This window comes from Cloacibacillus sp. An23, from assembly GCF_002159945.1.
GTDB lineage: Bacteria > Synergistota > Synergistia > Synergistales > Synergistaceae > Caccocola.
Genome location: NZ_NFJQ01000002.1, coordinates 57,672 through 115,342, shown reverse-complemented (window position 1 = coordinate 115,342; position 57,671 = coordinate 57,672). Strand labels below are relative to the sequence as shown.

52 protein-coding genes and 2 tRNA genes (2 of these 54 cut by a window edge) are annotated in these 57,671 nt (G+C 60.0%); 10 read left to right on the top strand and 44 right to left on the bottom strand.

The features are described from left to right. The 8 genes from B5F39_RS02110 to B5F39_RS02075 form a co-directional block, all read right to left on the bottom strand. On the bottom strand, position 1 holds a 1-nt sliver of the coding sequence (locus B5F39_RS02110) for a NifU family protein (RefSeq protein ID WP_087363369.1). 233 nt of this gene lie to the left of the window's left edge; a 1-nt sliver of its 234-nt coding sequence is all that appears in the window; the start codon is cut by the window's left edge — 1 of its three bases falls inside, at position 1; the stop codon falls past the left edge of the window. Between the two features lie 15 nt (positions 2-16). After that, positions 17-823 carry a nucleoside triphosphate pyrophosphohydrolase gene (gene mazG / locus B5F39_RS02105; RefSeq protein ID WP_255376003.1) on the bottom strand — a complete coding sequence of 269 codons (807 nt, stop codon included), beginning with the start codon at positions 821-823 and terminating at the stop codon, positions 17-19. Positions 824-857: 34 nt separating this feature from the next. After that, a complete protein-coding gene (mfd, locus tag B5F39_RS02100) occupies positions 858-3,971 on the bottom strand; it encodes a transcription-repair coupling factor (protein WP_087363367.1) in 3,114 nt (1,037 codons plus the stop codon). Beyond that, positions 3,958-4,542 (bottom strand): aminoacyl-tRNA hydrolase, encoded by a 585-nt coding sequence (gene pth / locus B5F39_RS02095; RefSeq protein ID WP_087363365.1) that lies wholly within the window; start codon positions 4,540-4,542, stop codon positions 3,958-3,960. Before pth ends, mfd begins: the two co-directional genes overlap by 14 nt. 196 nt (positions 4,543-4,738) lie before the next feature. Beyond that, positions 4,739-5,404 (bottom strand): 50S ribosomal protein L25, encoded by a 666-nt coding sequence (locus tag B5F39_RS02090; protein WP_087363362.1) that lies wholly within the window; start codon positions 5,402-5,404, stop codon positions 4,739-4,741. A gap of 55 nt (positions 5,405-5,459) precedes the next feature. Beyond that, entirely contained in the window at positions 5,460-6,431 is a 972-nt protein-coding gene (locus tag B5F39_RS02085; protein WP_087363358.1) for a ribose-phosphate pyrophosphokinase, read from the bottom strand. Between the two features lie 52 nt (positions 6,432-6,483). Beyond that, positions 6,484-7,857 carry a bifunctional UDP-N-acetylglucosamine diphosphorylase/glucosamine-1-phosphate N-acetyltransferase GlmU gene (gene glmU, locus B5F39_RS02080; RefSeq protein WP_343217568.1) on the bottom strand — a complete coding sequence of 458 codons (1,374 nt, stop codon included), beginning with the start codon at positions 7,855-7,857 and terminating at the stop codon, positions 6,484-6,486. Positions 7,858-7,938: 81 nt separating this feature from the next. Then, positions 7,939-8,014 (bottom strand) — tRNA-Gln (locus B5F39_RS02075). Positions 8,015-8,203: 189 nt separating this feature from the next. Between B5F39_RS02075 and B5F39_RS02070 the strand changes: the two genes are divergently transcribed. The 4 genes from B5F39_RS02070 (at position 8,204) to B5F39_RS02055 (ending at position 10,689) form a co-directional block, all read left to right on the top strand. After that, on the top strand, positions 8,204-8,629 hold the full coding sequence (locus B5F39_RS02070; RefSeq protein ID WP_087363355.1) for a Fur family transcriptional regulator: 426 nt from the start codon (positions 8,204-8,206) through the stop codon (positions 8,627-8,629). Positions 8,630-8,640: 11 nt separating this feature from the next. Next, the gene (mrtS, locus tag B5F39_RS02065; RefSeq protein WP_087363353.1) at positions 8,641-9,174 is read left to right on the top strand and encodes a Synerg-CTERM system glutamic-type intramembrane protease MrtS; all 534 of its coding nucleotides are present in this window, start codon (positions 8,641-8,643) and stop codon (positions 9,172-9,174) included. A gap of 66 nt (positions 9,175-9,240) precedes the next feature. Next, positions 9,241-10,299, top strand: a complete 1,059-nt coding sequence (locus B5F39_RS02060; RefSeq protein ID WP_239391045.1) for a hypothetical protein — start codon at positions 9,241-9,243, stop codon at positions 10,297-10,299. Positions 10,300-10,344: 45 nt separating this feature from the next. After that, on the top strand, positions 10,345-10,689 hold the full coding sequence (locus tag B5F39_RS02055) for a hypothetical protein (RefSeq protein WP_087363349.1): 345 nt from the start codon (positions 10,345-10,347) through the stop codon (positions 10,687-10,689). A 337-nt stretch (positions 10,690-11,026) separates the two neighbouring features. Here the strand turns inward: B5F39_RS02055 and B5F39_RS02050 are convergent, their stop codons facing one another. The 17 genes from B5F39_RS02050 to B5F39_RS01970 all read right to left on the bottom strand — a co-directional run bounded on the left by B5F39_RS02050 (position 11,027) and on the right by B5F39_RS01970 (position 32,781). After that, entirely contained in the window at positions 11,027-11,935 is a 909-nt protein-coding gene (locus B5F39_RS02050; RefSeq protein WP_087363347.1) for a UTP--glucose-1-phosphate uridylyltransferase, read from the bottom strand. After that, positions 11,932-13,311, bottom strand: a complete 1,380-nt coding sequence (gene glmM, locus B5F39_RS02045) for a phosphoglucosamine mutase (RefSeq protein WP_087363788.1) — start codon at positions 13,309-13,311, stop codon at positions 11,932-11,934. The genes B5F39_RS02050 and glmM overlap by 4 nt, the downstream gene beginning before the upstream one ends. 34 nt (positions 13,312-13,345) lie before the next feature. Continuing rightward, on the bottom strand, positions 13,346-14,659 hold the full coding sequence (locus B5F39_RS02040) for a CdaR family protein (protein ID WP_087363345.1): 1,314 nt from the start codon (positions 14,657-14,659) through the stop codon (positions 13,346-13,348). Then, positions 14,652-15,479 carry a diadenylate cyclase CdaA gene (gene cdaA, locus B5F39_RS02035; protein ID WP_087363343.1) on the bottom strand — a complete coding sequence of 276 codons (828 nt, stop codon included), beginning with the start codon at positions 15,477-15,479 and terminating at the stop codon, positions 14,652-14,654. The genes B5F39_RS02040 and cdaA overlap by 8 nt, the downstream gene beginning before the upstream one ends. An 88-nt stretch (positions 15,480-15,567) precedes the next feature. Then, entirely contained in the window at positions 15,568-16,413 is an 846-nt protein-coding gene (locus tag B5F39_RS02030; protein WP_087363342.1) for a deoxyribonuclease IV, read from the bottom strand. Further along, positions 16,413-18,173, bottom strand: coding sequence for a pyruvate kinase (gene pyk, locus B5F39_RS02025; RefSeq protein ID WP_343217566.1), 1,761 nt, complete (start codon positions 18,171-18,173; stop codon positions 16,413-16,415). Before pyk ends, B5F39_RS02030 begins: the two co-directional genes overlap by 1 nt. Before the next feature lie 24 nt (positions 18,174-18,197). Further along, positions 18,198-18,440 (bottom strand): trp RNA-binding attenuation protein MtrB, encoded by a 243-nt coding sequence (gene mtrB / locus B5F39_RS02020; RefSeq protein WP_087363340.1) that lies wholly within the window; start codon positions 18,438-18,440, stop codon positions 18,198-18,200. A gap of 16 nt (positions 18,441-18,456) precedes the next feature. Further along, positions 18,457-21,873: a DNA polymerase III subunit alpha gene (gene dnaE / locus B5F39_RS02015; RefSeq protein WP_087363338.1), complete on the bottom strand. Its 3,417-nt coding sequence runs from the start codon at positions 21,871-21,873 to the stop codon at positions 18,457-18,459. 3 nt (positions 21,874-21,876) lie between these two features. Beyond that, a complete protein-coding gene (dnaX, locus tag B5F39_RS02010; RefSeq protein WP_087363336.1) occupies positions 21,877-23,643 on the bottom strand; it encodes a DNA polymerase III subunit gamma/tau in 1,767 nt (588 codons plus the stop codon). Positions 23,644-23,696: 53 nt separating this feature from the next. Then, positions 23,697-24,806 (bottom strand): M48 family metallopeptidase, encoded by a 1,110-nt coding sequence (locus B5F39_RS02005; RefSeq protein ID WP_087363333.1) that lies wholly within the window; start codon positions 24,804-24,806, stop codon positions 23,697-23,699. A 137-nt stretch (positions 24,807-24,943) separates the two neighbouring features. Further along, positions 24,944-26,137 carry a thioredoxin-disulfide reductase gene (trxB, locus tag B5F39_RS02000; protein ID WP_087363331.1) on the bottom strand — a complete coding sequence of 398 codons (1,194 nt, stop codon included), beginning with the start codon at positions 26,135-26,137 and terminating at the stop codon, positions 24,944-24,946. A 77-nt stretch (positions 26,138-26,214) separates the two neighbouring features. Continuing rightward, complete coding sequence (gene prmC / locus B5F39_RS01995) at positions 26,215-27,063, bottom strand: peptide chain release factor N(5)-glutamine methyltransferase (RefSeq protein ID WP_087363328.1); 849 nt, start codon at positions 27,061-27,063, stop codon at positions 26,215-26,217. A 3-nt stretch (positions 27,064-27,066) separates the two neighbouring features. Next, positions 27,067-28,140 (bottom strand): peptide chain release factor 1, encoded by a 1,074-nt coding sequence (gene prfA / locus B5F39_RS01990; protein ID WP_087363326.1) that lies wholly within the window; start codon positions 28,138-28,140, stop codon positions 27,067-27,069. Then, a complete protein-coding gene (locus B5F39_RS01985) occupies positions 28,124-29,080 on the bottom strand; it encodes a DUF1385 domain-containing protein (RefSeq protein ID WP_239391043.1) in 957 nt (318 codons plus the stop codon). Before B5F39_RS01985 ends, prfA begins: the two co-directional genes overlap by 17 nt. Beyond that, positions 29,077-29,769: an FAD-dependent thymidylate synthase gene (thyX, locus tag B5F39_RS01980; protein WP_087363323.1), complete on the bottom strand. Its 693-nt coding sequence runs from the start codon at positions 29,767-29,769 to the stop codon at positions 29,077-29,079. Before thyX ends, B5F39_RS01985 begins: the two co-directional genes overlap by 4 nt. Before the next feature lie 84 nt (positions 29,770-29,853). Further along, a complete protein-coding gene (gene rpmE / locus B5F39_RS01975) occupies positions 29,854-30,090 on the bottom strand; it encodes a 50S ribosomal protein L31 (RefSeq protein ID WP_087363321.1) in 237 nt (78 codons plus the stop codon). A 138-nt stretch (positions 30,091-30,228) separates the two neighbouring features. Further along, positions 30,229-32,781, bottom strand: coding sequence for a DNA polymerase (locus B5F39_RS01970; RefSeq protein WP_087363318.1), 2,553 nt, complete (start codon positions 32,779-32,781; stop codon positions 30,229-30,231). Between the two features lie 157 nt (positions 32,782-32,938). Here B5F39_RS01970 and B5F39_RS01965 point away from each other — a divergent pair, with 157 nt between their 5' ends. The 3 genes from B5F39_RS01965 (at position 32,939) to B5F39_RS01955 (ending at position 36,775) form a co-directional block, all read left to right on the top strand. After that, entirely contained in the window at positions 32,939-34,279 is a 1,341-nt protein-coding gene (locus B5F39_RS01965; RefSeq protein WP_087363316.1) for a glutamate--tRNA ligase family protein, read from the top strand. Between the two features lie 30 nt (positions 34,280-34,309). After that, positions 34,310-35,647: a sodium-dependent transporter gene (locus B5F39_RS01960; protein ID WP_087363315.1), complete on the top strand. Its 1,338-nt coding sequence runs from the start codon at positions 34,310-34,312 to the stop codon at positions 35,645-35,647. Positions 35,648-35,911: 264 nt separating this feature from the next. Then, positions 35,912-36,775, top strand: a complete 864-nt coding sequence (locus tag B5F39_RS01955; protein ID WP_087363310.1) for a radical SAM protein — start codon at positions 35,912-35,914, stop codon at positions 36,773-36,775. Positions 36,776-36,982: 207 nt separating this feature from the next. On the opposite strand, the gene B5F39_RS14550 is transcribed toward B5F39_RS01955, so the two are convergent. From B5F39_RS14550 to B5F39_RS01910, 10 genes are all read right to left on the bottom strand, one after another. Continuing rightward, the gene (locus B5F39_RS14550) at positions 36,983-37,684 is read right to left on the bottom strand and encodes a 4Fe-4S dicluster domain-containing protein (protein WP_239391041.1); all 702 of its coding nucleotides are present in this window, start codon (positions 37,682-37,684) and stop codon (positions 36,983-36,985) included. A gap of 2 nt (positions 37,685-37,686) precedes the next feature. Continuing rightward, positions 37,687-38,130 (bottom strand): hypothetical protein, encoded by a 444-nt coding sequence (locus tag B5F39_RS14545; RefSeq protein WP_239391039.1) that lies wholly within the window; start codon positions 38,128-38,130, stop codon positions 37,687-37,689. Positions 38,131-38,136: 6 nt separating this feature from the next. Beyond that, positions 38,137-38,748 carry a GrpB family protein gene (locus B5F39_RS01945; protein WP_239391037.1) on the bottom strand — a complete coding sequence of 204 codons (612 nt, stop codon included), beginning with the start codon at positions 38,746-38,748 and terminating at the stop codon, positions 38,137-38,139. A 35-nt stretch (positions 38,749-38,783) separates the two neighbouring features. After that, positions 38,784-40,013 (bottom strand): HD domain-containing protein, encoded by a 1,230-nt coding sequence (locus B5F39_RS01940; RefSeq protein ID WP_087363303.1) that lies wholly within the window; start codon positions 40,011-40,013, stop codon positions 38,784-38,786. Between the two features lie 98 nt (positions 40,014-40,111). After that, a complete protein-coding gene (gene frr, locus B5F39_RS01935) occupies positions 40,112-40,669 on the bottom strand; it encodes a ribosome recycling factor (protein WP_087363301.1) in 558 nt (185 codons plus the stop codon). 43 nt (positions 40,670-40,712) lie between these two features. Next, complete coding sequence (gene pyrH / locus B5F39_RS01930; protein ID WP_087363299.1) at positions 40,713-41,423, bottom strand: UMP kinase; 711 nt, start codon at positions 41,421-41,423, stop codon at positions 40,713-40,715. Positions 41,424-41,510: 87 nt separating this feature from the next. Next, a complete protein-coding gene (gene tsf, locus B5F39_RS01925) occupies positions 41,511-42,107 on the bottom strand; it encodes a translation elongation factor Ts (protein ID WP_087363297.1) in 597 nt (198 codons plus the stop codon). A 1-nt stretch (position 42,108) separates the two neighbouring features. Further along, positions 42,109-42,942, bottom strand: coding sequence for a 30S ribosomal protein S2 (gene rpsB / locus B5F39_RS01920; protein WP_087363296.1), 834 nt, complete (start codon positions 42,940-42,942; stop codon positions 42,109-42,111). A 152-nt stretch (positions 42,943-43,094) separates the two neighbouring features. Then, positions 43,095-44,573 (bottom strand): sodium/pantothenate symporter, encoded by a 1,479-nt coding sequence (gene panF / locus B5F39_RS01915; protein WP_087363294.1) that lies wholly within the window; start codon positions 44,571-44,573, stop codon positions 43,095-43,097. Further along, entirely contained in the window at positions 44,566-44,850 is a 285-nt protein-coding gene (locus tag B5F39_RS01910) for a YhdT family protein (RefSeq protein WP_087363293.1), read from the bottom strand. The genes panF and B5F39_RS01910 overlap by 8 nt, the downstream gene beginning before the upstream one ends. Before the next feature lie 173 nt (positions 44,851-45,023). Between B5F39_RS01910 and B5F39_RS01905 the strand changes: the two genes are divergently transcribed. After that, a tRNA-Ser gene (locus B5F39_RS01905) sits at positions 45,024-45,116 on the top strand. A 152-nt stretch (positions 45,117-45,268) separates the two neighbouring features. Here the strand turns inward: B5F39_RS01905 and B5F39_RS01900 are convergent. The 3 genes from B5F39_RS01900 to glgB all read right to left on the bottom strand — a co-directional run bounded on the left by B5F39_RS01900 (position 45,269) and on the right by glgB (position 50,754). Continuing rightward, the gene (locus tag B5F39_RS01900; protein ID WP_087363291.1) at positions 45,269-47,185 is read right to left on the bottom strand and encodes an LTA synthase family protein; all 1,917 of its coding nucleotides are present in this window, start codon (positions 47,183-47,185) and stop codon (positions 45,269-45,271) included. Further along, positions 47,182-48,711: a 4-alpha-glucanotransferase gene (gene malQ / locus B5F39_RS01895; protein WP_087363289.1), complete on the bottom strand. Its 1,530-nt coding sequence runs from the start codon at positions 48,709-48,711 to the stop codon at positions 47,182-47,184. The genes B5F39_RS01900 and malQ overlap by 4 nt, the downstream gene beginning before the upstream one ends. Before the next feature lie 132 nt (positions 48,712-48,843). Next, positions 48,844-50,754: a 1,4-alpha-glucan branching protein GlgB gene (glgB, locus tag B5F39_RS01890; RefSeq protein WP_087363287.1), complete on the bottom strand. Its 1,911-nt coding sequence runs from the start codon at positions 50,752-50,754 to the stop codon at positions 48,844-48,846. Positions 50,755-50,816: 62 nt separating this feature from the next. Between glgB and B5F39_RS01885 the strand changes: the two genes are divergently transcribed. After that, positions 50,817-52,250: an FAD-linked oxidase C-terminal domain-containing protein gene (locus tag B5F39_RS01885; protein ID WP_087363285.1), complete on the top strand. Its 1,434-nt coding sequence runs from the start codon at positions 50,817-50,819 to the stop codon at positions 52,248-52,250. A 729-nt stretch (positions 52,251-52,979) separates the two neighbouring features. Here B5F39_RS01885 and B5F39_RS01870 read toward each other — a convergent pair. Next, positions 52,980-54,395 (bottom strand): MATE family efflux transporter, encoded by a 1,416-nt coding sequence (locus tag B5F39_RS01870; protein ID WP_087363279.1) that lies wholly within the window; start codon positions 54,393-54,395, stop codon positions 52,980-52,982. Positions 54,396-54,531: 136 nt separating this feature from the next. After that, positions 54,532-55,191, bottom strand: coding sequence for a YitT family protein (locus B5F39_RS01865; RefSeq protein WP_239391035.1), 660 nt, complete (start codon positions 55,189-55,191; stop codon positions 54,532-54,534). Between the two features lie 82 nt (positions 55,192-55,273). Here B5F39_RS01865 and B5F39_RS01860 point away from each other — a divergent pair, with 82 nt between their 5' ends. After that, complete coding sequence (locus tag B5F39_RS01860) at positions 55,274-56,113, top strand: MerR family transcriptional regulator (protein ID WP_087363278.1); 840 nt, start codon at positions 55,274-55,276, stop codon at positions 56,111-56,113. Here the strand turns inward: B5F39_RS01860 and B5F39_RS01855 are convergent. From B5F39_RS01855 to codY, 4 genes are all read right to left on the bottom strand, one after another. Beyond that, positions 56,106-56,705: a DUF501 domain-containing protein gene (locus B5F39_RS01855; protein WP_158095895.1), complete on the bottom strand. Its 600-nt coding sequence runs from the start codon at positions 56,703-56,705 to the stop codon at positions 56,106-56,108. The two genes, B5F39_RS01860 and B5F39_RS01855, sit on opposite strands and share 8 nt — an antisense overlap. Before the next feature lie 2 nt (positions 56,706-56,707). Continuing rightward, the gene (locus tag B5F39_RS01850; protein ID WP_087363273.1) at positions 56,708-57,130 is read right to left on the bottom strand and encodes a S1 RNA-binding domain-containing protein; all 423 of its coding nucleotides are present in this window, start codon (positions 57,128-57,130) and stop codon (positions 56,708-56,710) included. 106 nt (positions 57,131-57,236) lie between these two features. Continuing rightward, positions 57,237-57,599, bottom strand: coding sequence for a response regulator (locus tag B5F39_RS01845; RefSeq protein WP_087363271.1), 363 nt, complete (start codon positions 57,597-57,599; stop codon positions 57,237-57,239). Between the two features lie 20 nt (positions 57,600-57,619). Further along, positions 57,620-57,671, bottom strand: the 3' portion of a protein-coding gene (gene codY, locus B5F39_RS01840) for a GTP-sensing pleiotropic transcriptional regulator CodY (RefSeq protein WP_087363270.1). It continues 785 nt past the right edge of the window; only the last 52 of its 837 coding nucleotides appear in the window; its start codon lies beyond the right edge, outside the window; it ends in the stop codon at positions 57,620-57,622.

Here is a 57,671-nt window from a genome sequence, read left to right as displayed (position 1 = left end):
TTGCCGTTCCTCCTAATTATTTATTGTTTTTCGCTTTCTGCCAGAATTCCTCGAGCTCGTCGAGCGTGAAGTCCTTCCACGCGCGGCCCGATTCTTCAACTGACTTTTCGACTTTTCTGAAGCGCGCCGCGAACTTCTCGCAGGCGCGGTGGAGCGTGATCTCGGGGTCGGCTCCGAGGTGGCGCGCAAGGTTGACCGACGCGAAGAGAAGGTCGCCGAGCTCTTCATCGATTTTAGCCTCGTCCGCCGAGGCGGCGGCTTCCCTAAGCTCAGCCATTTCCTCTTCGACCTTAGCCATCACCGGGGCGCAGTCCCCCTTCGGCCAGTCGAAGCCCGGCTTCGCGGCGCGCTCCTGTATCCTGTATGCGCGCAGCAGTGCCGGCATTCCGCGCGGGATCCCAGCCATGTAGGACGAATCCTCCGACTTGCCCTTGCGCTCGGCGGATTTTATCTGCTCCCAGTTCTTGAGCACTTCTTCCGAGCCGTCCACACTGACGTCGCCGAATACGTGAGGATGGCGGCGTATGAGCTTGTCGGTCAGGCCGTCGAGAACGTCGCGGATGGTGAAGTCCCCGCGCTCCTCCGCCATGCACGAGATAAATACGACCTGAAGCAGAAGGTCTCCGCACTCCTCGCACATATTGGGAACGTCGCCGTCCTCTATCGCCTGGATAAGCTCGTAGCCCTCCTCTACTATATAGCGCCGCAGCGACATATAGGTCTGCTCCCTGTCCCACGGACAGCCGTCGGGCTCGCGGAGCTTCTTCATAACGTTTACCAGCTTTACAAACTTTTCCGCCGTCGCGGTCTCGTTCTGCGTCACGAACATTCCTCCCGTTCCGCTATATTTTATCATTCTATTCGCCGGATGCGGCCCGTCCGCTCAGCAATCGCGCGATTTCGCGCATTCCGGCGAAACCGCCGGGGCCTATCAGCCCGTCGGAGCGCTTACGCCACAGCGGAGGCAGCCGCAGATTTTCCCATTTTTCGTCTGGCGTGCAGAAAAGCACAAGTTCGTAGCGTCCGGCGAGAAGTTTCGTTATGCCGAAATCGTACGCCAGATTTCTGACCACGGCGGCGTCGAAGAGAAATTCGACCTCGGGCGGCAGTTTGCCGAACCTGTCGGCGGTCTCGCCGCGCAGGGCGAACACTTCATCCGCAGAGTCGGCCTTGAGCATGCGGCGGTAGAGCGTGACGCGCAGATTCTCCTGCGGCAGGTAGCTCGCCGGTATCGATACCGGGAAGCCGACCTCTAGCTCTATCTGCGGCCTGTACGTGCCCTTTATCCTCGCTATCTCCTCGGCGAGCAGGTCGCAGTAGCGCTGATAGCCTATCTTGGTCGAGTTGCCGTGCTGCGATATTCCGACGAGGTCGCCGCCGCCGCGTATCTGAAGGTCGCGCTGCGCGAGCTGGTAGCCCGCGCCGAGTTCGTCGAGCTCGGCTATAGCCTCGAGTCGTTCGCTCGACTCTACCGAGATGCGCGCGTCGCTCGGGTAGAAGAGGAACGCGTAGGCCTGGTCCTCGCGCCGCCCGACGCGCCCTCGGAGCTGGTACATCTGCGCGAGGCCGAGCTCGTGCGCGTCGTCCACGATGAGCGTGTTGGCGGCGGGAATGTCGAGGCCGCTTTCTACTATCGTCGTGCATACGAGTATGTCCGTCTGTCCCGCGGCGAACTCGGACATTATCTTCTCAAGGCCGGCCTCGGGCGTCCTGCTGTGCGCCACGGCTATTTTAAGCTTTGGGAAAAGACGCTTGAGCATGACGGCGCGATCCTGTATGTCGCCTATCCTGTTGTGTACGAAAAATATCTGCCCGCCGCGGTTTTTCTCGCGCAGCACCGCGTTCTTCAGAAGCTCTTCGGAGAACGGACGGACGACGGTTATGACCGGGAGCCTGCGCTGCGGCGGCGTCTGGAGCACGGACATGCCGCGCAGGCCGCTCATGGAAAGAGAGAGCGAGCGCGGTATAGGCGTCGCGGAGAGCATGAGCGTGTCTACTCCGGGGAAGAGCTTTTTCAGATGGTCCTTGTGCATGACTCCGAAGCGGTGTTCCTCGTCGACGATGACGAGGCCGAGATCCTTGAATTTAACGTCTTCGGTCAGCAGCCTGTGGGTGCCGACGATTATATCCACCTTGCCGGCGGCGAGGTCCGCGAGTATTTTTTTCTGACGCGACGGAGGCACAAATCGCGAAATAGTCTCCACCCGCACGCCGGTGTCGGCGAAGCGCGCCGAGAAGGTCTCGTAGTGCTGATTCGCGAGCAGCGTCGTAGGCACCATGATGGCCGTCTGTTTGCCGGCGAAGGCCGCCTTGCCGGCGGCGCGGATCGCGACCTCGGTCTTGCCGAAGCCGACGTCCCCGACGACGAGCCTGTCCATAGGCACTGGGCGCTCCATGTCGGCCTCGACATCCTCAATGGCTCGAAGCTGGTCTGCGGTCTCCTTGTACGGAAAGCTTTCTTCCAGCTCGCGCATCAGCTCACGGTTCTCCGGGAATGCGAAGCCTTTGCTCACCTCACGCTCTGCGTAGATCTTTATCAGCTCGGCTGCGGCCTTCTCGGCCGCCTCGCGCGCCTTCGCCGCCGATTTTTTCCAGAGCGAGCCTTTAAGCCTGTCAGCGGACGGCTCCTGTCCCGGCAGCGGAGACCACGGCGAAATCTTGTGGAACTGCATGACGGGAATCAAAAGCCGCCGCTCCTCGGCGAATTGCAGCACGAGATATTCCTGTTCGCCGTCAGACGTCTTCACCTGCTCCGCGCCGAGATAGCGCGCGACTCCGTAGTCGTCGTGGACGATCCACTGTCCAGGCATGAGCCCCGCGCCCCAGTCCGCAGGCGCGTGGTTTTCGATACGGCGGCGAGCCACCGTTATGCCGGAAAGCTCGAGGTCGGTTATCACGGCGACGCGCGACGCGGAGTCTATGAAGCCCTCGCTCAGCACGCCCTCGCGCGCGTCGAAGCCGTTGAGCCGCGCCCATTGCAGGTTACGCTCCGTCTCGGAGTAAATTTTGATGTTATAGCCTTCGCTTATCAGCGAACGGCAGCAGTCCTCGACCTCCCGGAGCTTTCCGCGGAAGTTCGGGAACTGCGCGACGGACATGCGCGCGGCGCAGTTTTTCACGTCGCCGAGTATCCTCAGCCTCGGATATGACGAGAGCGAAACGCATATCTTCTCCCATTTCTCCCACGGGACGGCGCCTTTTTTCTCCCTGTCAAGGTTGTTCCAAAGCCAGACGGAGTTTTCCGCCGTCATGTCCAGCCCGTGAGGGTCGAAAAATATCGCGCGCATATCCTTCGGGAAATAATTTTCAAGGACGTTGCCGCTCTTTGAGACGAGGCTCTGTATAGAGCATTTTCTGACGCTTTTGAGGCTTTTCTGCGTGTCGGGAACGTACCAGCGTATGTCCTCGACCTCGTCGTCGAAGAACTCTATGCGCAGCGGATACATGTCGGAGGGGCTGAATATATCCACGATGCTGCCGCGCACGGCGAACTGCCCCGGCGTCCAGACGAGGTCGCCGCGCTCGTAGCCCTTCTGCGCGAGCCAGTCTGCGAGGCGGTCGCGTCCGACCTCCCTGCCGACCTCTATCTCCCTGAAGTCTCCGCCGGTCGAGAAGGGGGACATAAGCGAAGCCGGCGTCGCGGCTAGCACCCCGCCGTGATACTTAAAGTCCTCGAGAACGTCGCCGCGCGCCATTTCCTGCGCGTCGCTCCGCGTTTCGTCTTCCGACAGCGGCAGCTCAGGCAGCACCTTCACTCCGCCTAGAACTCCGAGCTCCTGCGCGTCCGCCGCGAAATCGCGCACCTGCCGCGCGTCGGGAAGAAGCGCGAGCAGCGGGAAGGCCGCGTCTCGGCATACCCAGGGGCGCATCGCGCCTTTGGAGGCGAGGTGCACGCCTCTGTTCCTGCGCCAGACGTCATCGTCGAGAGCTGCGAGAGAACTGCCCGTGACGGGTGATTTATTCTCCGGCATTAAGCCTGAAACCGTTGGCCTTCGACATGGCGGCCTCTATCCCATCCGTGAGCCAGAGGTTCAGCGCCTCCCAAGCGGCGTCTTCCAGCTTGCCCCAGTCGCGGCGCTGCTCCTGCGGTATCTTAGCAAGCACCCAGTCCGCCAGGTCGCGTCCGGGCGCCGGAGAGCCGACGCCGATGCGCAGCCTCGGAACGTCGAGAGTACCGAGGGCGCCGAGTACAGATTTAAGGCCGTTCTGCCCGCCGGCGGAGCCGCTCTTGCGCATGCGTATGCGCCCGAACGGGAGCGCGACGTCGTCGGACACGACGAGAATGTCGGACGGCTCGAGGTTCTGATAGCGCGCAGCCTCCCCGACGGAAAGCCCGCTGAGGTTCATAAAGGTATGAGGCTCAAGGAAAGCGACTCGCTCACCGCAGCAGAGCGCCGGCCCCCAGTACGCGCCGCGGAACTTTATCTGCGGCTCGCCGAGCCCGAGGCGCGCTACGAACGAGTCTACGATGATCCACCCTGAGTTGTGCCTCGTCCACACATACTGATAGCCCGGATTGCCCAGGCCGACTATCAATTTCATAATTTACTACCAATCTCTCCGCGTCAACACAAGCGCCGAAAAGCCGACGCACATAAAAAGCGGCCCGGCGTCCGCCCGTCGAGACGACAGACGCAGGCAGACGCCCCGCCGCGGGATAAGGCTCCCTCGACAAGACCTCGCCGCGCCGGACGGGCCGCGCCAAGCCGCAAAAACAGCCTGAACTGTGAACAGTAGGTTACTCTTCCTTCGCGGCCTTCCCCTTCGCCACGACTTCGACCTCGGCGGTCTCGGCATCGGCCGCGGGGGCCTCTTCGGCCTCTTCCTTCGGCTGCTCGACGTGGAGCACGAGGAGGTCGGCCTCCGTCACGGCAGCGACGCCTTCGGGAAGAGCGAGATCCTTGACGAAGATTTCGTCGCCGACGTTGAGGTTCTGCGCGTCTACCACGATTTCCTCGGGGATGTCGCTCGGCTGGACCTCGACGAGGATGAAGCGCTCGCCGAACACAAGCACGCCGCCGTCGTCCTTGATGCCCTTGCAGAGTTCTTCGTTGACGACGCGGATAGGAACTTCGACCTTGATCTTGTGGCCTTTGAGGACCTGATAGAAGTCGACGTGGAGGATGCGGCGCGTGAGCGGGTGGCGCTGTACGTCGCGGATGAGAGCGGAAGCGGAGCCGCCGTCGGCGAAGTCGAGCTCGATGAGCGTCGTCTCCCTGTGGGAGCTGTTCGCGACGGGCGTTACGGCCCTGGCGGAGACGGTTCCGGCGAGGCCGTGCTTGTATTCGGGACCGTAAAGTACGACGGGAAGCTGATCCTTGCAGCGGAGTTTGCGGCAGGTGCCCTTGCCTGTGCCTTCCCTCTTCGTGAATTCAAGTTTTACAGTCTGATGCTTAGATGCCATGGATGTTTCCTCCTCAATGGTATTAAAACTTTTATAAAAATATTTCTTCCGTGGCTTAACGGAACAAAATGCTTACCGAATGCTCCGAGTGTATTCTCCGCAGCGCCTCGGCGAACAGCGGCGCTATCGGGAGCTGGCGGATCTTGTCTATCCTCTTGTGCTCTTTAAGCGGGATCGTGTCGGTGAGCACGACTTCCTTTATCACAGAATCCTTGAGCCTGTCGATGGCGGGGCCGGAAAGCACGCCGTGCGTCGCGCAGGCGTAGACCTCCTTCGCGCCCCTTTCCTTGAGAGCCTCGGCGGCTTTGACTATCGTGCCTGCGGTGTCGATGATGTCGTCGACGAGGACGCACGTCTTGCCCTCAATGTTTCCTATTATCTCCATTACTTCGCACTGGTTGGCCACCTCGTGCGAGCGGCGCTTATCGACGATCGCAAGCTCGGCGTTGTTCATCTGTCCGGCGAACTTCCTTGCGCGGACGACGCCGCCGATGTCGGGCGAGACTACCGTAACGAGGCCGCTTTCCATCTCTTTGACGAGAGTCCGGCGGAAATATGATGCGAGAAGCGGGATGCCGGTAAGGTGGTCTACGGGAATGTCGAAGAAGCCCTGTATCTGTCCGGCGTGGAGGTCGGCCGATATCACGCGGTCCGCGCCGGCCTTCTCAAGAAGGTTGGCGACGAGCTTCGCCGTGATCGGCTCGCGTGAGCGCGTCTTTCTGTCCTGACGCGCGTATCCGAAATAAGGCATGACTAGGTTGACGTGGTAGGCGGAAGCGCGCTTGAGCGCGTCCACTATTATGAGAAGCTCGAAGAGGTGCTCGTTCGCCGGTTCGCACGTCGGCTGAACGACATATACGTCCGCACCGCGCACGCTTTCCTCGATAGAGACGCCTATCTCGCCGTCGGAGAAACGGAAGAGTTTAGACGCCGAAAGCGGCACGCCGAGATTCATGCAGATGTTTTCCGCAAACTGCGGGTCAGCGCTGCCAGAAAAAATTTTTACCTCTCTCAATCCTGCGGACATTTTTTTATCCTCCTTAAGATTATAAGAACAAAGCCCCGCCGCCGTCAGGCCGCTAGGCCTTTCCTTCGGACGGCTTCTTTCTCCGTCTGGCGCTCCAGCCCTCTATATTGGTCTGCTTTGCGCGCCCAACTCCAAGTGCGCCGTCGGGAACGCGGCTTGTGATGACAGACCCGGCGGCCGTCGAAACGTCGTCGCCGACCTCAACCGGGGCCACGAACATGGTGTCGCTGCCGATAAAGCAGCGGCTGCCTATCTTCGTCTTGTTCTTCTTAACGCCGTCGTAGTTGCAGGTTATAGTCCCCGCGCCTATGTTGGTATCCTCGCCTATCTCGGTGTCGCCGATATACGACAGATGTGGAACCTTAGAGTCCTTGCCGACGAGGCTCTTTTTTATCTCTACGAAGCGCCCCATGTGGGCGTTCTCAAGAAGCTCGGCGTGCTCGCGCATGAATGCGAACGGACCGGCGGAGGCGCGCGGCCCCACTGTGGAGTCGTTGAGGCGCACCGAACCCTTTATATTGGCGTTTTCTTTGATTATTGCGTTTCTCAGAACCGTGAAGCTTCCGATGAAGGCTCCGTCCTCGACGACGGTCTCGCCCCAGAGCTGGACGGAAGGATGGATGGTGACGTCGCCGCCTATTTTCACCTTCGGGCCTATCCATACGCTTGATGGATCCATGCAGTGAAGCCCCGCATTCTTCATGAAGGAGAGGACTATCCTGTCGCGCATCACACGCGACGCTTCGGCGAGTTGTATCTGGTCGTTTATACCCAAAAATTCGCGCGGATCCTCAGCGAGCACCGCGGCGACGCGTCCGCCATGCGCCGCGATCAGCGCCAGCGCGTCAGGCAGGTAGTACTCGCCCTGTGCGTTGGAGCACGACAAATCGTCTATCACGGCGGCCAGCGCATCCGTGCGGAAGATATACATGCCGCTGTTGACCTCGCGCACCTTCAGCTCTTCCTCGCCGGCGTCCTTCTGTTCGACTACCCGGACGCCGCCCTTCTCTCGTATGACCCTGCCGTATCCGGTGGGGTCGTCGAGCATGAAGCTGAGGAAGCTGCAGTCGTTGCCGTCTTCTATATGCTTCTGAGCGAATCGTTTCAGCGTCTCCGGGGTGATGAGAGGGGCGTCTCCCGCAAGCACGACTACGTTGCCGTACCCGCTCCACCACTGCTGGGCGAGCTTGGCTGCGTGCCCCGTACCCCGCTGCTCGTGCTGCCATATCACGGCTGCGTCCGGAAAATTGTCCTTGAGCCAGCTTTCGACGGCCTCTCCGCTGCAGCCGACAACCGCCGCCACGTCGCCGAAGCCGGCGTCGCGCGCCGCCTTCAGGGGATAATAGAGAATCGGCTCCTCCAACATCAGATGAAGGACCTTGGGAGTCCGGCTGCGCATACGGGTACCCTTCCCCGCGGCCAGCACCAGCACTCCAAATAATTTTTCCGGCTGATTCACGATTCCTGCCCCTTTCAGAGACGCCTCAGATGATGCGGCTTCAAAAAATGGCTGGGGTGGATGGACTCGAACCATCGATGGCGGAGTCAAAGTCCGCTGCCTTAGGCCGCTTGGCTACACCCCATTATGTGCAACGGACATTATAACGTTAAATCGAGTAAATCCGCAAGTATGAAAAACTTATTGCGCCGCGGCCGCATCTCTGACCGGCGAGTTAAAGAAAATACATTTTTATCTTTGACGGTAAAGACAAACTCGCCGCATTGATTTATAATAATTATAATCATTTAAAGTCTTATGGGGGAGTTTTACGATGTGGACTGTAGATGACGGTATTTCGGTATTAAGGGAGCGGGGCGCGAAAATAACGGCCCAGCGCATAGCCATACTTCAGAAGCTGGAGGGCCGCAAAGACCATCCTTCCGCGGAGACGCTGTACAAGGAGCTTTCCTCCGAGTATTCAACTATGTCTGTGGCGACGCTTTACAGCACTGCGCAGCTGCTCGCTGAGGCCGGGCTCATAAAAATACTCAGCATCGACGACAAAAGGGTTTATTTCGACCCGGCAACTGAGACACACGGGCATTTTCTTTGCCGCAAGTGCGGGAAGCTGTTCGACATTCCGGTCAACGAAGACGAGATTTTCCGCTCGGCTTCGACGGTGCGCGACAACATAGCCCAGATAGAACACACGGAAATATTTTTCTACGGACTCTGCTCCGACTGTCTGAAGATATAACCTCATAACGCATGGGCTCTCTCGCAGCCTTTTGCAGCGGGGTCTTTCTGCTGTACTGGCCTTATCTCTGGTGTTGGTACAGGAAGGAAGACCCCGAAATTTATGGCCTCAGATGGAGCGCGGACAGGCGGGCCGTCGCGGAGACGCTCGCCGTCGCCGCCGTGGTGCTCGCCGTGCTCACGGCGGCCGCGCTCGCGTGGCCGTGGGAGGAGCTGCCGAGAAGGCGCGGGCTGCGCAGCGTTCTCGAACTCGCGGCTTCGGGTCTCGCGGCGGCGGTAATAGAAGAAACTTTTTTCCGCGGCTGGCTTCAGCCGGTGCTCGAAAGGCGGTTCGGCCCCTACGCAGCGATAGCGGCGGCGAACCTCGTGTTCGCGCCGGTACATCTCATCGTCTCGCCCTACTGGATATCGCTTTGCACATTTTTCCCGGGGCTGGTCATGGGATGGCTGAAGTACCGCTACGGCAGCCTGCTTCCCCCGGCGCTCTTTCATTTTATCGGCAATATCTGGGCGATATGGTTTTTCCCGTCGCCCGTGAGATTCTAATAATCCAATCTAAAGAAGGCGGTTTCGATGAATCTCCCGAAGTTAAAAAATTCGCTTGTTATCGCTTTGGCGTCGCTTCTGGTATGTACGGCGCTTCTTCCGGCGCACGCGGCGGAGGCTGAGGCGAAGAAAATTTTTGAAATCGACATTCCGATGCAAGTAGGCGCCGAGGTGTCTGTGACGACGGCCGGCGGCGAAAGCTTCAATATAGCAAGTGTAACTGCGCTGCCTACGAAGACGCGCTGGCCGAGCTACACTGCGAGCGCGTGGGGCGAGCCCGGCTCCGTCTGCGCGTCGGCGGTGAACGCGGTGCATATGCTGGTCTCAGTCGAAAAGGGCAAGGGGCGCACTCTGAGCGTGATCCCCAAAGAGACCATAGCCCCCGCAGCCGGGCCGGGCGCATCGATAGTGCTCGACGCGAAGGCCGGAGAAAGCGTCTTCGGCGCATGGGCGCCGGCCGTCGGCTCGCGCGTTACGGTACGGAAGGCTGACGGGACCGCCGCGCCGCTGGCGGCGGACAATCTGCCGAAGGAGGGCGACACGCTCGTCATCGAAGTATTCGAAGACCCGTCTCTGCCATATATGGTAGACATAGAAAACCGCCCCGGCGGGCGCGTCGTCGCGTGGTACTCGACAGGATATAAAATTCTCGGACGCGTCCTCGTTCCTCTCGGCGGAACCGGACGCTTCGAAGGCACGCTCTTCCAGCGCGTCGGAGCGATACGGGCAAACCACAGCGGCGTCATAGACGTCAGCACTACGCCGCGCGGCACTACCGGCGGCTTTCAGATAGTGCCGTGGGATCACGCGCTCTCATCGAAGGAGATGCAGGGCGTATGGAGCATGACGCAGTGGCTAGTGATCGGCCCAGCCGACGGAGTATCGAAGATGGGCGGCACGCCGCCGCTCTTCAAGCACGGCCTCGTCTCCGGCCCAGCGGGCGGCGAGAAGCTGTGGGACGTCTGGTCGTCATACGGGCGCAAGTCCCTCGTCCTGGCTCGCTACGCGAACGGCGGCTGGGAACGTCTGCATGAAGCAGCGGGCAGAAACGACAATGCGCTGAGGGAAATCACGGAGCTGCGCATATATTATCCGTTCACAGAGGAGATTCAGGGCGGGCGCTGAGCGCACGCTTTTTGGCACCCTACGCGGACGGCGGGAGATTTTTGAATGAGCTGGGACGTTGTGATGGTAAGGACCAAGACGAACAACGAAGCGCTGAAAAATATAGCCGGCGAAAACATAGTTCCTTTCGCACAGACGGAGATAGCCGAGGCGGTAAAGAATATCGCCGCAGAGCTCGGCGTATCTTGCGACTGCAACGATTTGTCATATCAGCATCTCGGCTGCGGCAGATGGTCGATAGAATTCAACGTTGGGGCGGAGACGGAAGCCGAATCCATAATGCTGCATGTCAGAGGCGGGGAGACTCCATGCGAAGCCTTCGCGGCTTTATCGGACGCATTGAACGCTCGGCTTATAGACTGCAGCACCGGAGAGTTTATAGTTGTTTAACTTTTCATTAAAAACTATGCCGTCCCCCAACGCCTATGTGCCCGATGAAGCGTGGCAGACTCTGCGGACCCTCTGCCGCGTACTACGTAATTTCATATTGCGGCTATATCGTTTTTGCTCTAGCCTCGGTGCTTAGGACTGATGTTCCGCGCAGAAGATTCGCGGAACGACGGTGTTTTTATGTAAAAGTTAAAGCACTATATAGCCCGCCGCCACGCAGGCTCCTTCGCTTCGTGGAAGAAATATCGCGACAGTGTTCTCAACGATAAATAAGAAGCCGCGCCGAATAAAAAAGGCCGCCCCGCAGAAATCTGCGCGGGCGGCTTTTCGTTATATCCTATTTTGTTTTTTCGCCATTTGCGGACGCTTCATATTCAGCTACGGCCGCGAGAACTATATCGCGCAGCTTTTCGTCCTCGAGCGCCTTCACGACGGTCGCCTGTATCCAGCCTTCTTTTATGCCGCAGTCTAGGCGCTGTCCTTTGTACACCGTCGCGTAGACCGGCTCTTCCTCGAGCAGCGAAGCTATGGCGTCGGTGAGCTGGTATTCGCCGCCGGCGCCGCGTTTTAGGTTTTTCAGATGTTTGAATATTTTCGGCGAGAGCAGGTAGCGGCCCATTATCGCGAGGCGCGAGGGCGCTTCTTCCGGCTTCGGCTTTTCGACGAGTCCTTTTATTCGATATACGCCTGGCTCGATCTCTTCGGCGTCTACTATTCCGTAGCGCGAGACGTCCTCCGGCGAGACCTCTTCGAGACAGAGCACGGAGCCTTCGTATTTTTCGCGCACGGCCTCAAGCTGCGCCAGCGCCGTCGGCTCGGCTGTCATAACGTCGTCTGGGAGAAGCAGGCCGAAGTATTCATCGCGGCAGAATTCCTCGGCGCAGAGCACGGCGTGTCCAAGGCCGAGCGGCTTCGCCTGGTAGGCGTAGTGGAACTCAGCGAGCTTGTATATGGAATCGACCACGTCGGCGAGTTCTCCCTTGCCGCGCTCGCGCAGCAGCGCCGAGAGTTCGAACGACGGCTCGAAGTAGCGGCAGATGCTCTCCTTGCCCTGCCCCGTCACAAAGACGACGCGCGTGCAGCCGGAGGCTACCGCCTCGTCTACGCCGTGGTGGATGAGCGGCCTGTCTATGAGCGGCATCATCTCCTTCGGGATGTCTTTCGTCGCGGGGAGGAAGCGAGTCCCCAGCCCGGCGACGGGAAACACAGCCGTTCTGACCCTTCTGTATTCCGCGTTGGAGTTCATCGCCCTTCTACCGCCTTTCCTATCGCCTCTTCCATTATGTCCGCGGCCCTGTTCATCAGCTCAGCGTCGCGTGATTCCGCGAATATCCTGACGAGCGGCTCCGTGCCCGACGGACGCAGCAGCATGCGCCCTTTGCCCGCGAGCAGCCGCTCCGCCTCCTTGGCGGCGGCTTCCACGAGCGGGCTCGACATGACGGCGTTCTTGTCCGCGACCTTCATGTTGCGAAGCACCTGCGGATAGCGTTCGAAGCGGTCCGCGAGCGTCGAAACGTCCTCGCCGAGGTCGGCGACGGCCTTGAGGAAGAGCAGGCCGGAGCAAAGTCCGTCTCCAGTGTTCGCGTAGTCGAGCGCTATGATGTGACCGGACTGTTCGCCGCCTATGCGCGCGCCCTCACGCTTCATCGTATCGAGAACGTAACGGTCGCCGACCTGGCACCGGAAAACCTTTATGTTTTCCTTCGCAAGGAGGTCTTCGAGCGCCATGTTGGACATGACTGTGGCCGTAACGCCCGCGCCGAGCGTCCCGCGCGAGGCGAGCCAGCGTCCTATGACCCACAGCATGACGTCGCCGTCGAGGACGCGCCCGCGTCCGTCGCACATGAGCACGCGGTCGGTGTCGCCGTCGTATGCGATGCCGAGCGACGCGCCCTTTTCGCAGACTTTCGCCGCAAGCGCCTCTATATGGGTAACGCCGACGTTCTTGTTTATGTTCGTGCCGTCCGGAACGTCGCCCATGAAGGTGACGCCTCCGCCCCATTCGGAGAATAGCGGGCCGACGAAGTCCGAAGCCGCGCCGTTCGCCGCGTCTATCACTATCGGGTAGGATTTGTCCTCGATGCCGCGGAAGAGCCTGCCCAGCGATTCGAGGTATCCGGCGCGGTATTCTTCGCCGCAGCGGACGGTGCCGATGCGTTCCGGCTCGGCGCGTCTGCGGCGCGCGTCGTCGAGGAATATTTCCTCTATCTCCGCCTCGTCGCCGTCGGTGAGCTTGAAGCCTTCGCCGTCGAGGAATTTTATCCCGTTGTATTCCGCGGGATTGTGCGAAGCGCTGACCACCGCGCCGCCGCTGAACGGCCCGCGCATGGCGGCGCAGCTCACGCCCGGCGTCGGAATGACGCCGAGGTCCACAGCGTCTCCGCCTGAAGACGCGATGCCGGCCATAAGCGCGGACTGGAGCATTTCGCCGGAAAGCCTGGTATCGCGGCCGACGGCTATTTTCGGACGCTCTGCCCCGCGTTCGGCGAGAAAGACCGCGTATGCCGCGCCGAGCTTCATCGCTGCGTCCGGCGTCATCATGCCTCGGTTCGCTATGTCGCGCACGCCGTCGGTGCCGAAAAATTGTCTTTTCTTCCCTTTCGCTTCGTTCAAGAAGGCCACCTCGCAAAGCAAATTTTTATATTAAGCTGCGCTTTTATTCTACCGCAGTTACGGAAACCTCCTCGGGCTCCGTCCTGACGACATGGAAACCGGGCCTCAGGCCGCGCACGAGCACCGGAAGCTCCGTGTGCTGCGAGACGATGTTCGACACGTCGATGTAGAGCTCGCACGGCGGGCCGTTTCCCTCGAGCCCTTCTATAGCCGTCTCCGGGCCCTCGATGGTGACGCTGACCGACGGCGGAGAGAAGCGCCATTCCTTAGACGCCGGGCTGCCGGAGAGCATCAGCGGAACGTTCGAGAAGGTCGTCACGCTCATCTTCTTCGATAGATGTATCTCGACGCGCGCCCTGTCCGTCCCGGTTATTTCGACTCCGGGCGGAAGCTGCGTCGGCTCCATAGGTATCATAAGCTGGATATCCTGTTCAAGGCCGGTGATGTCTACCGGCGGAAGGTCGAGCGACTGTATGCTCTTGACCGTCTTGCTGCTGCCGCGTATCGAGACGCTGTCGGGGATGACCTTGACGGATTCTACCTGAAGCCCCTCGTGAGGCTCGCCGACGACTGAAACTTTGACCGGTATCCTGTCGCCCACTATTTCGTCCTCGAAGGTCACGGAGGCCTCGACCTCGCGCGGCGAGACGGAGACGCGCCCGTGACGCGACGCGGTGTCGCCCGACTCCTGCGCGTCCTTCACCATGACCGGAACCTTTATGCTGCCGTTCGCGCCTAAGTGGTCGAGGTTCACGAACGCATCGAGCCCCTGCACCGACAGGACGTCGGTCTCAGGCCCTCTGACGACCGCGTGGTCGGGGCTCAGCACGACCGAAGAGACCACCTTGCCGTCCGGAGCGTCGCCGCTCACCTGCGGCGTCACCTCGAACCGGCGCTCCACGTTGCGGTAGATTTCCACTTCGACGAGGGCCGGCTGCCAGCTCCTGACGCGCGCGAAGGTCGGCGCCTCGAAGCGTACCGGCAGCGTGTAGCGTCCCGTTCTGAGATTAGCCAGGTCCACCTCGGAGACGATGTCCGACGGCTCTATGCCGGAGAGCTCGTTGATTTTGCCTTCAAGCTTGATTTCAACCTCTTTGACAGGAGCGTTTACGGAGAGCCCCGCCCCGAGGTTGACGTATTCTATAGTGTCCCGCATGGTGCGCGCCGACTCGGCGTTGCTGTCGAGCGCGACGAGCGACCAGAGCAGAATGGATATGCAGAGCGAGACGCCGCCGAGAAACATCTTGGACTGGAGGAAATTCCCGCCCTTGTAGTTGAATCTCGCCAGCAGCTTGACGGCGCTCTTGTGCGCATTGACGAGCCTCGCGGCTATGAAGTCTTTCCATTCCTTAGGCATTTTTGTCGCCTCCCGACCACTGCTGCTTCAGCTCGCCGCGCAGGCGCTCCATGAAGTTCGTCTCCTTGGCCTCGTGGCTGAAGTAATGGCTGCACAGCTTGCGCACCTGAGCCTCGCTGAGCGGCCTTGAGAAATGTCCGGCGACCGCTGCTTTTATCTCGCCTCGCTCCTCGGATACGACGATGGCTATCGAGTCGGACATCTCCGAGACTCCGAGCGCCGCGCGGTGGCGCGTGCCGTACCATCTCGATATATCGGTCTTTTCAGTGAGCGGAAGATAGCAGCCCGCCGCGACTATGCCGCCCTGGTCTATAACGACGGCGCCGTCGTGAAGCGGCGTACCGGGCCAGAATATCGAAATAAGAAGTTCTTCCGTAATGTCGGCGTTGAGCAGCACGGCTGTGCGCCAGACGTCCTTCAGGCTCGTGTCGCGCTGCAGCACCACAAGCGCGCCGATACGCTGCGACTGGCAGTAAAGCAGAGCCTTAGTGAGCTGCTCGGCCCGCTGGTCGATCTCCTGCGCGCTGCTGCCGACCTTCCAGAGATGCCCTTTGCCGAGCTCTTCAAGCATACGGCGCAGCTCGGGCTGGAACAATATCGGTATGATGATTATGAGTGCGCCGATCATGCGTCCCATGATGTTGGAGAGGCTGCGCAGGTCGAGCAGGTTCGCAGCCGCGCCGATCAGACCTATTATCATAAGCCCGCGGATAAGCTGCATCGCGCGCGTGCCGACGAGCAGAAGCAATATCCTGTATATGAGAAAAGCGACTATGAGTATATCAAGGAAATCCTGCCAGCGCAGGTTGAAGAAAGCCAACGGCGCACCCCTCTCCCGTTTCTTTTAGGTATTATAGCGCAACTGGAGCCTCAGGCGGAACAGCCGAAAGCGGCGGCGCGCGGGCGCGCTATTGCCCGCGCACCTTTCTTAAGAAGGAAAGATTGCCTTCGTCGCCGACGCCCTCTTTCGGCGTCTCAAGTATCGTCGGAATGTCCGCGAAGCGCTCGTCGTTCATAAGCAGCGCGAACGGATGAAGCCCTATCTCGCCCTCGCCGAGATGAGCGTGGCGGTCGAGATGCGTCCCTTTCGCGGCCTTGCTGTCGTTGAGATGCCAGCAGCGCACGCGCGAAAGCCCGACGTGTTTGTCCGCCGCCGCGACGAGGCGCTCGTAGGCGTCCGAAGAGCGAAGATCGTATCCGGCGGCGAACACGTGACATGTGTCTATGCAGAGACCGATTCTCGGGTGCCAGTTCGCCTTGTCGAGAATTTCCGTAAAATGCGCGAGATCACCGCCGACGCAGCTCCCCTGACCAGCCATGGTCTCAAGCAGGACGCGCGTCTTATATTCCTGCGTATCGTCGAAGATGCGCAGCAGCGTCTCGGCGATGTTCGCGGCCGCCGCCTCTATGCCTCCGTCCATAGCGAAGCCCGGGTGCAGCACGATGTCGTCAATATTCAGTTGGCGGCATCGTTCGACCTCCTCGCGCAGCGCGGCGGCGCTTTTGGCGCGCACGGCCGCGTCCGGCGAGGCTATGTTGATGAGATATGAGGCGTGCGAAACGACGGGGCCGACGTTCGAGCGCTGCCAAGCCCGGTAGAAAGCCTCCGCCTCCTGGAGGGAGACGGGGCGCGTCTGCCACTGGCGCTGGCTGCGCGTGAATATCTGCATCGACTCGCAGCCGAGCGCGTCCGCGCGTTCGAAGGCCTTGTCCAGCCCGCCCGCGACGGACATGTGAGCGCCGATCAGCGCCATCAGTTAGTGCTTCCCGCGTAGACGACCCCGTGCACTCCGTCTATCGTGATGGTCATGCCGTCCTTGATATTCTCCATCGCCCCCGCCGCGTCGGTGATGCAGGGAATGCCGCGGTCAAGCGATATGACGCCGGCGTGCGACGTCAGGCCGCCTTCCTCTGTGATTACGGCAGCGGCCTTCTCGAAAGCCGGGACGTACTCTTTCTCGCTTTTTTTGATGACGAGTATGTCGCCCTCGGATATTTTCTTAAGCGCCTCCTGCGGCGACGACGCCTTGCGGGCGGTCCCGGTGACGCGGCGGCGGACCAGCGAAAGGCCGCGCGCAATGACGTTCGCGATGCGTATGACGTTCAGCATGTTCGTGCTGCCTGGTTCGCCCAGCGGCATTCCAGACATTATCACGACGTTGTCGCCGTTGGCGACGAGCGACTCCCTCTTTATCAGCGATATGGCGTTCTTAAGCGATTCCTCGAGCTGGTGCGTGATAGGGCAGATGCACGGCATGACGCCCCAGACGAGCGAGAGCTGCCGCCACGTCGAGAGCGACGGAGTCATGGCTATAATCGGGCAGGTCGGACGGTACTTGCTGACCATGCGCGCCGTATTGCCGCTCGACGTCAGCGGCACTATGGCCGCCGCCGCGACCTCCTTCGCTACGTCGCGCGCGGCGTGGCTCACGGCGTCCGCAGTCTCGCACACCGCCGGAAGCGAACGCGGCTTGCGGCACCAGAGCGCCATGTCCTGCTCGGTCCTGACGATTATCCTGTCCATCGTCTCCACGGACTCGACCGGATACTTGCCTCCGGCGGTCTCGCCGGAGAGCATGACCGCGTCGGCTCCGTCGATGACCGCGTTCGCCACGTCGCTCGACTCAGCGCGCGTCGGGCGCGGGTTGCGTATCATCGAGTCGAGCATCTGCGTCGCTACGATGACTGGCTTGCCCTGCTTGCGGCAGCGCTCGATTATCTCCTTCTGTATCATAGGCACGTCCTCGGTGCGCATCTCGACGCCCAGGTCGCCGCGCGCGACCATCATGCCGTCCACGACCTCGAGTATCGCGTCGAGGTTGTCCACGGACTGGCGCGTCTCCATCTTCGCGATGACCTTCGCGGAAGCTCCGGCGGCCTCGAGCACGCGGCGAACCTCGATGACGTCTTCCTTGCAGCGCACGAATGAGATCGCGACGTAGTCCACGTTGTTATCCGCGCCCCACTTGAGGTCGGCGATATCCTTTTCCGTAAGCGTCGGCACTGAGAGGTCGGCTCCCGGTACGTTGACGCCTTTGTGCTCGCCGAGCTCGCCGCCGACTATCACGCGGCAATTTATCCCCTGCGGAGACGTCTTCACGACTTCCAGGTGTATTACGCCGTCGTCTATGAATATGTTCTGCCCTTTCTTGACCTCGGAAGCGAGCTTCGGGTAATCCACGTACACTCCGTGTTCGTCGCCTTCCTTCTTTTCAAAGAAAAGCGTAAACTCGCTGTCGGCCTTCACCATGACCTTGCCGTGGCCCGGCAGCTCGCCGGTCCTTATCTCCGGCCCCTTCGTGTCCAGCAGCACCGCTATCGGCGTCTGCAGCTCCTGTTCGACCGCGCGGACGTTCCTGAGCGTCCGCATGTGCGATTCATAGTCGCCGTGGCTGAAATTGAGCCGCGCGACGTTCATGCCGGCTTTCGCGAGCGCAAACAGCTTGTCGTAGTCCCAGCAGGACGGCCCTATCGTGCATACTATCTTTACGTTGCGTTTGATTCTTTCCATCATCGTCTCATATCTCCCATGTTTTTCTTACTTTTCTGATTTTCCGCTCTCTATTTCCCCGTAGGCCGTCAGCACCTTCGCGCGGCCGCGTATCTTCATCGCGGATATGTGCTCGGTAAACTGCGCTATCCACACCTCTCCCTCCTCCAGTTTCTCGGTGTGGAGGAATCTGTTTTCTGCACCGCGCGTTACGCCGGTTACCGTTACGCCGTTTTCGAGCGCCTTGACCGCTATGTAGTCCGCGACTCCTTCGTCCGGTTTTCCGTTCATACTACTCTCCTTTTCGCTACAGGCAGCGCGCCAGTCCTTTCGAATCGTTCTCAAGCTCCCGCCTCAGCTCGTCCGTAACGCTGATCTTCATGCTCTTAATCAGGGAAACGGAGGTTTCGCCGGAGCCGTGCAGCTTGAATATAATCTCGCTCTTGCCCGGATGCTTCGCGAGCACCTTGAATATCCTGTCGTAATCCTCGTCGGTGCAGCCGTCGCTTTCGACGGTTATCACCGCGCGGCGTTCGAGCTTTTCTTTGTACTCTTCCTCGGAATATATGTCGTCCACCATAAGCGACACGCCGCGGTCGTCCTTCGGCTGGCCTTTCACGAAATAGAGCGCCCCCTTCTGAAGCGTGTGCTTGTACAGAGGCCAGCGCTTGCCGAATATTAGCATATCGACGGTGCCCCTGTTGTCCTCTATGACAGCCGTGCCGAAAGCGTTGCCCGCCTTGCTGAATTTCTCCGTGAAGTTTGTAAGCAGTCCCGCCGTCACAGCCGGCTGGTGCGAGCGCCAGTTCGGCAGGTCGCTCACGGGGCAGGTGATGTAGGGTTCGACCGCCGGCTCGTACTGGTCGAACGGATGTCCTGATATGTAGAGCCCCATGCTTTCTTTCTCTAGGTCAAGCTTCTGCCTTTCGCTGAAGTCCGCCACTTCTTCCATCTCGGGCGTGAAGAAGTCCTCGTCGTCGTCTCCGAAGAGCGACGCCTGGTTCGTGTTCTGCGCTTTGCGCGAGGCGAGGTCTATAAGCTGCGGCAGCGCGTTGAGGAGCTTCGCCCTGTTCGCGTCGAGGCTGTCGAACGCGCCTGACTTTATGAGGTTTTCTACTACGCCGCGGTTGACCTGCCGCGTGTCCACGCGCGTGAGGAAATCCCACAGCGACGTATATCTTCCGCCCTTCGTCCTGTTTTCGATGATGCTCGCTACCGCCGCGTCTCCGACCTTGCCTATTGCGGATAGCCCGAGTCTTATGACGTCGCCGACGACGGTGAAATCTTCCTTAGATTCGTTTATATCCGGCGGAAGGACCTCGTATCCCGCATCCCTGACGGCGCGTATGTACTGCCCTAGCGTCTCCATCTTCGAGCCTATAAGACTTGAAAGGTACGACGCGAGGTATTCCGCTCCGTAGTTGGCTTTGAGCCACGCCGTCCAGTACGCTATGAGGCCGTAGGCGGCGCTGTGCGACTTGTTGAAACCGTAGCCCGCGAACTTCTCTATGATGTCGAAGATGTCGCCCGCCTGTTTCGCGTCGACGCCGTTCTTCACGGCGCCTTCGACGAATTTCGCGCGTTCCTTCTCCATGACCTCTTTTTTCTTTTTTCCCATCGCGCGGCGCAGAAGGTCCGCTTCGCCGAGCGTGTAGCCCGCAAGCTCGCGCGCGCTCTGCATGACCTGCTCCTGGTAGAGTATGACTCCGTAGGTGTCCTTCATGTAGGGCTCGAGCTTCGGATGCAGATAGTGTACCTGTTCCTCGCCGTGCTTGCATTTCACGTACGTATCGACCATTCCGCTTTCAAGCGGCCCCGGGCGGTAGAGCGCGACGAGCGCTATCATGTCTTCGAAGCAGTCGGGACGCAGCCGGCGCACGAGCGCAGTCATGCCGGACGATTCAAGCTGGAAGACGCCGAGAGTGTCGCCGCGCTGCAGCATGTCGTAGGTCTTGGCGTCGTCCATAGGTATCTCGTTGAGGTCGATGTGTCCCTTGCCGTTCCCCTCGATGTTGCGCACGGCGCCGTCGAGGACCGAGAGCGTGCGCAGCCCGAGGAAGTCCATCTTGACGAGGCCGAGCTTCTCCACATATTCCATGGAGTACTGCGTCGCTATCTGGTTCTCGCCGAATTTGCGCACCGGCACCATGTCGTTGGTCGGCTTCGGCGTGATGACGACGCCGGCCGCGTGCTGCGAACAGTGGCGCGCGAGCCCTTCGATGTGCATAGCGGTGTCTATGAGCTTCTTTATCTCGGGCTTGGAGTCATAGGCGGCCTTAAGGTCGGGCACGCCGGCTAGCGCGCCCTTTATGTCCTTGATGTCCGAGGTCGGCATCGCGGGGATGAGCTTCGTTATCGCGTTGACCTCCGGGATCGGCACTCCGAGCGCGCGTCCTACGTCCTTTATCGCGCCGCGGCTCTTCATTCGTCCGAAGGTGACTATCTGCGACACTTTGTCAGAGCCGTATTTCTCTACTATGTAGGCTATCAGCTCGTCGCGCCCCTTATCGGAGACGTCGGTGTCGATATCCGGCATGCTTATGCGTTCCGGGTTGAGGAATCGTTCGAAGAGCAGATTATAGCGTATCGGGTCGAGGTCCGTTATGCCGAGAGAGTAGGCGACGAGCGAGCCCGCCGCCGAGCCGCGCCCCGGCCCTATCGGTATGTGTTTCGACTTCGCCGCTACGATGATGTCGGAGACTATGCAGAAATATCCCGGGAAGTCCATCTGCTCTATTATGTCGAGCTCATATTCGAGACGCTCGACGTAATTCTGCGGCGGATTGTCCGTCTTGAGCCTGCGCTTTAGGCCGTCCGCCGCCATTTTGCGCAGGTGCGTCGTGAGCGTCTCGCCCTCCGGCAGCGGAAACTCCGGCAGATAATAATGGCCGGTCTTGAGCTTCACGTTGCAGCGGTCGGCTATACGCTGCGTGTTTATCAGGGACTCGGGGAGGTCGTTGCCGAAGATCGCCCACATCTCCTCAGGCGAACGGAAATAGTAGTCGTCGCCCTTGAAGCGGTAGCGTTTCTCGTCGGAGACGAGGCTGCCGGTCTGAACGCAGAGCAGTACGTCGTGCCACTCGGCGTCGCTTCTTTTCATGTAGTGTGAGTCGTTCGTCGCGATAAGAGGAAGGTCGAGCTTTTTCGACATCTCGACGAGCGTCTTGTTGACGAGCGCCTGCTCCGGCAGAGTGTTCGACTGGACCTCGAGGAAGAAGTTGCCCTTGCCCATTATGTCGCTGTATAAGCCGGCGCGCCGCTCCGCTCCTTCTATGTCGCCGCTCATTATGAGCTGCGGTATCTCGCCGCCGAGACAGGCCGACGAGCATATCAGCCCCTTGCTGTAGCGCGCGAGCAGGTCGTGGTCTATGCGCGGTTTGTAATAAAAGCCGTCTGTGTTCGCTATCGAGACGAGCTTCGTCAGGTTGTAATAGCCTTCTTCGTTTTCGGCAAGCAGTATCAGATGATTCTGTCCTTTGCCCTCGCGGCAGGTATGGCCGTTGGGATCGACATAGACTTCGCATCCGATGATCGGCTTGACTCCGGCCGCGTTGCAGGCGTTGTAGAATTCCACGCAGCCGAACATGACGCCGTGGTCCGTTATCGCTACCGAGTCCATCCCCATCTCGCGCGTGGTCTCTGCGAGAGCGGAGCATTTGTTCGCTCCGTCGAGAAGGCTGTATTCTGTATGTACGTGAAGGTGTACGAAAGGTTTGTCAGACATCAGCTATTCATTTCCCTCTGTTTCTTCGTCGTTCATGTCCGCGCTGCGGACGTAGAGCAGTTCAGCGCCGGCCTTACGCAGTATGTGCGACAGCCGTCCTCCGTAGTGGGGCTGGTTCGCGCGCTGTTCCTCCCGGCGCGGCGGACGCGGTTCCTCCGCTTGCGCCGGGAGCGGCGCCCCCTGCTCCGGGGCTTCGTTCGCCGCGGAAGGCTGCTCCGCGGCCCGGGCCTCTATGTTCCACAGCCGCGATGCCGCCGAGCAGACGGCCTTTCTGTTCCGCGCTATTGAAAGAAACGCCTTCGCCGGCATCTCCCGCTCAAATTCTATAGAGACTCCCCCGTCTCCGCGTACAAGTGCGGCGTTCAGCAGCGCGGCTGAAACCGGCAGCCTGTCGGCGGCGTCTATAAGCGACGTCAGCTTTTCAAAAAGCTCTATTCCTCCGGCCAGGCGTGCGCCGCGCGCGGCGTTCTCAGCGGCGTCCCGCTTTCGCGGCGCTTCTGACGGCGCGGCGGCGCTCTCGCCGCTCCCGCCTATCTCCTCGTGTGGCGGCCTTTGTGAAATCGTCTCTGCGCGCTGCTGAGCGGCAGGAGCGCCGGCGCGCCACGAGGCAGCACGCGACGTCGTTTCTTCCGCGCACGCGGCGTGAGCCGTGCGCCGTTCTGATCCGTCGCGCAGAGCGCCCTCTATTATATCCCGCAATTCCATAAAAACGACGCCGCTGAATATGTCGCCCTTCATGCCGTAGTGGGCGCGCGGCAGCAGGCTGTTGCAAAGCTCGCAGGCCGCCTTCAGCTTACGCGGATCCCAGTGGACGGCCTCAGACTCCAGATATTCGCGCTCCGCCGACGAAGTTTCTAGCGCGCCGAATGCCTGCTCGCCCCACAGAGAATAGAGCCACAGGTCCCTAAAAAGGGCGAAAAGCGATTCGCAGAGACGCTCCGGCGAGATGCCGCGCGCCATTATCGAGTGCAGCGCGGCCGCGGCTTCGCGCGGCGACGTGCGCATCTGAGCCACCCACTTTTCAAGATCCGTACGGCTGCTTCCGCCGGTGAGGTCGCGGACGCTTTCCAGCGAGAGCTTGCCGCGGCCGAGCGCCACAGCCTGCTCCGTAAGCGACAGCGCGTCGCGCAGAGCGCCGTCGGCCTGACGCGCGATCTCCCAGACCGCCTCGTCGTCGGCCTCGATGTCCTCCTGCGCGCAGACGTATTTCAGCCGCGATACGGTATCGGCTATCGTTATCCTGTGAAACGGAATATGCTGACAGCGCGAGCGTATCGTCACGGGCACCTTGTGCGGCTCCGTAGTCGCAAGAAGAAAGACTACGTTGGACGGCGGCTCCTCAAGCGTCTTGAGCAGGGCGTTGAAGGCCTGCTCCGTAAGCATGTGGACTTCGTCTATGATATAGACCTTGTAGGCCGCCGACAGCGGCTTCAGGTTGACATGGCTCTTGAGGTCGCGTATCTCGCCTATGCCGCGGTTCGACGCGCCGTCTATCTCTATCACGTCTAGATGCTCGCCTGCGGCTATCGCGCGGCAGTTTTCGCAGACGCCGCACGGCTCGCAGTCTTCACCCCTGTTGAGACAGTCGAGGGACTTCGCGACGAGGCGCGCAGCCGAGGTCTTGCCGCAGCCGCGCGGCCCAGAGAACAAATATGCATGGCCGAGCGAGCCCTCGCGCAGCGATTCCATGAGCACGCCGACGGCCGCGCTCTGCCCCACCATGTCCGAAAAGGTCTGCGGCCTGTATCTGCGGTATAAAGATATATACATATGATTCCTCCTCGCCGGCTGTCAGTACGCAGCGCAAAAATTAGCCGGCGCCGTTATTCGTAGTAGTCAGTCAAAATGTTGCCGCGTCTGGCTCTGTTGACGGCCTCCATTACGCCGTCCCTTATTTCGGAAAGGCCAGGCATTCCCGGCAGAAGCTCGTCCTCACGGAGGATTATGCTGCGGCCGATGATCAGGCTCTGGGAGCCCGGCTCTCCGCCAACGCGGATGTCGTACGGCGCGAGTTCAAGCTCCAGATTCTCGTCGAGCCTTTTCGCCACGCCTTCAAACAGCTTCCGCGCGCCGTCGCCGGAGGGCGCGGAGAAAAGCTCGCGCCCGTCGATAAGGAGCCGCGTTCGCCCCTTCTCGTCGGCGACCGTGACCTTGAGCATTTTCACGACGTCCTTGCGCTGTATGTCTATACCCTTTTCGCGCAGATATTTGAGCGCTGCTTCAACGCGTTCGTCGGCTTCCGGGTGCGTCTGGAAGATGCCCAGCTCGTACTGTGCGCGTTTCAGGCGCTCGACGTTCATGCGCTCCATCATCGTGAGCATCGCCGCGGGATTGTAGCCGGCGCGGTAAAGCACGTCTATGCCCATAGCGTCGGCCTCTTTTTCCAGATCTATGCTGTAGCTGTTCATCATAGCGGTCTGTATGCCGCCCGCCATCGCCGCTATGCCGGCGCCGCCCTCTCCGGCCTGCGTCGCGGCGATGAGCCCGGCCAGCGTCAGAAGATTCAGCCTGCTGTTGCGCCGCGCCTGCACTATGCCGTGAGCGCGGTCGGCGTGTACGAATTCGTGGCAGAGCACCGCGGCTATCTCGTCCTCGCTTTTCAGGAAGTCGAGCATTCCGGTCGTTATATATGTCATACCGCCGGGCAGAGAGAAAGCGTTGGGCTGCTTCATCTCCAGTATGCGGACCTCATAGTCGAGGTCGCGCTGCATGTACGGAACGAGCCGCGAGGCTATCATCGACAGCTTTGCCTCAACGGACGGGTTAAGGACGCGCGGCACGTGCTTCTCTATCTCCTCGGCGCTCTTGCGCCCTATCCTTATTTCACGCTTTATCGTCTTGTCGCTCGGCTCGGGCGACGCCGCCGCGTGGGCGGCCCCCGCAGCGGCCATCAGCGCGAGCGTAAGCGTCAGAATAAGAATTTTTTTCGCCATACAGTCACGCTCCTTATTCCGGGACGCGGGCGCGCCGCGATTCTCCCGCTTTTATATTATACACATAAAATAAGCGGCGGGAGCGCGCCGCACTGACGCCTCCCGCCGCTTTATAGTCTCTTGCGTATCCGATGGTGTTACGCTACGAAGTTCTTTATGTCCTCGATCGACGCGGGCTTCGCGGAACGGACCATCGTGCCCTTCTTCATCTCGATGATCGCGGGGAGTTCGGCGATGCCGAGCTTCTCGACCATCTTGCCGTTTCTGTAGCCGTCGATGAAGGCTATCTTCTTGCCGCTCTCCTTGGCGAAGTTCTCGGCCTCGACCTGGAGCTTGACCTGATCCTGGTCGATGCTCGAGGTAAGAAGGGCTATGACCTCTTCGGGCTCGATGAGCACAGAGTTGAGGTGGAGCTGCTCTGAGATGTAGGCGTAAGCGGACATGGCAGCTACGGCGCCGTCGCCGGCGGCGGTGACAACCTGACGGAGGAACTTGTCGCGGACGTCGCCCGCGGCGAAGATGCCCTCGACGGAGGTCTCCATCTTATCGTTGGTGACGATCCATCCGCCCTTGGACTGCTTCACGAGCTCGTTTTCCTTGAGGTAGGAGACGTTCGGCTCGGTGCCGACGAAGACGAAGCATCCCGCCACGGGAAGGTCGGAGATCTCGCCGGTCTTGACGTTCTTCAGCACGAGCTTCTCGACGACGCCCTCGCCCTCGATGGACTGGACTACGGAGTTCCATACCGGGACGATCTTCGGGTTGGCGAGCGCCTGGTCGATGGCGTGACGGTCGGCTCTCCACTCGTCGCGGCGGTGTACGATATAGACCTTGTCCGCAAAGCGGGTGAGGTATCCGGCCTCTTCGACGGCGACGTTGCCGCCGCCGACGACCGCGACCGTCTCGCCCTCAAAGAAGGCCGCGTCGCAGACCGCGCAGTAGCTGACGCCCGCGCCGGTGAATTCGGCTTCGCCGGGGCAGCCGAGCTTGCGGAAGCTGGCGCCGGTGGCGATGATGATGGCCTCGGCCTCTATCTCGCCCTTGTCGGTGACGACTATCTTGTGTCCGTTGCGGATCTCGATGTTCTGCACGGTGCAGCTTCTGAACTCGGCCTTGAAGTGCTCGGCGTGCTTGCGGAAGGTCTCGCCGAGTTCGGCGCCGGTCGAGTGGATCGTGCCGGGCCAGTTTTCGATTTCGTCGGTGATGTTGATCTGGCCTCCGGGCGTGCCTTTCTCAAGGATAAGCGTGTCAAGGTCGGCACGGCGTCCGTAGACGGCGGCGGCGAGCCCCGCCGGGCCTGCGCCGAGTATTACAAGTTCTCTCTTTTCCATGTCAAAAACATCCTCTCTTGTTTTAATCTAGCTCGTGTGCTTACGAATTTCTTCACATAGATTAATTATATAAAATTTTATCGTTTGCGCCATATTACGTGGCGGAATATTCCGTTATAATCCAAGACTTTATTCACTAGCACAAACTCGCGCGAGGCCATAATATCAAGCGAACAAACCTGCGCGTTCCCCGCCGTCTCCGCTAAGAAAAGGCCGCCCGGTTTCAGCATCCTGGGGAAAGCCTTGAAAAATTTCGCAAAGAGCTCCGTCCCCTCCTCTCCGCCGTCGAGCGCCTCGTGCGGCTCGTAGTCCCTGACCTCGCTCATGAGGCCGGCGAGCTCGCCGCTTGGTATGTACGGAGGATTGGCGATGATGAAGTCGAGCGATTCGTCTCCTATGGGCGCAAGGGAAGGCTCCGCGTTGCGCAGCAGATCTAAGCGCTTCTCAAGGCCGTGCAGCTTCCTGTTTATCGCGGCCCATTTCAGCGCGCTGCGGCTCTTGTCCACCCCCACGGCGATAAGCGATGGATTCTCCAACAGCAGAGCAATTGCTATGCATCCGCTCCCGGTGCACCAGTCGGCGAAGCGCGCCGGCGTCCCCTTCGGGAAGAGGCGCAGCGCCTCCTCGACGAGCAGCTCAGTCTCGGGGCGAGGAATGAGCACGCCGCGTCCGACCTTGAACTTGTAGCCGTAAAATTCCGCCTCGTGCAGGACGTATGAAAGAGGAACGCCCGAGGCGCGGCGGCGCAGCGCGGACTCGGCCCTCACGAGCTCGTCATCCGTCACCTCGCCGTCGTTCCACAGCAAAGCCGCGCGCGGAATCCCGAGCGCAGCGGAAAGTATCAGATCAGCGGAATATTCCGGGCGTGCCGTGCCGGACTCGACTAACCGGCTTCGGCTGCGGCGGCGCAGCTCCTGAAGGCGCACCGGCTAGACCGAGAGAGCCTTTAGCTTTTCGGCCTGGTCGGCCTCCGTCAGCATACGAATGAGTTCGTAGAGGTCGCCGTCGAGTATCTGGTCGAGTTTGTAGAGCGTGAGGTTTATCCTGTGGTCGGTCAGGCGGTTCTGCGGGAAGTTGTATGTGCGTATGCGTTCAGCGCGGTCTCCTGTGCCGACCTGCCCCTTACGCTCGGCGGCGAGCTCGGCGTTCTGGCGCTGGAGCTCGGCGTCGTAGAGCTTGGTGCGAAGGAACTGCATCGCCTTCGCCCTGTTTTTTATCTGCGAGCGCTCGTCCTGGCACGTTACGACTATCCCGGTCGGGAGGTGCGTGATGCGCACAGCCGAGTCGGTCATGTTGACGTGCTGTCCGCCAGCGCCGCTCGAGCGATAGGTGTCTATCTTCAAATCCTCTGGACGTATCTCGACGTCTACCTCCGCAGCTTCCGGCAGAACCGCTACCGTCGCGGTCGAGGTGTGGATGCGTCCGCTCGCCTCGGTCTCCGGCACACGCTGGACGCGATGGACGCCGCTCTCGAACTTGAGCATACTGAACGCCGCCGTTCCGTCTACGCGGAATATGACTTCCTTGAAACCGCCGATGCCGGTCTCGCTCATCGAGATTATCTCAGTTTTCCAGCGCTGGCGCTCGGCGAAACGCGTGTACATGCGGAACAGATCCGCCGAGAAGAGCGCGGCCTCGTCGCCGCCGGCTCCGCCGCGTATCTCTATGATGACGCTTTTTTCGTCGTTCATGTCTTTCGGCAGCAGCAGGATACGTATCTCACGCTCAAGCTCCGGCACGCGAGCTTCGAGCGCCGCGAGCTCTTCTTTAGCGAGTTCGCGCATTTCATCGTCGTCGCCCCCGGCCATCTCCTTCGCCTCTTCTATGCCCTTCAGCACCTTCTCGTATTCGGAGAATGCGTCTACTATCGGAGTGAGTTCGACATGCTTTTTGCCGAGCTGCTGCATCTCGTGCGGGTCGTTGACGATTTCGGGGTCGGCCATTTTCTTTTCAAGCTCTCTGTAGCTGGCCTCTATTTCCTTTAATTTATCTATCAGTTCCATTTTCAGCACCACCTGCCGTAGTAATATCATTTGACGGAGCGAGAGCCGCCCCGAGAGCCGCCATGGCGACCTCGAGCTGATCGGACGACGGCTCTCTCGTCGTTATATATTGAAGAAGAAGGGCGGGTTTTATGCTCCACGCCCCCCAAGTGTCCGAGTTTGAGGCGGCCCTTATAAATTCGTAGGAGACGCCGATCACGAGCGGCAGAAGTACGATGCGGCTGCCGACGCGCCACAGCGCCCCGCCGTCTCCTATCGCGGAGAAGACTATTATGCTGACCAGTATCACGATTATAAGGAACGACGTGCCGCATCTGCGGTGGATGCGCGGATACCGGGCCGCGTTCTCCGGCGTGAGCTCAGCCCCGCTTTCGTAGGCGTTTATCGTCTTGTGCTCCGCGCCGTGATATTCGAAGACGCGCGCAATATCTTTCCATAAAGAGATCAGCGCGACGTAACCGATGAATATGATCCCGCGGATCACGCCTTCCGCTATATTTTTTTCAAAATGCGTAAATCCGAAGCGTTCCGTAAGAAATTCGGAGGCGAACATCGGAAGCGCAACGAATATACCGGCGACTCCGAGAAGCGCGGCGCCGACGGAAAGCGCCGTCTCAAGCGGCGTTATTTTCTCTTCCTCGCCGAGGCTTATATCTGCGGACATCGAGAGCGCGCGCATGCCGACGCGCATCATCTCGACCATCGTCGCAAAGCCGCGCACGACGGGGAACTTCCACAGCCCCTTCTTCAGCCATTCTGAGCCGGGCCAAGTTTTAAGCATGATGCCCCCTCCCGGCTCACGCACAGCGAGTCCCCAGCGTTCCGGCCCTTTCATGAGGACACCTTCTATGACGGCTTGTCCTCCGACCGGCAGCTTTTCCGGCGCAGCCCCGGCGAAAAGCGAGGCCATAAGGCGGACGGCGCGCGCGGCGAAAATCATTCTGAAAGCATCTGCTCCATATCCTTGTATGGATTCCCGCACGGGTGCGCCTCGGAGCATTTTCCCTCAGTCACGCATGACGGCCCGGCAAGGCTGAAGAGCTGCGGGGCGGCGGCCCTGGCCTCGCGCAGCATCCCGATGGCGGTCTCGCGTATCTCCCACTGCGCGCGGCGGCAGAGCCTCAGCGCGAAGAAGTGGTGCAGTTCGCGCGCGTTCATCGTGACGACGAGCCGCGTCTCAAAACCGTGCGGCAGTATGAAGCGCGCGTCCTCGCGCGGTATCCCCAGAGCCACGAGCTTACGGTAAGTTTCGAACGCCGCTTCGGACTGTTCGTTGAAAAGAGCTAGAGCTTCGGCGTTTTCCGCAACCGACGGCGGCGTTATGCAGCCGTTTCCCTTCATCTCGACGTAGCGCTGGCTCTGCTGCGAATAGCTGGCGACCCTGTGGCGCACCAGCTGATGCGTCGCGACGCGGCTCAGCCCCTCCACGGCGAACGTAAACGACGCGTGCTCGAATGGAGAGAAATGTCCGGCCCTCCGCAGCATGGCGAGGAACGACGCCGCCTTTCCAGCGTCGAGGCCGTCAAGTATCTCCGCCGCTCCGGACGGGCTGTAGCATATCTTCGCCGCCGCGGCGACTATCTTGTCCGCCTCCGGCGTAGACGCTATGAGCTTCACATATACGGACATGGGCTTCGCTCCTTTATATCAAGATGAAAAGATAAGAAAAGAGGGGAGACGGCAAGCGCGCTCCCCCCCTTCTCTGATAAAAAGCTATTCAGCGGTTTCTTTGGCGCTCTTCTGACCGTAGTTCACGCCGGCGTACTTCTGACGGAACTTCTCAAGGCGGCCCGCTTCGATCACGCGGCCCTTCTTGCCGGTGTAGAAGGGGTGGCAGGCGCTGCATACGGAAACCCTCATGTCTCCCACCGTAGACCTTGTTTCAAATGTATTTCCGCAAGCGCAAGTCACCTTGCAGACTTCGTATTTCGGATGGATACCCTTTTTCAACTGTCGCACCTCCAGATGTACTAGTACGTCTAACATACAGCAACGTATTATATGCCAGTTTCACCGCCAGCGCAAGCTCCGCCGTTCGTTTTGCAGGGCCGGCGGCTCCGCGGCGTTTTTTCAGTTTCGCGGCCAGGCTTACAGTTCGCTGAGAGACTTTCCTATCTTCGGCTCGGCTTTGAGCGGAACGCTCATCGCCCTGACGCCCTCCATTGTGCCGACGAGCAGCTCCTTCACTGCCTCTTTGTCCCTTTCCGCGCACTCGCAGACTATGGAGTCGTGGACTTGGAGCACAATGCGCGCGTCCGGGAATTTTTCCGCGAGCGCCGCGTCGAAGCGGAATAGCGCTATCTTCGCTATGTCGGCCGCGGCGCTTTGTATAGGAGTATTCACCGCTATACGGTTCAGCGCGCTGCTGCCGCGCCCTTCCGCAGTAGACACTTCGGCGAGCGGGCGGATGCGGCCGAAGAGCGACCGCGTGTAGCCTCGCTCTTTCGCCTCGGCGACGCTTTCGGTTATATAGCCCTTCACGCGCGGAAGGACGCTGAAGTATCTGTCCACTATCTGCTGCGCAGTCGGACGCGGCACGCCGAGGCGCTGCGCCAGCCCGAAGGCGCTCATGCCGTAGAGGAGCCCGAAGTTTACCACCTTTGCGAAACGCCGCTGTTCCCCGGTTATTTCGCCGGCTGGGAGTCCGAAGACCCAAGAAGCGGTTTCAAGGTGGATGTCGCGGCCATCGCTGAACGCCTGTATCAGTTTCTCCTCTCCGGCAAGCTCCGCAAGGACGCGCAGCTCTATCTGCGAATAGTCGGCGGCGACGAATACTCCGTCGTCGCGGCGGGGCTTGAAGCATGAACGGAATTTGTCGGCCCACTCGTGAAAGACCGGCATGTTCTGAACATTTGGGTCGCGGCTCGCGAGCCGTCCCGTCCCGGTAGCGAGATGGTCGAAGGTGGAATGTATCACCCCGCCGCCGTCGCGCGAGTATTTGATGAAGGGCTGGACGAAGGCGGTGTATATTTTTGATTCTTCCCTAAGTTTGATGAGCATTTTGGGTACGGCGCACATCGGCTCCGGCAGGCGCGCAAGCTCCTCAAGCACGACTATGCTCGTCGAATACGCCCCGCCGCTTTTCGTGGTTTTCAGCGGCGGGAGCATAAGCTTGCCGAAGAGGAGCTCGCTCACCTGTTTCGGGGAGGAGAGGTTGATTTCCGCGCCAACGTAATCCTTTATCGCGGCCTCCGTCTCTTCGATGCTCGCGGAGAGCTTCCCGCCGAGGTCTTCGAGCATTTTCGTGTCTGCGCGTATCCCGGCAAGGTGCATTTTCGCTAGCACCGGAGCCAGCGGCATGTCTATCTCTTCCATCACCTTGGCGAGCCCGTACTTTTCGATTCCGGGCCCGAGTGCGTCCCTGTAGGCGAATAGCCGCGGCGCCAGCCGCGCTCCGGACAGCTCAGGCTCGCCGAAGGTGCGCGCCATGCCAGCCGCGCCGGCGCGGTCCGGGTGCAGCAGATAATGAGCCGCCTCGACGTCGTATATCTTTCCGCGCTCGGGCAGCGGAAAGCCGGGATATGCGCTGAGCGTCTCTCGGAGGCCGCATAGCAGCAGTCTGCCGCGCTTCGTCCATTCCTCGAACACGGCGCGGTCGCTTTCGGCGTTTAAATCTAAACGCGCCAATCGCCCGTCGGCCGCCGCCGCGAAGAACAGGCTTCCTCCATCCGGCCCCGCCGGCGTCACAGCGAGTTCGCCGGCCTCAAGCAGAGACGCGAGCTCGGCTTCCTCCTGCGCTCCGGCGGACGGAGCGGCCGCGGCCTCGGTCTTGGGCGTCTCCGGCTCATCGCCGAAGCGCGAAAATATCTTTTTCAATCCGAGGCGCGAGCACAGAGCAAAGAGCTCGTTCATCTCGGGCCCCTTCGGGATAAGCTCGTCCTCTGAGGCCGGTTCGGTCTCCTGCGGGACGACGAGGACGCGGCTCATAAACGCCGCGTCGCGTCCCGCCTCCAGCTTGCCGCGCCGCGCCTTCGGAACGCTTTCCAGATTTTCATAAATATTTTCGAGCCGCCCGAATTTTCCTACGAGGTCGAGGGCCGTCTTCTCGCCTATGCCGGACACGCCGGGGATGTTGTCCGCGGTGTCGCCGACCAGCGCAAGGTAGTCCGCCATCAGAGGGGGCTCGAAGCCGTATTTTTCACGGAAGCTCTCTTCGTCGTAGAGGCCGAAGTCCGTCACGCCGCGCGACGGCCGGATAACGGATACGCCGCTTCCTATCGCCTGAAACAGATCTTTGTCGGCAGAGAGTATTTTCACGTCCCAGCCCGACGCGGCGCAGGCTTTCGCGGTAGACACTATATAGTCGTCGGCCTCGACGCCGTCGCGCGAAAATACGGGAAATCCCATCGCGCGGCATAAATCTATAATGAGCGGCATCTGTGCCTTGAAGCTCTCGGGCGTCGGCTTGCGCGTCTGCTTGTACTCGGCGAAGAGCTCGTGCCTCCGCGTCGGCCCCTTCGGGTCGAAGAATATGCCGAGCCCTTCGACGGGCCATTCGTCGAGCACCTTCAGCATCATGTTGAAAAATCCGAGTATCGCGTTCGTCGGCGTGCCGTCCGGCGCGGAGAGCTCCTGCGGCAGCGCGTAGAAGGCTCTGAACGCGAGGCCGTGCCCGTCTATGAGAAGCAGATCTTTTTTCATTTTACACATCCTTACGCTATTAGGATATAATTGCTTATTGCGGCGCGGCGCTGAGCGCCCTCCGGCCTTTGGTTTATGATACTCCAAAGTCCGCCTTTAAGGAAATTCCGTAACCGCCGCACTGAGAAGAGTAAATCAAAAACTGGAGGAAAAGACAATGACCGGCAAAGCAAGAGTAAGATTCGCGCCGAGCCCCACGGGCTCGCTGCACATCGGCGGCGCCCACACGGCCCTCTTCAACTGGCTCTACGCCCGCAGAAACGGAGGCTCCTTCATCCTGCGCATAGAAGACACGGACATGGAGCGCTCTACGAAAGAATATGAGCAGAGCATCCTCGACGGTATGCGCTGGATGGGGCTCGACTGGGACGAGGGCCCGGACAAGGGCGGCGACTTCGGCCCGTACCGCCAGTCGGAGCGCATGGACCTCTACCGCAAGTACGCGAAGCAGCTTCTCGACGAGGGCAAGGCGTACGAGAAAGACGGCGCGGTGTTCTTCAAGGTCGTGCCGGGCAAGGAGCTGCGCTTCCGCGACGAAGTCTACGGCAACCTCGACTTCAAGAGCGAGAACGCCTCGGTCAATCATGACGGCACGATAAAGGACATCGTCATAATGAAGCGCGACGGCATGCCGACCTACAACTACGCCGTCGTCATCGACGACTATACTATGGGCATCAATATGGTCATCCGCGGCGAGGACCACATCATCAACACGCCGAAGCAGCTTCTCATATACGACGCGCTCGGCTTCGAAGCGCCGGGCTTCGCCCACCTTCCGATGATCCTCGGCAAAGACAAGAAAAAGCTCTCGAAGCGCCAGGGCGCGACGAGCGTTTTCGAATACAACGACATGGGCTACCTGCCGGACGGCGTGTTCAATTTCCTCGCGCTGCTCGGCTGGTCGCCGAAGAACGGACAGGAGATTTTCTCGCGCGAAGAGGCCGTCGAAATGTTCGACATATCGGCCGTCACGCGCAAGGCGGCAGTCCTCGACATGGACAAGCTCAACCACATCAACCAGGAACAGATGAAGATAATGGACCCGATGAAGCTGCTTGCGGTCATCCGTCCCTTCTGGATTGAAATGGGATTCGACCTCTCCGGACTCAGCGACGAGTACCTCGCCTCGGCGCTCCACACGATGGGCGGACGCGGGCAGACGACGAAGCAGCTCGCGGAATACAGCGACTACTTCGTGACTTTCGACGTAGTCAAGGCGCGCTACGACGCTTCCGAAATAAAAGAAGAAACACGCGCCGTAGTCAAAAAGTTCTACAACGCGCTGCTCTCCGAGTGCGCGGAGTGGAAAGCCGATAAAATGGAAGAGTTCACGAAAGAATGGATAGCGGCGAACGACAGTTCGATGAAAGAGGTCTGTCTGCCGCTGCGCTGGGCTCTCACCGGGCGCAAGGTAAGCCCAGGAGTGTTCGAGGTCGCGGAGCAGCTCGGACGCGACGAATGCCGCCGCAGGCTCGAATACTACGACCTGGTATAACGGCTGAAGACAGGGCCGGCGGGAAATATCATGACTGACAAACAGACGCGAGAATCATTCGGAAGCCGTATAGGCTTCGTCATCGCCGCCGCCGGCTCCGCAGTCGGCCTCGGCAACCTCTGGAAATTCCCGTACCTCGCGGGGATGAACGGCGGCGCGGCCTTCCTCTTCATATACATCGTCATCATCCTCTGCATAGGCGTGACGGCGATGATGTGCGAGGTCGTCGTAGGACGCATGGGCGGCCTCAACGCAGCGGACTCGTTCGAGAAGCTCGGCGGCAAACGCTGGAAGCCCGTCGGCTGGTCCGGCATCGCATGCGCTTTCGTCATCCTATCTTACTACGCCGTCATCGGCGGCTGGATAATCCGCTACATGCTCCACTCCTTCACGGGGCTCATCGAGCTTGCCGCTCAGGGCAAAAGCGCCGAGGTGTTCAGCGTTTTCGTATCAAACAGCGGAGAAGTTATATTTTATCAGGCGATATTCATGGCGATAACGGCGGCGCTCGTACTCATGGGCGTAAAGAACGGCATCGAAAAGAGCTGCAAGATAATGATGCCGATGCTCTTCGCCGCCATGCTCATCCTCATCGTCCGCGCAGTGACGCTGCCGGGCGCTATGGAAGGGATAAAGTTCTATCTCTACCCGAATTTCTCAAAGGTAACGCCGCAGACCGTGCTCGCCGCGCTCGGACAGGGCTTCTTCTCGCTCTCGCTCGGCGCGGGCGCGATACTCATCTACGGAAGTTACCTGCCGAAGACGGCTAACATCATAAAATCCGTGCGGCAGATATGCCTTATCGACACTTCGGTCGCGTTTCTCGCGGGGCTGATGGTGTTCCCGGCAGTCTTCGCCTTCAACGCGCCGCCAGAGGCCGGGCCGGGACTGACCTTTATAACGCTCCCGGGGCTTTTCGCTCAGATGCCCGGAGGAATGATTTTTTCCGCGATATTCTTCCTGCTCTTTTTCCTTGCGGCGCTCACCTCGTCCATATCTCTGCTTGAAGCTCCGACGGGATACCTCATCGACCACGGCATGAAACGCACGCACGCGACGCTCATCATGACCGTGCTGATATTTCTCGTCGGCATCCCGTCAGCTGTGTCGCTCGCCGGAGGGCTCAACGTCGGCAGCCGCAGCTTCATCGACGCGGCGGGCTACCTCACGGACAGCATCATGATGCCTCTCGCCTCGATGCTCTGCTGCATCTTCGCCGGCTGGAGCCTCAAGGACGAAAAGCTGAAAGCCGAACTGACTAACAACGGGACGATAAACTTCCCCACCTACGGCTTCTGGAAAATTATGATGAAGGTCATCGCCCCTGCGGCGATTCTCTGCATCTTCGCAACAGGCCTAAAATGGTAGGATAAGGTTGCAAAAGCGCGGCTCGCCCGGCAGACGGACGGGCCGCGTTATTTTTCCCCGCGCTCCTGGGCGCGCGGCGCAGTCTCGCCGCTGGCCGCGCCGCAGCGCATATACGCAGAGTTTTCCGCCTTCGACGGCGTCAGCGCCCCGGCGCAAAAGTTGCTTTTATATAGATATTCTGTAGAATTAAAGAAAACACAACGACACGCGGCGAAACGGCTCAAAAGACAAACAGGCGCGGCCGGCCTAAAAGGAGGGCGTAAGATGGAATACGAAGGACAGATATGCAGAAGCCCGATGGAGCGAGGCTCCTTTTCTCTGCCGGTTACGGTGGGGTGCTGCTATAACCGGTGCTATTTCTGCGACCTCTTCAAGCATCTGCGGTACAGAGAGCTGCCGCTTGAACAGGTCGAGGCGGAGCTTCGGAGGGTCAGCGGCATGGGAGCCGACCCAAAGACCGTGTTTCTCGGAGACGGCAGCGCATTCAACCTCTCGTCCGAGCGCCTGACGCGCATACTCGCGATGATTCATAAATATTTTCCATCCTGCCGCTCCGTGAACATGGACGCGACGGTGCCGAGCATATTGAGCAAAACGCCGGACGAACTGCGGGCGCTCTCCGAAAACGGCGTGCGCCGCCTGTACCTCGGCATCGAAACGGGGCTGGACGACGTGCTGACGCTGATGAACAAGTGCCACACGCAGAAACAGGCCTACGAAGCCGCAGAAGCTCTCCAAAGAGCCGGCATCACATACGACGCGCACATGATGACCGGCGTCGCAGGAAGGGGCCGCGGAACGGAAAACGCAGGAGCTCTGGCGGAATTTTACAACAAAACCAGGCCGGGGCGCATCACAAATTTTTCGCTGTTCATACACAAAGAAACGCCGCTGTACGACATGGTACGGCGCGGCGAATTTTCTCCGGCCGACGAACTTGAGAACCTGGAAGAAGAGCGCGCTCTGATAGAACGCCTTGAAGTACCGGCGGCCTACGACGGCATTCACGACTTCGTCCCCTTCCGTCTGAGAGGCGATCTCCCTTCGGAAAAAGAATCTATGCTGCGCAAGCTCGACGCAGCCATAACGGCGCAGAGGAAAAAACCTCAGGTTTTCGCCGTGGCCTGAGGCGCCAGAAGCTGCTGCGTCATGCCGCGCTACAGCCCGCGACGCCGGGCGGGATAAGCGCGCGGGAGCGCGGAGCCTTCGGATGCAGGCAGGCGCGCGTAGGCTCGACGCACAGGAAAGTATAATGAACGCCGCCGTTTTCTGATAAACGGCGGCGTTTACGGTGCTTTTCGTATCGAGGCGTTTACTTTGATTCCGCGCCGCGCGTCAGGCTCCAAAGATTTGTTTCGCCTCGCGCATATTCGCAGCGACTTCGACGCCGAATGGGCAGCGCTTCTCGCAGGCGCGGCATTCGACGCATTCACCGGCTTTATGGGCGAGCGCCGCGTAGTGTCCGCGCACCGTCTCCGGCACGGAGCTCTGCGCCTTCGCTAAGTTCAGGAATTTCGTGACGGAGGCGACGTCTATCCCTCTCGGGCACGGCGCGCAGTGTCCGCAGTACATGCAGCGCCCGCGCCAACTGATCTTCGGGAAAGAGGCGAGCGCCTCTGCGTAGTCGCGCTCGGCCTCGGAAGCGTCCTCGTAGGCTATGGAGCGTTCCAGCTCCTCGACGGTGTGCGCACCAGCGAACACGGCGGCCACGGCTGGGCGCGTGAGGGCGTAATGCAGGCACTGATTCACGGTAAGAGCCCTGCCGGCCGGGGACAGGCTTGCGTCCAAAAGATCTCCGCCTCCGAATGCTTTCATCACTGTTATTGCGACCCCCGCGCTCTGGCAGTATTCGTAGAGGGCCTCGCGCTCAGGGTCCATGTTGACGAGGCAGCCCTCGTAGCTTTCGTCGCTCCAGAGGGCCTCGCAGTCCTCGCTCGCAGGCTGGAGATCGTAGCATGGGTTGACGCTGAACATTATCACGTCGACCAGGCCGCTTTTCGCCGCGGCCATGGCTGTCTCGGGGTTGTGACTGCTCATACCTACGGAGAGTACCGGCCTTGTTCCCTGAGCTTAACGGCGTATTCCATTACGGGGCCGTTCTCCACGGCGTTCCAGTCGTCCAGCGAGTCTACGTAATGTATCATGCCGACTTCGACGCGGTCGGTGCCGAGCCGCGAAAGCAGGTCGCCGAAGCTCGCGCGCACCTCATCGATGTTTCGCGTGCGTTCGTACTGTCCGTTTTTCCACGCGGTGCAGAGATGCGCCTGCAGTACGAATTTGTCGCGCCTCCCCTTGAGCGCCGCCCCGACCAGCGAGCGCACTTCCGGCGAAGGTGAGTAAAGGTCTACGCAGTTTACCCCGGCCGCCTCGGCGCGGTCGAAGAGCGCGGCCGTATATCTGCCGTCGTGATCAACGAAACCTTCGCAGCCCATGCCTATTTCGCCGACCTTGAGCCCCGTCCTCCCCAGTTCTCTGTACTTCATAAAAATTCACCGTCCACACAAATTTTGAGAGATTCTATAGCTTCGAGCGGACTCTAAGTCAATAGCGGCGTGCGCCGCGAGCCTGCGCCAGCGCCATATGAGAGCTCGCTTCTCGTATTCTTTGACGAACTCGTCTTTGCCGTCGCAGTATGAGCCTAAGTCGTTGGGGAAACGCGCCGCCAGCTCCGCCTTGAGCGCGCCGTAGGCCGCGCGGGCCCCCGCGTGTTCGCGCATATAGTCGCGAAAGGCGACGTGGCGCAATATAGAATAAACGTCGTCGTATTGGAAAGCGTGCGCCTGGTGGGTACGTTTTTCGCCGCCTTTCCGGAAGTAGCGGCGGCCGGGTATGCCGAACTCGCCCATCGCCTCGTAGCCGGCCTCCGCAAATTTATCGCCGAGCGCGTCAAGCGCCGCCGCATCCCGCACGACAGGCAGCATGTCGATAATTGGCTTCGCTTTCAGCCCCGGCACAGACGTACTGCCGATATGGAAGATCGCTATCAGATTGTCACCTATAATTTCACGCAAAACTGCGGCCTCTGCGTCGAACATCTCCGGCCATTTGGGGTCGTAGTCCACGACGCGCACCGGCATATAATTACTGCGCTTTTGTTCCACTGGGTTCCGTCCTTTCCGTTTCTCCGCTGAACGCCTCAGCGGGTCAAGTAATCTCTTAAGGCCTGAATCTCCAGGCTGCGGAGGTACTCGCCTACCCGCGCTCCACGGAGCCGTTCAGGAACCGGCGCGTCCGCAGCGGATTTCAGGACGGCGAGATATTCGTCGTAACGGGAAAGCCAATCGGGGATTTTCCCACCGTTGTCCGCCGCGACGACGATTTCAAAATCGCGCCGCGAAATAGGGCCGCGTTCAAGTGCGCGCACCAGGTCGCGTATCTTGGAGGGAGTTTTGACGAGCGAGGCGCGCATGTGTTCTTTTATGACGAACTCCGCGCATTTGCGCCAGCGCTTCGGAATTTTGAGTCCGGCGGCGATTTCGGGAAGGAGCGCAAGCCCCCGCTCCTCATGGCCGTAGTGGTGCGGGAGCATATTTTCCGGCGTAGTCCCCTTCCCCGCGTCGTGCAGCAAGGCTGCGAAGACGGCCTCCGTCGAAGCGCCGCGCGCCGCTGCGCAGTCCGCGACCGCCATGGTGTGCTCGAAGGCGTCGCCCTCGGGATGGTATTCCGGCGGCTGGCTCTTCCCTATAAGAGCGTGTATGTATGGAAATTCCTGCGCGAGCAGCCCGGCCGCCAAGAGCGCGCGGAAATACCGGGACGGGCGCGGAGCGGCGAGCGCCTTGCAGAGCTCGGCGAATTTACGCTCCGCCGGCTCGCTTCGAAGTTCTTCGGCGCAGCGTCCCATTAGCGAGAGCGTCGCAGGATCTATGGAAAACCCGAACTGCGCCGCCTGCCGCGCGGCGCGCAGGGCGCGCACGGGATCCTCAGCAAAATGCCGCACCGAAGTCGCGCGGATGATTTTCCGCCGCACGTCTTCCGCTCCGCCGTAAGGGTCGATTATCCGCTCATATTCGTCCATCGCCATGCTGTTTACCGTCGTGTCGCGGCGCGCCAAATCCTGCTCGACCGTTATATCCTTTCCGCACACGGCTTCGAAGCCGGTGTAGCCGCGTCCGGTTTTGCGCTCGATTCGAGCGAAGGCGACCTCGCAGACGCTTTCTCCGATTTCGAGCAGGAAGACGGGGAAGGATTTTCCTGCGCGCCGCGCATCCGGGAACAGCGCCGTAAATTCATCCGGCATCATGCCGCAGACGAGGTAATCCCTGTCGTGCGCAGCGCGTCCCATTATTTTGTCGCGCACCGCTCCGCCTGCGATATATCCGCGGCCCCCCGCCTCCCGTATTTTTTTGAAAAAATCGCTCTCGTTCATGCGTTCCGCCGTCCCGGTATAAAAAACTGCGTTCCGTCCCCGCGCCGGACGCGGAGGCGAAACGCATCGGAATTCCGCCGTATCGTAAAAGTTACGGCCTATTTATCCATTATCTCTTTCTCTTTTTCGGCGAGGGCGGCGTCTATCTTCTTTATGAAGGCGTCGGTCTTATCCTGCGCTTCCTTCTGATATTTCTTGAGGTCGTCCTCGGTTATCTTGCTTTCCTTTTCCATTTTCTTCAAAGCGTCGATCGCGTCGCGGCGGATGTTGCGCACGGAGACGCGCCCGTCCTCCGCCATTTTGTTTACCATTTTCTTAAGCTCGACGCGGCGCTGCTGGGTGAGCTCGGGCAGATTGAGGCGGATTGATTCTCCGTCGTTCTGCGGCGTGATGCCCAGGCTCGAACTCTGGATGGCCTTTTCGATGGCCTTCATCGCCGTTTTGTCCCACGGAGTGATGACTATCTGGCGTGCCTCCGGGACGTTGACGCTGCCCATGTTCTTTATCGGAGTCGGCGTTCCGAAGTAGTCCACCTTTATGTCCTCGACAAGCGCGGGATGCGCTCTTCCCGTGCGGACTCCGAGCATTGCGCCCTTCAGGTGCTCGATGCTTTTCTCACAGCGTGTGGTAAGTTCTTTCAGTACATTCTGAGGCATGCGGGTCACTCCTTACAGCTTGTGATGTTTTATAGATTATACCTTATCTCGAGACGATAGAGCCTATATTTTCGCCGTCTATCAGCAATCTGCGCAGATTGCCCTTCTTGAGCACGTCGAAGACGATTATCGGAATGTCGTTGTCCTGGCAGAGGGAAAAGGCCGCTGCGTCCATGACCTTGAGCTGCATGCTGAGAGCGTCCATATATGTGATGTGCGGAAGCTTCACCGCGTCCGGATATTTTTCCGGGTCTTTGTCGTATATGCCGTCGACCTTCGTCGCCTTGATGACGCAGTCGGCTCCTATCTCAGAGGCTCGCAGCGCTGCGGTCGTGTCGGTCGAGAAGTACGGCGAGCCTGTGCCGGCAGCGAATATGACGATGCGCCCCTTTTCGAGATGGCGTATCGCGCGGCGGCGTATGACGGTCTCCGCTATCTGGCGCATTTCTATGGCAGACTGAACGCGCGTCGGCTGGCCTAGGCTTTCAAGCGCGTCCTGCAGGGCGAGCGCGTTTATCACTGTCCCGAGCATTCCCATGTAGTCGGCTTGGGCCCGCTCGATGTACTTCGTCTGCGCGCCGCGGATTATGTTGCCGCCGCCGACGACCATCGAGACCATTATGCCCTCCTTCGCGACCTCGGCGATCTCCTCGCATATTCCGCGTATGGCGTCGTAATCGAGGCCGAAGTGCCCGCCTCCAGCCAGAATTTCGCCGGACAGCTTCAACAGGATTTTGTTGTATTTGCGGTTCATGAGAATCTCCTTTCGGGACGATGTGCTTCAGTTATTAAAAAGGCGAGGGATTAAGAATAATCCCTCGCCTTGCGTGCTTACAGGCCGTTAGGCTTCAATGGCGAAACGGGCGTAACGGCGGACGACGATGTTCTCGCCGATCTTCGCTATGTTCTCGATGATGAGATCCTTTATCTTGACGTTCTGGTCGCGGATGTATTTCTGCTCGAGGAGGCAGTTGTCCTCGTAGAATTTGTTGATGCGGCCTTCCGCTATTTTCTCGAGCATCTTCTCGGGCTTGCCCTCTTCGCGGGCCTGCGCCATTATGACGGCCTTCTCATGCTCAAGCACGTCGGCGGGAACGTCTTCCGGCTTGATGTAAGTCGGGTTGGCGGCGGCGATGTGCATCGCTATCTCGTGCCCCAGCGTCTTGAATTCGTCGGTGCGGGCGACGAAGTCCGTCTCGCAGTCCAGTTCAAGAAGGACGCCGAGCTTCGCGTTGTTGTGGACGTAGGTGAACATACGTCCCTGCGCCGCGTTGCGCTCCGCCTTCTTGGCAGCCTTGGCGAGCCCCTTCTCGCGGAGGTAGTCGCAGGCCTTATCCATGTCGCCGTCGCATTCGACGAGCGCTTTTTTGCAGTCCATCATCCCGACAGAGGTGCGGGCGCGAAGCTCCGACACCATTGCAGCAGTGATATTCGCCATTTTAGTTAGTCTCCTTCCAGCCTTTCTGGTCGGCCATCTCTTTAACGCGGACTTTTACCTCGTCCGCAACCGTCTCGTCTTCGTCTATAACGGGCGCCTCGTCCGCAGCTTCAGGAGCGGCCTCCTCGGCGGCTTCGCCGGAGCGGGCGTCCTGTCCCTGGCGGCCTTCGATGTAGGCGTTGGCCATGAGGCCGACTATGAGCTCTATCGCGCGGATGGCGTCGTCGTTGCCCGGTATCGGGTAATCTATCATGTCGGGGTCGCAGTTCGTATCTACGATAGCTATGACGGGGATGCCGAGCTTACGAGCCTCAAGGACGGCTATGGTCTCACGGCGCGGGTCGATGACGAAAAGCGCGTCCGGAACGTCGCGCATATCTTTGATTCCGGAGAGGTACTTCTCAAGCTTCTCGCGTTCCTTGCGGAGCTGGATGACTTCCTTCTTCGGATACTTGTTGATGCTTCCGTCCTCTTCCATCTGCTCAAGCTCGCTCATACGCATGACGCGGCGGCGGATGGTCGTGAAGTTGGTGAGGAGCCCTCCGAGCCAGCGCTGGTTGATGTAGAACTGCCCGGCCTTGGTCGCCTCGTCGCGTATCGGGTCCTGCGCCTGGCGCTTCGTCCCGACGAAGAGGACGCTCCCGCCCGACTTCGCTATCTCGCGGACGAAGTCGTAGGCCTTCTCAAGCCCTTTGACCGTCTTCTGAAGGTCGATGATATAGATTCCGTTGCGCTCCGTGAAGATGAACGGCTTCATCTTCGGATTCCAGCGTCTCGTCTGGTGTCCGAAGTGGACGCCGCATTCAAGAAGCTGCTTCATGCTTACTACACCCATGAGTAATCCCTCCTGTTTTTTTCCTCCAGCCGCCTCCTCCGCCGAAGAGCCCGTTACCGACGGGAACCTCTTTTGCGTCAGCGGCTGTGTGTGCTGTACACCGTTCCTAAGTATATCACAGAGCCCTGCGGCGGACAAGCCGCGGCGCGCCGTTATATCTCGAATGCTCTAAGCTTCTCCGCCGACTCGGCGCGCCCGAATACGCTCCCCGCTATGAAGAGCGCCGTCGAGACGGCGAGCGTCGGAACGATGGAGGTCGTGCCGCATACGCTGACCTTCGTCAGCGTGAAGAAGAAATATGCCGCGGCCCCGCCGGCCATCGAGAGCAGAGCGCCTGTCGAATTCGCGCGTTTCCAGTAGAGTCCGAACAGAGTCGGGCAGAAGAACACAGCCTCGAGACCGCCGAAGGCGAAGAGGTTTATCCACACGAGCAGCGACGGCGGCTTGAGCGCGGCTATGAAGACGATGACGCCGACGACTCCCGTGACTGTGAGGCTCATGCGCTTGACGAGCTTCGGCGGCAGCCGTTTTTCGTCGTTTTTAAGAACGTAGTGAAAATACAAATCCTTGACTATCGCGGCTGAGCACATTATAAGCATCGAGTCGACGGTGGACATTATCGCTGCGAGCGGCCCGGCGATGAATATGCCGGCCCAGAAGGGAGACATCAGGCGCACAGTCAGAGTAGGCACGGCAAGGTCGCCTATCTCAATGTTCGGAATGACGGCGCGCCCCATCGCTCCGACGAGATGCATCGCAAGCAGTATGAAGCCGACGGTGAAGGTGCCGATTATCATCGCGCTGTGCATTGAGCGCGAGTCCTTATAGCCGAGGCACTTCTGTGTAGTCTGCGGCAGCCCGAGCACGCCTATGCCGACGAGAACCCAGAAAGACAGTATGAACGGCTTCGGAATGGCGTCGTTGGCGCCGGTCGGAGTCAGAAGCTTAGGGTCGATCTCGTAAAGAGTCTGCATGATGTTGCTGACGCCGCCGCCGGCAGTGACGACGGCGAAGAGGATAGCGAGCGACGCGGCGAGCATCATCACTCCCTGAATGGTATCCGTCAGGACGACGGCGCGGAAGCCGCCGACCGTCGTGTAAATGACGACGGTGAGGCCGAATATTATAAGCCCCGTCTGATAAGAGTAACCCGTTACCGATTCAAAGAGGCGGGCGCCGCCGATGAACTGGGCGAGCATCGAGGCCATGAAGAAGACAAGCAGCGCGGCGGACGACAGTATGACGACTGCGTCGCTGTCGTAGCGCGCGCGTATGAAGTCGGTTATCGTCACTGCGTTGGTGCGCCGGGCTATGAGGGCGAAGCGTTTGCCCAGCACGCCGAGAGTCAGAAACGCCGTAGGCACCTGTATCATCGAAAGAAGTATCCAGCCGAGGCCCAGGTTATAGGCTATGCCTGGTCCGCCGACGAAGCTGCTGGCGCTCGTATAGGTAGTTATGACCGCCATCGCGAGCACGAAGCCGCCCATCGAGCGGCTGCCGATAAAATATTCCTCCAGGAATCCCGCCGTGTCCGAGCGCCGCGCGGCGGAGCGGTTGCCGAGCCACGCTATCCCCATAATGAGGACGAAGTACAGCACGAGCGGCAGTATCATAGCCGCGTGATTAACCATTGCGCGATTCCTCCGCCTTGGAATCCCCGCCGTCGTCGAGCGGCAGGTCCTTGAAGAATACTCTGACGGCCGCCCAGAGTATCAGCGAGATGCCTACGTAGCCGGCGATACAGCTGTAAAAGAACCATTCGGGGAACCCGAGGATATAATCATAGGCCGACGGGTCGTCCCCGAAACCGTAGGCGGTCACGTACCACCACGCGAAGAAGAGGATATAGAGAGCGACGATGACTATCGTCTCGCGTCTCGTCGAGCGCAGAAAATCTTTTGAAGCCAAAGCGACCCCTCCGTTTACATTTGTGCGGTCTGCAGTTACTACGGCAGACAAGTATAGTACAATCCTGCCTGCTCAACAATATATGTAAGCGGGATTATCTATAAAATCGTTTTTCAAAGAGCTTGCAAAGTCGCGGAAATCGGCTATAATATTCTGCGTCTTTTAGGAGACGCGGAGGGGTGGCCGAGCGGTCGAAGGCGGGCGACTCGAAATCGTCTTAGCGGTGCTGAGCCGCTACGTGGGTTCAAATCCCACTTCCTCCGCCATTTTTTATTACCTTTTCATAAATTTACGTATCAATCGCAAAACTATAAAAAACGCGAAATATCGGCGCAGCCCCAGCGCTATGCCATCTGCGCGCAAACGCAGCCGGTCGAACGCGCTGCGGCTCGCTCCGCTCAGTATCCGCCCGCGCCGTTTACCGAGCCGAGTTAAGACGCAGTCCGTATTCGAGGATTTTGTCGCTGAGGCCGAGTATGCGCGCGCAGAAGGCGCTCATTTCTGCAAACGGGGCGCCGTATTCTTCTTCCTCGCCAGTCCTTATGTCCACGGCGTTTTTCGAGGCCGGCTCGACGAGCGTTCCGCCGCAGACGTAGCCGCCGCTTCTGAAAATCACCGGCGCGGAGGCCGGCTCGGGGGCGAAGATGTTCCTTCCGAGTCCGGACGAAAATTCGACGCCGAGCAGCGACGCGGCGGAGGCCGGAATATCTATCTGCCCTAGCGCGCGCCCGCAGACGTACGGCAGCTTCGCGCCGCCTGGGACGCGGACCATCATCGGCACCATGTTGGCGGCGCGCCATTCCCATTCGTTATCCAGATTTTTCCCGAGAAGTTTCCCCAAAGAGGCGGAGTCCCACTTCGGTATGGCCGAGTGGTCGCCATATATTATCACGACGCTTTCGTCGTAAAGCCCGTTTTCTTTCAGTCCGCCGATAAAACGGCCGAATTCGCGGTCGAAGTAATGAATAGCCGCAAGATAGCTGCGGAGTATCGTGCCTTCGGCCTCACTCCCCTGGTCGAAGTCCGCGAGCTTCAGCAGTTCAGGGAAGCCGAACGGATAATGGCTGGAAAGCGAGACGAGGAAGGCGTAGAAGGGACGCTTCTCCGTCTCGAGCATAGCGAGCGACTGACGGAAGAAGCTCGCGTCGCTGAGGCCGAGCCCTACGGCTTCGTCAACCTCGTAATCTTTTTTGCTGACGAACCGCTCGAAGCCGAGCGACGGATACATGTGCGCGCGGTTCCAGAATCCTGCGCGGTCGCCGTGCATCGCGAGCGCCGCATATCCGTGGGCGCGCAGCACACGCGGCAGGGCGTCGTAGCTTCTGTCTGCGAAACGGATGTACGCGACGCCGGAGCGCGCCGGGTACATCCCGGCGTTGGCTAGGAACTCAGCGTCAGCGCTGTTGCCGAGGCCGGTCTGGACATAGAGGTCTCCTGCAAACGACGCCTCGCGCGCGAAGCGGTTGAGATTCGGCGTCACCTCGCGCCCGTTAACACGAAGGCCGATTACGAAGCTCTGGAGCGACTCGGCCTGTATCATTATGAGGTTCTTGCCTTTGGCGGCTCCGAAGGCCTCGGGATATGGAGGCCTGAGCGACGCGCGGAACGCCGCAAATTCTTCGGCGGCGGCCTCGCGCTCTGCGGCGCTGAGGGCGCGCCGCCCGAAGCTCGCGCGCAGAACGTTGCGCGCGTCAGCGGCGTGGTAGGCCATGGCGCCGACGTTGCAGCAGACCGCCGGGCGGTCCCACATCGCGGACAGAGCGTTCGGCATCCGGCGGTCGTAGCCGTCGATCAGAAACAAAAACAGGCCCAGCGACGCGGCGAGCGCGGCGCACGAGACGGCGGCGCGGCGCGGCGTCAGAGCGCCGAACAGGTTCGCGGCGCGCGCCCGTGCCGCGAACCTGCGATATACCAGAAGCAGCGGAATATCGCAGAAATAAAGGATGTCACGCGGAGAGAGCAGCGCGAGGACGGAGTCGGAAACGTCGTCAACCTGTCCGGAAAGGCCGAGATTGTGCAGTGTGAACAGGTCGGAGTAGAACCTCATATGCAGCAGGTCGGTAACTATGAGCGCCGAAAAAGCCAAATCGAGCGCGAGCGCGCAGGCGAAACGGACGCGGCGCGGAAGCAGCGAAAGCGCCGCGGCGAATGCCGCGCACAGCGCCGCGGACAGAGCGTAAGCGAGCGGCGCACGCGGCAGACGGCCCCAAACCTCGCATTCGAGGCCGAAGAATTTCGCGTAGACGGCGAGCGCCCAGAGACAGAAGAATATCAGCTCGCGGCGGCCGTCTCCGGCGGCTCTATAGCCTGAAATCGAATTGCCTAAATAATTCACCGCGGCAGCCTTCCGTAAATATCGTTAAGGGCGCGCAGCCGCGGCGCGCCGTCCATAAGACGCGCGGCCTCGTCATACGTAAGCCGCCAACCCCAGTTGCCTTTCGGCACTGACGGGCGGTTCATGCGGCATTCCGAGCCGAGGCCGAGGAGGTCCTGCGCCGGGATCACGGCAAGCTCCGCGGACGACGAAAGAGCCATGCGCGTCATTATCTCCGCTGCGTTTCGCGCGTCCACGCCGCGCCAGCAGTAGAGCGAGAAATTACCGCGCTCTTCATCTGTCGCGCTTTCGGCCCACCACCCAGCCGCCGTGTCGTTGTCGTGCGTGCCGGTGTAGACGGCGCTGCGCGGCGTTATGTTGTGCGGCGCGTATGGATTTTCCGCTACGCGCCCTCCGAAGGCGAACATCAGCACCTTCATGCCGGGCAGGCCGAAGCGCGCCATAAGCTCGCGCACGTCGTCGGTTATTATGCCGAGATCCTCCGCGACGAGCGGCAGCTCCCCTCCGCCGCAATCCTCGCGGCGGAACGCTTCGAGCATCTCTCCGCCGAGCGCGGGACGCCAGCATCCTTCCTTAGCCGTCTCGCACGAAGCAGGAATCTCCCAGAAGGCCGAGAGTCCGCGGAAATGATCTATCCTAACGAGAGAACAGTATTTCAGCATATGGCGCAGCCGCGAGCGCCACCAGGAGAAGCCGTCGCGGCGCATCTCCTCCCATTTATAGAGCGGGTTTCCCCAGCGCTGTCCAGTCTCGCTGAAATAGTCCGGCGGCACTCCAGCGACGCAGCGCGGCCTGCCGTCCGGCTCCAGATCGAAAAGCCATCGCGCGGCCCAGACGTCCGCGCCGTCCCACGCGACGTATATCGGAGCGTCGCACATCAGTTCGACGCCGAGCTCCGCGCAGCGCGCCGAAAGCGCGCCGAGCTGGCGGAAAAATATAAACTGCGTAAATTCTATGAGAGAAAGCCCGTCCGAATGCTCCGTCTCGAAACGAGCGAGCGCAGCTTCGTCGTGCGCCGCGAACTCCGTGGCCCACTCGGCCCAGCAGCGTCCGCCGTTCTTCTCCTTCAGTAGGGAATAGAGCGCGTAATCGCGAAGCCAGTATTTTTCTTCCGTCCTGAACTTTTCAAAGTCATCCGACATCTGATGACATACGCCGCCGCGAAATCGCTCCCACGCGAGCGCGACGAGCCGCGCGCGAATATCCGACGCTGCGGTGAAATCCGCGGCGCGCCCTGAATGGACGGCGTGCGCTTCAATTTCGGCGCGCGTCAGAAGACCGTCCTCGAAGAGCAGCTCCGGGCTGACGAGCGACGGGTTCCCGGCGAAGGCCGAAGGGCTGCTGTACGGCGAATTTCCAAAGACAGGAAGCACAGGCGTGAGCGGAAGCATCTGCCATAGAGAGAAACCGCCTTCTTTCAGGAACTCCGCGAATCTCACGGCGCAAGTCCCGAAATCTCCCGCGCCGTACGGGCCTGGCAGGGATGTGACGTGCAGCAAAACTCCGCTTCTTCTACCTGTAGACAAATCGCAACGCCTCCGAGCGCAAATATTCCAAAGCCGCTATATTATAAGGCAAAAGCGCGGACAATGCGCCCGCGCTTTGAAAATTCTGAAAAAAACAAATACCGCCTGCGAGCCGCGTATCCTGCGCCTGTTCTATTCATCCTCCGGCTTCAGCACCACGCAGCCGAGCGGCGGGATCGTCAGCTCCGCCGAGTACGGGCGTCCGTGGAATTCCTTTTCCTCGGTCTCGACGCGCCCCATGTTGCCGACGCCGGAGCCGCCGTAAACTTCCGCGTCGCTGTTGAGGACTTCGAGCCACGCGCCGCCGCACGGCAGTCCCACGCGGTAGCCGCTGCGCACGACCGGCGTGAAGTTCGCGGCGAGCGCGAGCGTATGTCCTTCGCCGTCGCGCCTTATGAATGAGACGACGCTAGAATCCCTGTCAGAACAATCTATCCATTCGAAGCCCTTCGGCGAATTGTCGAGCTCCCAGAGCTCCGGGCTCTCACGGTAGAAGCGGCAGACATCCGCGAACCAGCGCGCGATGCCCGCGTGGCGCGGGTCCTTGAGCTCATGCCAGTCGAGGCTCTGGTCGTGGTTCCACTCGCGGCTCTGTCCGAACTCCCCTCCCATGAACACGAGCTTCTTGCCTGGATGGCAGAACATCCAGCCGAAGGCGAGGCGCAGATTGGCCGCCTTCTGCCAGGCGTCGCCGGGCATTTTTTCAAGCAGCGAGCGTTTGCCGTAGACGACCTCGTCGTGCGAGAAGGGCAGCACGAAATTCTCGGAGTAGGCGTACCACATGCCGAAGGTCAGCTTGTCGTGGCAGTATTTGCGGAAGATCGGGTCCTTCGACATATACGATAGGAAGTCGTTCATCCAGCCCATGTTCCATTTATAGCCGAAGCCGAGGCCTCCGAGCCACGTCGGCTTCGTCACCATCGGCCACGAGGTGGACTCCTCCGCCGTCGTCATTATGCCGGGATGCTCTTCGTAGAGCGCGCAGTTCAGCTCCTTAATGAAATCTATGGCGTCGCAGTTTTCCTTGCCGCCGTATTTGTTCGGCACCCATTCGCCGTCGCGGCGCGAATAGTCGAGATAAAGCATCGACGCCACGGCGTCCACGCGGATGCCGTCGGCGTGATACCGTTCAAGCCAGAAGTTCGCGGACGAGACGAGGAAGCTGCGCACCTCGTTGCGCCCGTAGTTGAATATCGCGCTCTTCCAGTCCGGGTGGAAGCCCTGGCGCGGGTCGGCGTGCTCGTAAAGAGCCGTGCCGTCGAAGCGCGCGAGTCCGTGCGCGTCCATCGGGAAATGCGACGGGACCCAGTCGAGTATCACGCCTATGCCCTCGCGGTGCAGGGCGTCGACGAGCGACATAAAATCCTCGGGCGATCCGTAGCGCGAAGTCGGGGCGTAATATCCCGTCGTCTGATAGCCCCACGAGCCGTAGAAAGGATGCTCCATGACGGGCATGAATTCCACGTGCGTGAATCCCTCGTCCTTAAGATAGCGCGGAAGCTCAGCGGCGAGGCCGCGCCAGCCGAGCATAGTGTTTCCGTCGCCGCGCCGCCACGAGCCTGCGTGCAGCTCGTATATCGACTGCGGCGCGTCCGGCGCGTTCTTCGCCGCACGGCCCGCCATCCACTCCGAGTCGCCCCATTCGTAAGAGGGCGCGCCGCAGACCACCGAAGCGGTCGCAGGAGGCGTTTCGCAGAAGAAAGCCAGCGGGTCGCTCTTTTCGAGCACCGCGCCGCTCTCCGCAGTTATCGCGTATTTATATATCTCGCCCGCCCCGACGCCGGGGACGAAGCCCTCCCATATTCCGGATGAATCCCAGCGCGGCGCAAGCTTATGGCATTCTTTATTCCACGAATTAAAATTTCCGATTACGGATACTCCCTTCGCGCAGGGGGCCCACACGGCGAAAAGAGTGCCCGCCTCCCCGCCGTGTTCCGCGACGTGCGCGCCGAGGAATGTGTAAATGCGGCGGTGCGTTCCTTCGCGGAAAAGATAAATATCGTTGCCGGTGGCCAGCGAAGGCCCGTATATTATCTCTCTCATAACATCGCCTCCATCTTCGTTTATGCTATTATAACGTGATATTGAAGATGGGAGGCGGAAAGATGACCGACATCTTTTCTTACGGAAAAATCACGCCAGAAATAATATCCGAACTCGAACATAAAATAGGCGCGCACAACGTCAGCGCCGACGCGGAAAAGCTCGAGAGCTACTCGCACGACGAGGTCCCCGCGAACTCATACGAGCGCGAGTACCGCGCCGCGCTGCTCGTCTTTCCCGAAAGCACTGAACACGTATCGGAAATAATGAAGACGGCCTCGCGCGAACGCATCCCGGTGACGCCGCGCGGAGCCGGCACGGGGCTGTCGGGCGGCGCGCTGCCGGTACACGGCGGCATCGTAATGAGCTTCGAGAAGATGAACAGAATCCTCGAAATAGACGAAGCGAACCTCACGGTCACGACCGAGCCCGGCGTCGTCACTGCGGAGATAAGCCGCGCCGCGGCTGCGCGCGGACTGCTCTACGCGGGCGACCCGTGCAGCGGCGACGCTTCGTTCATCGGCGGCAACATCGCGGAGAACGCCGGGGGCAACAAAGTAATCAAATACGGCGCGACGGGAGCGCAGGTGCTCGCGCTCGAATGCGTCCTCGCGGACGGCTCCGTGACGCGCTTCGGCGGCAAAAGACGCAAGGACGTGACCGGGCTCGACTTCGTACATCTGCTATGCGGCTCCGAGGGCGTCCTCGCCGTCGTCACGAAGGCGGTGCTCAAGCTCATGCCAATGCCTCGCTTCGCCGTAGACCTGCTGGCGGCGTTCCCCGACGCGAAGACGGCGATAGACTTCGTCCCGCAGATAATAAAAGAGGGCGGGCTCATCCCCGCCTCGATAGAGTTCATAGATAAAAAGGCGCTGCAAGTCGTCGCGCGCTACCTCAGCACCGAAGTCCCCGCGGGCGACGCCGGCGCGGCGCTCATCATCCAGCTCGAGGACAACGAGCAGGACGCTATCGAACGCCAGTACGAAGAGATAGGAAAACTGTCGCAGAAGCACGGAGCTTCCGAAGTCTACGTCGCCGACACCCGCAGCACGAAAGAGCGCGTCTGGCAGGCCCGCAAGAACGTCCCCGAGGCCGTGGCGTCGGCCTACAAACGCTATACTAAGGAAGACCTCGTCGTACCGACGGCGAACGTTCCGCAGCTTCTCGAACTGCTCAACGGCACGGCGGAGGCGGACGGCCTCGAAGCCATCGTCTACGGACACGCGGGCGACGGCAACATGCACTGCACGATAATCTCGCCCGACTGCGCCGACTGGCACGAGCGGCTCCACAAAGCGCAGGTCGAAATATACGAGAAGCTGCTGAAGATGGGCGGTACGCTCTCCGGCGAGCACGGCATAGGCTACAAACGGCGCGGCTACATGAAGTATTTCATCGACGAAGCACAGCTGGAGCTGATAAAGCGAGTGAAGCTCGCCTTCGACCCGCAGAACATCCTGAATCCGGGAAAAATCGTAGACTGGGGCGACAGATAGGGAAATTATAGCGCGCGGCGCGGCGGAGCCGCGAAAGTACAAAAATACAGATTATGCGCTTCATTGTAAAGGCGGCGGCTGTCCTCATGCCCGCCGCCGCGCCTTACGTGATTTCTGCGGATTTCCGCTTTCGGGACTGCCCGACGCGGAAGAGGCGGCGCGCGTCGAAATAACGCGCACCGGCGACGGCCTATCAAAATGCGCTACGAACGCAAAAGACATCGAACCCGTGCGCAAAGCCGCAGAGCTTCTGCGCTATGCGCCGTTCGCCGTACCGCGGGAAGAAGCGCCGCACATTGCGGTGACTTTCGTAACGCGCGGCGGAGAAAAAATTTCGCTGAGAGCCGGACTTTCGAGCGTACAATACAACGGTCGCACGCGCGCGCTTAGGCGCAAAAAACTTTTCGTAAACGTGATAGAGGAAATATTCTTCAAAGAACGGCAGCAGCAGGACGCAACAGAATGAAAAAGAGGACGATGACGGCATCCGTCAAAACGGCGGCGCTTCTTATCGCCGGCGCGGCGCTATACGCCTCTTTCCGCGGCCTGCCGCCCCCAGGCCTTCGTAACGCGCGCTGGCGAACGTCATTTGGAATATCGAATACGGCGGCAGGCTCATGCACGGCGCGTCCTCCGGCGGGAAATTCGTCAAAGCGGCAGAAGAGTTATTCCGCAGATGACAGCGCCGCGTCCGCGCATATGGGACACGGCGGCATTTTCAACGCGCGGCTATGCAGCGGCGCGGCGGTATTTTGACAGGACGTGCTTCTTGACCCAGAGGAAGCAGGCGAGGTGCGCGCCGAAGGTCAGAGCCCACGAGGCCGGATACGACAGATAGACGGTTATGACCGAGTGGAAGGCCGGTATGGAGAGCAGCCCCGTGACCCATATCACGCGGAACACGCAGACGCCGAGCAGAGTGACGGCGGTCGGAAGCACGGAGTAGCCTATGCCGCGCATGACGCCGCCCATGACTTCCATCAGTCCGCAGAGGGCGTAGGTAAGGATTATTATCCTTATTCTTTCTTCGCCGACGGCTATGACGGCCTCGCTAGATGTGTATATGCCGAGAAGCTGATGGCTGAAGGTGACGACTATAACGCCGAATACGACTCCGGCTACTACGCTGCATATCACGCCGGTCTTGAGCACCTTATAGACACGGTCTATCTTGCCGGCGCCCATGTTCTGGCTCGTGAAGGATATAGTAGCCTGGTAAAAGGCCTCCATCGAGAAATATACGAACATCTCGATATTGTCGGAGGCGCTGCTGCCGGCCATGACGATCGCTCCGAAGCTGTTGATGGATGACTGTATCACGACGTTCGAGAACGAGAATAGCACTCCCTGAAGCCCTGCCGGAACGCCGATGCGCATGATCTTCGCAAGGCTTTCAAGGTCTATGCGCGCCTTTGAGAGCGTCAGCCGCATCGGCCCCTCCTCGCGCGAGAGGCAGCGGAGCACGAGCGCGGCGGAGACGCACTGAGATATGACCGTCGCTATCGCGACGCCTGCCACGTCGAGGTGCAGGTAGATGACGAAGAACAGGTTCAGCACGACGTTTATCATGCCAGCTATGGAAAGGTAGACGAGCGGGCGGCGAGTGTCGCCGCTCGCCCGCAGCACGGCGCTGCCGAAGTTGTAAATCATCATCGGCGTCATGCCGAAGAAGTATATGACGAGATAGAGCGTCGCGAGCCCGAGGACCTCGGGCGGCGTTTTCATGAGTATCAGTATCTTGCGCGCGAATATGACGCCCAGCAGCGTGAGGAACACGCCGCTGACGACCGCGACTAGTATCGAAGTCGAAACGGCCTTGGAGATGCCCTCGCCGTCCTTCGAGCCGAAATAGCGCGAGACGAGCACGTTCGTTCCTATCGAGAGCCCGACGAAGAGGTTGGTCATCAGCCCTATGAGCGACGAGTTCGAGCCTACCGCCGCGAGCGAGTTGTCGCCGGCGAAGCGTCCGACGACTATTATGTCCGCGGCGTTGAACAGAAGCTGCAGAATGCTCGTGAGCATGACTGGGATCGCGAAGAGCAGCATCTTCGGCATGATCCGCCCGCTGCACATATTTATGGCGTACTTACGCTGGCTGTTTCTATTCTGATGGATCGACCTTACTCTGCCTCTGAACAGCAACATTTTACCCGCTCCTGATAATAAAATATTTTTAGAACCGGGCGCATGCGCGCACTCAGCGAGAGCATTCTAGCACCTTTGATTATTTTTTCAAGCGTCCGGGCCGTTCCGTTAAAATCCCTCCGCGTATGCGCCGCCGTCAGACGTTCGCCTCCCCGCGGCACGTCCCGAACCTCTGTATGAAATCTATGAGAAAGGACGACACAGTGACCGATACGAGCGAGAACACAATGCGGGCCGCAGGTATGTACGAGAGCGACAGCACGAGCACCGTTATGTCCGTCAGCAGATAGGCGCGCGCGATGCGCCATTTCGTTATGTGCGAGATGGTGAGCGCGAGTGCGTCGTCGCCGCCGCACGAGCCTCCTCCGCGCACTACGAGGCCGACGCCAGCCCCGACGAATAGGCCGCCGAGCAGGGCCGCGGCGAGCGGCACACCGGACATGTCAGGCAGGAAAGGCGGGAACTGTTCCCATATACGGAAAAGCAAAGTCAAACTCGCGGTACTGGCGACGGAGAGGAAAAGGAAACGCCCTCCGAGGTATCTGAACGCGAACAGATAGCAGGCGGCGTCGAGTATAGGCGTCGCTATCGACGGGGACAACCCGAGCCAGCGGTTCGCCAGCAGGATCAGGCCGATGACGCCGCCCTCCGTTATGCCCGACTGCTGATGAATGTTGTAAACTCCGAAGGACGATATGGCCGTCCCTATCACGATGAAAACCGCCTGCTTCAGCGAGAGCGGCGCGGCGCATCCGCGCACGGCTTTTGCGATGTCTTTCATGTTCGTCTTGAACATCTTAACTACCCCCTGTGACGATAATATAAACTCTGGCATAATACTAAGGTCAAGAGCGGGACCCGGCGGAGGCGCGAAGAAGATGAAAGATTATTACAAGATCAGCGAGATTTCAAAGCTTTACGGGATAGGCGCGGACTCTCTGCGCTATTACGAGCGCGCGGGAATAATAACGCCGAAGCGAGGCGAGAACGGATACCGGCTCTACGGCCTCAAGGACATATATAAGCTGAGCGTGCTGCGCGACCTTATGGCGCTCGACTTTTCCGTGGCGCAGGCGAAAGAATATCTCGAAGGGCAGAACGTAGGCAAGACTCTCGATCTTCTGCGTCGCGAGAGCGGCATACTTTCGGAGCGTCTGCGCGAGCTCGCTCTGAAAAAGGAACTCATCGAGGAACGCATAGCCGTACTCTCGGCGGCGCGGAGGATAAAGGCGGGCGCGCCCGCCGTCAAAAAATTTCCGGAACGGTACTGCGTGAGGATAAGCGAGCGCATAACAAGGGACGAGGAGATGGACTTCGTTATAAAGAAGCTGCACATGAAGCACGCGGACAAGATACGCGACCTCGGCAATCAGACGATAGGCGCGTTTTTCTCAGCCGAAGCTCTCGCCGAGGGGCGCGCCAACGTGTACGACTCCGTATTCTTCGTCCTTGACGAGCCGTGCGGCGACTGCTTCACGCTTCCGGCGGGCGAATATATGTCGTACTTCTATCGCGGAGGCTACGAACAGAACGCAAAGCGGCTGCGCGAGCTTGCGGATTACGCCGCGGCCCACGGCTTTTCCGCAGCCGGAGAACCGTTCGAGCTTTACGAGATAGACAACAGAGACACGATGCTCGAAGATGAATTTCTCACCGAGATACAGATGCGCGTAAAGCGCGCCGCGTCAGACGAAGCTAATCCGGACGCCGTCAATTAAAGGAAGCGCAGACGCCGGAAGCACATTCGAGCGGGCCTATCTCCGCCGCAAGCCATTCCGACGCGGGGTGGCGGCCCATGCCGAGCCACGCGGCGGTCTGGAGATGCAGGCATTTCGGCGCGGCGCACCCGCCGGCGTAGCTGATGCCCCCTACGCCGCTCTCAGCGAGTACGGCGAGCATCGCGGGGTTCGTACGCTCAAGCTTTTCGCGCGCATCCCGAGGGACGAGCGACAGGCGCAGCGCGGCGTAGTCCGCGTGGTAGCGCCCTATCTCGCCGGGCATCGATTCGAAAACTTTTTCAAGCTCCGAGATTTTCTGCAACGATTCAAGCTCGCCGCAGCGATGTTTGAGAAACGGGCACGTGAGCCAGAAAAGCGTCGGGAAGGGACGCACGTCGCGAGAGAGAGGGGCCGAGACGACGGCCTGGGGGAAGCCGAAGCGGCAGCGCCGCGCGACGGCCAGCACCTCGGACGAAGCGAAAGGCCGCCCCCTATTCTGTAAAGCGAGCGCCTCGGCGTCCCCGTCTCGCAGCTCGCTCCAAAAGGCCGGAGGAGAGATCCCCTCCGGCCTGAATTCCGCCGTTTCCGACAATTTTATCTTCTTCCCGAAAAGCTGTTGCCGCTGCGCCTTTTCGAGCCGCGCGGGTCTTTGCTTTTGCTGTTCAGGTCGGCGATCTTTTCGTCGCTGAACTTCATGAATCCAGCGAGCTTCTTTTCAAAATCCTCTTCGCGGCGCGCCGGCGGGCGCATTTCGCGGACCTGCATTGCCTTGATGGACAGGTCGATGCGTCCCTTGTCGTCTATCTTGATGACCTTCGCCGTCACCGTCTGTCCCTGCTCGAGCACGTCCTCCACCTTTTTCACGTAGTTGTGGGAAAGCTCCGAGATATGGACCATCGCCTTCTGCCCCGATTCGAGCCTCACGAAAGCCCCATAGGGCGCGATGTGCTCCACCGTTCCGCTGACCGTTTCCCCTACGCTTACAGCGGGCGCCGCTGCCGCCAACTTCTCTGCCATGTTTGGTTATTACCTCCAAAAATGTGTGTTTAAAAAAGCCGATAAACTTATGCACGCCCATTTAAGAGCCACATGGCGAATTGTACCATATTTCCGCGCGCTGCGTCTATTTCAGCGCCCGTTCGATTGCCTCCGCCACGCGCTCGGACTGGAACGGCTTCAGGAAAAAGCCTGACGTCCCCGCGCGGACCGCTTCGATGACGAGCTTCTGCTGATTCATCGCGCCGACCGTGACCAGCCTCGCGTTTGGATGCTTCGCCTTTATCGCCTTGAGAGCCGCGATGCCGTCCATCTTCGGCATGCTGATGTCGAGCGTCGCGACGTCAGGCATCAGCTCGTCATACATCCGGACGGCCTCCGCGCCGTCCTCGGCCTCCCCCACGACCTCGCAGCCGCAGCGCACAAGCATTTCCTTCAATATCATCCGCATATGCACGGAATCGTCGGCTATAAGAACTCTCGCCTTCATCGCAGAACGCCTCCCTCCGGCTATTTCGACGGCGTGATGCCGAGCTCTTCAAGGAAGAGCGGGCTCAGCACC

Coding starts and splice junctions, on each gene's coding strand:
- mfd (WP_087363367.1), bottom strand. CDS start 3,971: ATGCCGGAGAATAAATCACCCGTCACGGGCAGTTCTCTCGCAGCTCTC.
- pth (WP_087363365.1), bottom strand. CDS start 4,542: ATGAAATTGATAGTCGGCCTGGGCAATCCGGGCTATCAGTATGTGTGG.
- B5F39_RS02090 (WP_087363362.1), bottom strand. CDS start 5,404: ATGGCATCTAAGCATCAGACTGTAAAACTTGAATTCACGAAGAGGGAA.
- B5F39_RS02085 (WP_087363358.1), bottom strand. CDS start 6,431: ATGTCCGCAGGATTGAGAGAGGTAAAAATTTTTTCTGGCAGCGCTGAC.
- B5F39_RS02070 (WP_087363355.1), top strand. CDS start 8,204: ATGTGGACTGTAGATGACGGTATTTCGGTATTAAGGGAGCGGGGCGCG.
- mrtS (WP_087363353.1), top strand. CDS start 8,641: ATGGGCTCTCTCGCAGCCTTTTGCAGCGGGGTCTTTCTGCTGTACTGG.
- B5F39_RS02055 (WP_087363349.1), top strand. CDS start 10,345: ATGAGCTGGGACGTTGTGATGGTAAGGACCAAGACGAACAACGAAGCG.
- B5F39_RS02050 (WP_087363347.1), bottom strand. CDS start 11,935: ATGAACTCCAACGCGGAATACAGAAGGGTCAGAACGGCTGTGTTTCCC.
- B5F39_RS02040 (WP_087363345.1), bottom strand. CDS start 14,659: ATGCCTAAGGAATGGAAAGACTTCATAGCCGCGAGGCTCGTCAATGCG.
- B5F39_RS02030 (WP_087363342.1), bottom strand. CDS start 16,413: ATGGCGCTGATCGGCGCTCACATGTCCGTCGCGGGCGGGCTGGACAAG.
- pyk (WP_343217566.1), bottom strand. CDS start 18,173: ATGATGGAAAGAATCAAACGCAACGTAAAGATAGTATGCACGATAGGG.
- mtrB (WP_087363340.1), bottom strand. CDS start 18,440: ATGAACGGAAAACCGGACGAAGGAGTCGCGGACTACATAGCGGTCAAG.
- dnaE (WP_087363338.1), bottom strand. CDS start 21,873: ATGTCTGACAAACCTTTCGTACACCTTCACGTACATACAGAATACAGC.
- dnaX (WP_087363336.1), bottom strand. CDS start 23,643: ATGTATATATCTTTATACCGCAGATACAGGCCGCAGACCTTTTCGGAC.
- B5F39_RS02005 (WP_087363333.1), bottom strand. CDS start 24,806: ATGGCGAAAAAAATTCTTATTCTGACGCTTACGCTCGCGCTGATGGCC.
- trxB (WP_087363331.1), bottom strand. CDS start 26,137: ATGGAAAAGAGAGAACTTGTAATACTCGGCGCAGGCCCGGCGGGGCTC.
- prfA (WP_087363326.1), bottom strand. CDS start 28,140: ATGGAACTGATAGATAAATTAAAGGAAATAGAGGCCAGCTACAGAGAG.
- B5F39_RS01985 (WP_239391043.1), bottom strand. CDS start 29,080: ATGATTTTCGCCGCGCGCGCCGTCCGCCTTATGGCCTCGCTTTTCGCC.
- thyX (WP_087363323.1), bottom strand. CDS start 29,769: ATGTCCGTATATGTGAAGCTCATAGCGTCTACGCCGGAGGCGGACAAG.
- B5F39_RS01970 (WP_087363318.1), bottom strand. CDS start 32,781: ATGAAAAAAGATCTGCTTCTCATAGACGGGCACGGCCTCGCGTTCAGA.
- B5F39_RS01965 (WP_087363316.1), top strand. CDS start 32,939: ATGACCGGCAAAGCAAGAGTAAGATTCGCGCCGAGCCCCACGGGCTCG.
- B5F39_RS01960 (WP_087363315.1), top strand. CDS start 34,310: ATGACTGACAAACAGACGCGAGAATCATTCGGAAGCCGTATAGGCTTC.
- B5F39_RS01955 (WP_087363310.1), top strand. CDS start 35,912: ATGGAATACGAAGGACAGATATGCAGAAGCCCGATGGAGCGAGGCTCC.
- B5F39_RS14550 (WP_239391041.1), bottom strand. CDS start 37,684: ATGAGCAGTCACAACCCCGAGACAGCCATGGCCGCGGCGAAAAGCGGC.
- B5F39_RS14545 (WP_239391039.1), bottom strand. CDS start 38,130: ATGAAGTACAGAGAACTGGGGAGGACGGGGCTCAAGGTCGGCGAAATA.
- B5F39_RS01940 (WP_087363303.1), bottom strand. CDS start 40,013: ATGAACGAGAGCGATTTTTTCAAAAAAATACGGGAGGCGGGGGGCCGC.
- frr (WP_087363301.1), bottom strand. CDS start 40,669: ATGCCTCAGAATGTACTGAAAGAACTTACCACACGCTGTGAGAAAAGC.
- pyrH (WP_087363299.1), bottom strand. CDS start 41,423: ATGAACCGCAAATACAACAAAATCCTGTTGAAGCTGTCCGGCGAAATT.
- tsf (WP_087363297.1), bottom strand. CDS start 42,107: ATGGCGAATATCACTGCTGCAATGGTGTCGGAGCTTCGCGCCCGCACC.
- rpsB (WP_087363296.1), bottom strand. CDS start 42,942: ATGGGTGTAGTAAGCATGAAGCAGCTTCTTGAATGCGGCGTCCACTTC.
- panF (WP_087363294.1), bottom strand. CDS start 44,573: ATGGTTAATCACGCGGCTATGATACTGCCGCTCGTGCTGTACTTCGTC.
- glgB (WP_087363287.1), bottom strand. CDS start 50,754: ATGAGAGAGATAATATACGGGCCTTCGCTGGCCACCGGCAACGATATT.
- B5F39_RS01885 (WP_087363285.1), top strand. CDS start 50,817: ATGACCGACATCTTTTCTTACGGAAAAATCACGCCAGAAATAATATCC.
- B5F39_RS01870 (WP_087363279.1), bottom strand. CDS start 54,395: ATGTTGCTGTTCAGAGGCAGAGTAAGGTCGATCCATCAGAATAGAAAC.
- B5F39_RS01865 (WP_239391035.1), bottom strand. CDS start 55,191: ATGTTCAAGACGAACATGAAAGACATCGCAAAAGCCGTGCGCGGATGC.
- B5F39_RS01860 (WP_087363278.1), top strand. CDS start 55,274: ATGAAAGATTATTACAAGATCAGCGAGATTTCAAAGCTTTACGGGATA.
- B5F39_RS01850 (WP_087363273.1), bottom strand. CDS start 57,130: ATGGCAGAGAAGTTGGCGGCAGCGGCGCCCGCTGTAAGCGTAGGGGAA.
- B5F39_RS01845 (WP_087363271.1), bottom strand. CDS start 57,599: ATGAAGGCGAGAGTTCTTATAGCCGACGATTCCGTGCATATGCGGATG.